Genomic DNA, 57,671 nt, shown 5'->3' on the forward strand with positions numbered 1-57,671 from the left:
GCTGCCGAGGAATGACAAGCGGAAATATACATTTTTATTTCGACCGCTCACCTTTTCGCCAAAAAGGCTATTTCTGATGCTTTTTTATCTCTTTTGGCAGTTCTGCCAGACTATTAATCACCCAATCCGCTGCACTTTCTGCTTCTGGCGTTACGGGCTTACCGGTACGCACTAATATTTTGGTACCCACTCCCGCCGCTGCGGCCGCCTGCATATCTTCCAGCTTATCGCCCACCATATAAGAAGCTGCCATATCAATGTGCAAGAACTCCTGCGCAGAGTTAAACATACCCGGATGCGGTTTACGGCAGTCGCAGGTCTGACGATACTCTTCTACCGTTCCCTGCGGGTGGTGCGGGCAGTAGTAAATGCCATCAAGATCGACACCGCGATCGGCCAGCGACCAGTCCATCCACTCCGTCAGCGTCTCAAACTGCGCTTCGGTGAACTTACCACGCGCTATACCGGACTGGTTCGTTACGACCACCAGCGCATAGCCCATCTCTTTTAGCTGGCGCATTGCCTCTATAACGCCATCGATAAATTCAAACTCATCGATCTCATGCACATAACCGTGATCCACATTAATAGTGCCATCACGGTCGAGAAAAATTGCGGGTACTGATTTTGCCACCGGTTTGCTCCTGAAAAAGGCCTGTTGAGCTAGTATCTCATGAATCGCAGCGCAATAAAGTGCTCATCGTACAGAGTTGGATTGATTTAGACGTCTGGATGCCTTAACATCCGTTTTGTTTACGGTCATCACCCGTATCTGGCAGAAGAAAATGCCACGGCTAACTTACATACGATAAAAATAATCTAATGATTAAACTTTCCAATATCACCAAAGTGTTCCAGCAGGGGAACCGAACCATTCAGGCACTGAACAACGTCAGCCTGCATGTTCCTGCTGGTCAAATTTATGGCGTCATTGGCGCATCGGGTGCAGGTAAAAGTACGCTGATCCGTTGTGTTAACCTGCTTGAGCGCCCAACCCAGGGCAGCGTAGAAGTTGGCGGTCAGGAACTTACCGCCCTTTCAGAAAAAGAACTGACTAAAGCGCGCCGTCAGATTGGCATGATCTTCCAGCACTTTAACCTGCTGGCCTCCCGCACGGTGTTCGGCAACGTTGCCTTACCGCTGGAGCTGGATAACACGCCGAAAGAAGAAGTGAAGCGTCGCGTTACCGAGCTGCTTGACCTCGTGGGTCTGGGTGATAAGCATGATAGCTACCCGGCGAACCTGTCCGGTGGGCAGAAGCAGCGTGTCGCTATTGCCCGCGCGCTGGCAAGCAACCCAAAAGTACTCCTGTGCGACGAAGCCACCAGCGCATTAGATCCGGCCACCACGCGTTCGATTCTGGAACTGCTGAAAGACATTAACCGTCGCCTGGGCCTGACGATCCTCCTTATTACGCACGAGATGGACGTAGTGAAACGCATCTGCGACTGCGTGGCGGTCATCAGCAACGGCGAGCTGATCGAGCAGGACACGGTAAGTGAAGTATTCTCTCACCCGAAAACCCCGCTGGCACAGCAGTTCATCCAGTCCACGCTGCATCTGGATATTCCGGAAGATTACCTGGAACGTTTGAAAACTGAACATACGGCAGACAGCGTCCCGATGCTGCGTATGGAGTTTACCGGTCAGTCCGTAGATGCTCCTCTGCTTTCCGAAACCGCGCGTCGCTTTAACGTGAACAACAACATCATCAGCGCGCAGATGGATTACGCCGGTGGCGTGAAGTTCGGCATCATGCTGACGGAAATGCACGGCACACAAGAAGAAACCCAGGCGGCAATTGCCTGGCTGCAAGAACACCACGTAAAAGTAGAGGTACTGGGTTATGTCTGAGCCGATGATGTGGCTGCTGGTTCGCGGCGTTTGGGAAACGCTGGCAATGACCTTCGTATCGGGTTTCTTTGGTTTTGTGATTGGTCTTCCGGTTGGCGTGCTGCTGTACGTGACGCGTCCGGGTCAAATCATTGAGAACGCAAAGCTCTACCGTACGCTCTCCGCGCTGGTGAATATCTTCCGTTCTATCCCGTTTATTATTCTGCTGGTGTGGATGATTCCGTTTACCCGCGTAATCGTCGGAACATCTATCGGTCTGCAGGCGGCCATCGTTCCGCTGACCGTAGGCGCTGCGCCGTTTATCGCCCGTATGGTGGAAAACGCCCTGCTGGAGATCCCAACCGGATTGATTGAAGCTTCTCGTGCAATGGGCGCAACCCCTATGCAGATCGTGCGCAAAGTCCTGCTTCCTGAAGCGCTGCCAGGTCTGGTGAATGCGGCAACCATCACGCTCATCACGCTGGTCGGTTATTCCGCAATGGGTGGTGCAGTTGGCGCTGGCGGTTTAGGGCAGATTGGTTACCAGTACGGCTATATTGGATATAACGCTACCGTGATGAATACCGTTCTGGTATTGCTGGTTGTGCTGGTTTACTTAATCCAGTTCTCTGGCGATCGCATCGTCCGGGCTGTTACTCACAAATAACGTTACACACAACACAAACTCGACGAGTTAAGGATAAAACATGGCGTTTAAATTAAAGACCTTTGCTGCAGTTGGCGCGCTGATTGGCTCTCTGGCACTGGTGGGTTGCGGTCAGGACGAAAAAGATCCAAACCATATTAAAGTGGGCGTTATCGTAGGTGCAGAACAGCAGGTTGCTGAAGTTGCTCAGAAAGTGGCGAAAGAAAAATACGGTCTGGACGTTGAGCTGGTAACCTTCAATGATTACGTTCTGCCGAACGAAGCGCTGAGCAAAGGCGATATCGACGCTAACGCTTTCCAGCATAAGCCATATCTGGATCAGCAGATCAAAGATCGCGGCTATAAGCTGGTTGGCGTGGGTAACACCTTCGTTTACCCAATTGCCGGCTACTCCAAGAAAATTAAATCACTGGACGAACTGCAGCCGGGCTCTCAGGTAGCCGTGCCTAACGATCCAACCAACCTCGGACGTTCCCTGCTGCTGCTGCAGAAAGTGGGTCTGATCAAACTGAAAGACGGTGTTGGCCTGCTGCCGACCGTTCTGGATGTCACCGAGAACCCGAAAAATCTGAAAATTGTTGAACTGGAAGCACCGCAGCTGCCGCGTTCTCTGGACGATGCGCAGATTGCCCTGGCGGTGATCAACACCACCTACGCCAGCCAGATTGGCCTGACGCCAGCGAAAGACGGTATCTTCGTTGAAGATAAAGACTCCCCGTACGTTAACCTCATCGTGACTCGCGAAGATAACAAAGACGCGGAAAACGTGAAGAAGTTCGTTCAGGCCTATCAGTCAGACGAAGTTTACCAGGAAGCCAACAAAGTGTTTAACGGCGGCGCGGTTAAAGGCTGGTAATCTCACCTCAGTGTAATATCATCAGGACGGGCTTATGCCCGTCTTGTCATTTGTGCAGTCACCTGATTCAATATCTGACGTTTTGATTATCCATTGAGGAAATATTATGCGTGCTTTACCGATCTGTCTTTTAGCACTCATGCTGAGCGGCTGTTCTATGCTAAGCAGATCTCCTGTTGAACCCGTTCAAAGCACGGCAACCCCGCCAAAAACAGAGCCTGCAAAACCGAAAGTGACGCGCCCTGCGCCGGTTCGCATTATCACGAAAGCGGACGAACTCGTCGGCAAACCGTTCCGTGAACTGGGTGAAGTGAGCGGCGAATCCTGTCAGGCAACCAATCAGGACTCTCCTCCGAATATCCCGACCGCGCGCAAACGCATGCAGATTAACGCCGCAAAAATGAAAGCTAACGCGGTGCTGCTGCACAGTTGCGAAGTCACCAGCGGCACACCGGGCTGCTACCGTCAGGCGGTTTGCATCGGTTCTGCGCTGAACATTACGGCGAAATGAGTGCATTTCAGTTTGAGCAGATAGGGGTTATCCACTCTCCGTATAAAGAGAAGTTCGCCGTGCCCCGCCAGCCCGGTCTGGTCACCAGCGGCAGCGGCGAGCTTCATCTTATCGCGCCTTACAATCAGGCCGATGCGGTACGCGGGCTCGAGTCTTTCAGTCACTTATGGGTGGTATTTGTCTTTCACCAGACAATGGAAGGCGGCTGGCGCCCCACCGTACGTCCCCCGCGCCTGGGTGGAAATGCGAGAATGGGCGTGTTTGCGACTCGCTCAACCTTCCGGCCAAACCCGATCGGGATGTCGCTGGTTGAACTGAAAGGCATACGTTGCCAGAAAGAACAGGTCATACTCGAACTGGGCAGCCTGGATCTGGTCGACGGCACGCCGGTCATCGACATCAAACCCTATTTGCCCTTCGCTGAAGCCCTTCCGGACGCGCGCGCAAGCTACGCTCAGGACGCACCACGGGCGGACATGCCTGTTTCGTTTACGCCTGAGATCGCCTCGCAGCTCATTCAGCTGGAGAAACGCTATCCTCGCTTACGGAATTTCATCACCGAAGTGCTGGCACAGGACCCCCGTCCGGCCTACCGTAAAGAAGAAGAAGCAGGAAAAACGTACGCCGTCTGGCTGCTGGATTTTAATGTTCGCTGGCGCGTCACCGGGGAAGGTTTTGAAGTGTTTGCCCTTGAACCCAGGTAATTTTGTTCTCCTCTCTTTTGGCATCTTTGCCACACTGGTAAACTAAACCACTTTTTTTGTGTCAGGCTGGCGTTTCAGCCTGTTCCAATCGTCGAAATGGAACCGTAACAACATGCGTACTAGCCAATATCTGCTCTCCACTCTGAAGGAGACGCCTGCCGACGCCGAAGTGATCAGCCATCAGCTGATGCTGCGCGCCGGGATGATCCGCAAGCTGGCCTCCGGGTTATACACCTGGCTGCCGACCGGCGTGCGCGTCCTGAAAAAAGTCGAAAACATCGTGCGTGAAGAGATGAACAACGCCGGTGCTATCGAGGTGTCCATGCCTGTGGTTCAGCCCGCTGACCTGTGGCAGGAGAGTGGCCGTTGGGAGCAATATGGCCCAGAACTGCTGCGCTTCGTCGATCGCGGCGAGCGTCCGTTCGTTCTCGGTCCAACGCATGAAGAAGTCATTACCGACCTGATTCGCAATGAGCTGAGCTCTTACAAACAGCTGCCGCTGAACTTCTTCCAGATCCAGACCAAGTTCCGCGATGAAGTTCGCCCGCGTTTCGGCGTGATGCGCTCTCGTGAATTCCTGATGAAAGATGCCTACTCTTTCCATACGTCACAGGAATCCCTGCAAGAGACCTACGACAAAATGTACGAGGCATACAGCAAAATCTTCTCCCGCATGGGTCTGGATTTCCGCGCTGTGCAGGCTGATACCGGCTCCATCGGCGGTAGCGCGTCCCATGAATTCCAGGTACTGGCACAGAGCGGCGAAGACGATGTGATCTTCTCTGACTCATCAGACTACGCGGCGAATATCGAATTTGCAGAAGCGCTGGCACCAAAAGAACCACGCGGCGCGGCAACGCAAGAGATGACGCTGGTTGATACGCCAAACGCGAAAACCATTGCCGAGCTGGTTGAGCAGTTCAACCTGCCAGTGGAAAAAACCGTGAAAACGCTGCTGGTGAAATCCACCGAAGGTAGCGCTTACCCGCTGGTTGCCCTGCTGGTGCGTGGCGATCACGAGCTGAACGAAGTGAAAGCCGAGAAGCTGCCGCAGGTAGCCAGCCCGCTGACGTTCGCCACAGAAGCGGAAATCCGCGCCGTCGTGAATGCCGGCCCAGGCTCTCTTGGTCCGGTGAATATGCCGGTGCCTGTTGTTATTGACCGCACGGTTGCGGCAATGAGCGACTTCTCCGCGGGTGCTAACATCGACGGTAAACATTACTTCGGCATCAACTGGGATCGCGACGTGGCGACGCCAGAAGTGGCTGACATCCGTAACGTGGTTGCCGGCGATCCAAGCCCGGACGGCCAGGGTACCCTGATGATTAAGCGCGGTATCGAAGTCGGTCACATCTTCCAGCTGGGTGATAAATACTCTCGCGCGCTGAACGCCGCCGTTCAGGGTGAAGATGGCCGTAACCAGATCCTGACCATGGGCTGCTACGGTATCGGGGTGACGCGCGTGGTGGCTGCGGCCATCGAGCAGAACTACGACGAGCGCGGCATCGTCTGGCCGGACAACATCGCGCCGTTCCAGGTGGCTATTCTGCCAATGAACATGCACAAGTCTTACCGCGTGCAGGAGCTGGCCGAGAAACTGTACGCTGAGCTGCGCGCTCAGGGTATTGAAGTGCTGATGGATGACCGTAAAGAGCGTCCGGGCGTGATGTTTGCCGATATGGAACTGATCGGTATTCCGCACACCGTCGTCATCGGCGACCGTAACCTCGACAGCGATGAGATTGAATATAAATACCGTCGCAGCGGCGAAAAACAGATGATCAAGACTGGCGACATTCTTAATTACCTGGTAAAAGCCATCAAAGGTTAAAACAAAAAACCCCGCTCCGGCGGGGTTTTTTAATGGCTCAACGTCAGCTTATTTACTGTTACAGTCTTTACCCGCGACAAACTTCGCGTCTTTGTCTGCCACCAGCGTTTTCACCATCTCGCCACTATCCGGGTTTGGCTCCAGCGTAAAGTGACCATCAACCGTCAGCAATACCGGCTTGCTGTCATTGCCGCGTGCCACAGCGTAATCACGTTCAAGCTGCGCATTGTTAGCCACGCTGACCTTCCTGCCGGTGGCGCAGTCGGTAAATATCGCCGCATCCGCCATATAGAAGTACATCCCCCGCATTGCCATCGGCGTTGCAGGCAGGGCCGCTTTCACCGGGGCCAGCGTGTAGTTGAACTGGGATTGAATAGGGTTACCGTCGCGGTCGAGCATCTCCATGTTCTCGCCTTTAGGGCGGAACCAGGTTTTCTCACCGGTGGTATCCGTCAGGACCAGCTTCTCTGCCGTACGCGCCCATGTCCCGTAGGTGGCAAATGAAGAGGGTTCTTTCGCGCCCTGATAGCGCTGGTTCATCACCCAGGTACCGTCTTTTTGCAGGAACAGTGACGTTTCAATGCCTTCGCAGTCTGCGCAAGGCAATACGCCGCGCCAGCTCTGCTGCATTGGCTTTAATTCTTCGTTCTGCGCTGGCTGCATAATCTGCGTTTCAGAACGGTTGTTACACCCGAAAAGCGCAAACAGTGTACTGACTGCCAGCGCTGATAATAATGCTTTTTTCACAATACATTCCTTATGAAAAAGTGTGTCCCTTTCGTCACGCTACGGATGACGGACTTTGCCGCGCAGCGCCTTAACGGTGGATTTTTGCGCCTTCGATGACAAACGACGTTCTTTTGATGCTCGCGTCGGACGCGTTGCTCGCCGGCTTTTTTGCACTGCAGTTAATTCTTTTATGACCGCCACCAGCCTGGAAAGTGCCGCTTCCCGGTTTAACTCCTGGCTACGGTACTCCTGCGCTTTAATCACAATGACGCCATCGCTGGTGATCAGATGATGGCTGGCGGCAAGGAGGCTCTCTTTATAATACTCTGGCAGGCTTGATGCCCGAATGTCAAAACGCAAATGGATAGCCGTGGAGGCTTTATTAACGTGCTGCCCACCCGCCCCCTGAGCACGGATGGCGGTGATCTCCAGCTCGTTATCAGGAATGCTGACGTTTCGGGACAAAACAATCATGATGCGGGCTGCCAGGCCGCCAGATGGATTTCCAGATTATTCTGAGAATCAGAGAGCCAGATGGCACCGTCCTGAATCGTTGCCTGCAGCACCATCGTCCGGCTGGCGAACTCGCTTAGCTGAGCCAGCTGTTCATCATCCAGATACCAGACGGTGAGATTTTTAAACTGTACGCATTTATTCTTATTTTGCTGCCACCAGATCTCTGCCGCGCGCTGGTTATAGGCGAATAACGCCACTTCAGCGGACTGAGTACACGCCTTTTTAACCCTGCGCTCGTCCGGCAGGCCGAGCTCGATCCATAGATCGATCCCCAGATGGTCGTTGCGCAGCCAGGCTTCAGGCTCGTCTTCTGCGCTTAACCCACGGGTAAACTGCAGACGTTCGTCGGCATACTTAATCCACGCCAGCAGGCGCAGCATCATCCGCTCCTGGGTTTCAGAGGGGTGGCGTGCCAGCGTAAGCGACGCATCCAGAAACTGGTTGCGATCCAGATCGGCCACGTTGACCACTGCTTTATAAATTGTCGCTTTCAGCGCCATGAGAGAACTCCATTCGAATCAGCCGCACATTGTAGCGAAAACCGCGGCAAAAGGCTGTTACGGCGTAATAAATACCCCACTATCAAGGCGCTGATATTGCTTAAATGAGTATGGTATAGTCACCTTGCTAAACCGAGTTTATCTTCGTAGGCTTAATGATATCTCACAGTAAGTCAGTGCGCTGGCGGGAGGGGATGTGAATAATTATTGTGAGTTAATTCGCAAACGGTATGCGGAAATCGCCAGCGGAGATCTGGGGTATGTCCCGGACGCGTTGGGCTGTGTATTGAAAGTGCTTAATGAAGTGGCCTCTGATGAGAGCCTTTCAGAGTCGGTCAGGGAAAAAGCAGCGTATGCTGCGGCGAATTTACTGGTGAGCGATTATGTCGATGAATGATACTTATCAACCCATCAATTGTGATGACTATGACAACCTCGAACTCGCCTGCCAGCATCATTTAATACTGACGCTGGAGCTAAAAGATGGCGAAGTGTTGAAGGCGAAGGCCAGCGATCTGGTTTCACGTAAGAATGTGGAATACCTGATAGTTGAAGACGCCGGTGCGACGCGTGAGCTGCGTCTGGACAAAATAGCCAGCTTCAGCCACCCGCAAATCGGCACCGTCGTGGTGAGCGAATCCTGATGACACTAACGGGCAGCCTGGCTGCCCGTTACGCTTTCTGCCACGCAAAACGGACACCCTCTTCTGTCCATCCCTCTTCCGTGATGAAAACGCCTGCCGCAGCGATAAGCGTTTCACCGTAGAACAACAGTGGCGTGGTGTCGCGCAGCCACGGCGGCACGTTACACTCCTGCCAAATTTTCTTCAGCTTCCGTCCCCCGTTGCGCCCGACGATATGCAGCATGCCGCCAGCCTTAAAGCGCACGGTGACCGGTTCACCGGGCTTCGGCAGCCGCACATGACCAGACGGAATGAGAGAGACGCGCCCTGCCTCACAGGGCAAAATCAGCGGTGCGTCAGGAGAAAGCCAGTCGAGCACCACATCGGTCAGTGAGGGCGTGGATTTAATCCACCACAGTTCGCCTCTATAGCGTCTTACCTCAAACCCATGCAGGTATACGCAGGGGGAAGCGTCTGCCCGCGACTGCGCCACTTCGTCCCAGATACGGCTAAGCATCGCCCGCGACGGCATCGCAGCATGATGAGAGGCCAGCCAGCGTCGTAACAGCGCGGCACGACGTACCGGGCTCATCGCCTCCAGCGGCGCGATCGCCAGCGCCCCGTCTTCAGAAATCAGTTCAGCCAGCTCTTCACTGAGCAACTCATCAAGCAACGTTTCCTGTTCGGCACACAGCATGGCGCTTCTTGCCGTCGCATCGGCAAAATGCGGCCAGCGCTCGCTCAACAGCGGGAGGACGCGCAGACGCAGGAAGTTGCGGTCGTAGCTGTCATCCTGGTTGCTCTCATCTTCGATCCAGCTCAGCTGGTGTTCTCGCGCCCAGGCTTCCAGTGAGGCACGTGTCTCGCCAAGCAGCGGACGCAATAATTGCGTTCCGGCAAAATCAGAACACGCTGGCATGGCGGAAAGCCCCGCAGGCCCGCTGCCCCGCTTAAGGGCAAGCAAAAAGGTTTCGCACTGATCGTCCAGATGCTGCGCCGTGACCAGCGCTTCTCCAGTACGTAATGCTCCGGCAAACGCGGCATAGCGGGCTTTACGCGCCTGCGCCTCAATACCCAATCCTTCATCAGCAAGCGTGACGCGCTCAACGATGAGCGGGATCGCCCAGGCCGCACACAAGGCTGCACAGTGCGTTACCCACTCTTCTGCATGAGGGCTTAGTCCGTGGTGGATGTGTATCGCCCGAAGCTGGACGTCAGGGTCCCGATCGCGCCAGAGCTTAAGGCGATGCAGCAACACGGTGGAATCCAGGCCACCGCTAAACCCCACCAGCAGCTGGCGGTACGGTGAAACGGCTTGTGCGATAGCGGGTAAGGTCATAGGAAATTACACATAAAAAATGCCCGAACTGAGCGGGCATTATCACACAGGACAAACATTACTGCTGGTAAAGCTCCAGCGGCAGGCCGTCCGGGTCGTTGAAAAAGGTAAAACGCTTGTCAGTGAACGGGTCGATACGAATGGGTTCGCACGTCACGCCGTGAGTTTCCAGATGTTTTACTGCGCTGTCCAGGTCATCAACGCTGAAGGCAAGATGGCGCAGGCCGCAGGCTTCCGGGCGTGACGGGCGCGCAGGCGGAAAGGGAAAGGAGAACAGTTCAATTACATATTGTCCGTTTAACGCCAGGTCACCTTTCCAGGAGTCGCGCTCCTCGCGGTAGGCCTCGCTCAACAGCGTGAAGCCAAGGATATCGCAGTAGAAGGCCTTACTTTTCGCGTAATCAGTGGCAATGATCGCAATATGATGAACAGCTTTTAAACCCAGCATAGCTTCTCCTTTTTATGATGCCTGAAACGTTACAACCGAAAACCCGCACCTGGCAAGCGGTCATCTTTATTTTAGGACTCGCACCCAGTACACGCCGTTTTCATCTCGCTTCGCACCGTGGATATCCGTTTCGAAGCCGGGATAATGACGTCCTACCGAACAGAGCATCAGCAGGAAATCGAGCACCGCCCGGCTCTCCTCGGTGATCATCTCACCCGGCATCAGCAGCGGCACGCCTGGCGGATACGGCAGGATCATGTTGGCCGACACGCGTCCAACCAGATTTTCCAGCTCAACGGTTTCAACGTCACCTTTCACCTGCCGCTGCCAGGCCTTGTGCGGCGTCAGCTTCATTTCAGGCAGAACATCAAACGCCTGGAGCATCAGGCGTGGCAGATCGTGCTGGCGGATCAGCCTGTGGATCCCCTGCGCCAGCTCCTGAATACGCATGTTGCGATAGAAGTCAGGATCTTCCGCGTAGAGATCCGGAAGCATGTTCTTCACCCGCAGGTTCAGATCGTAGGCGCGCTTAAACTCCATCAGCCCGCGCAGCAGTCCCATTGCCCGGGTTTTATCGATTCCGATACTGAACAGGAACAGCAAATTATAAGGGCCGGTCTTCTCCACCACCACGCCGCGCTCGTCAAGGAACTTCGCTACCAGCGCGGCGGGGATCCCTTCGTCGCCCATCACGCCCTGCTCGTCCATGCCCGGCGTCAGGATCGTCACCTTAACCGGATCGAGGAACATGTGGTCCGCATCGGCATCCCGAAAACCGTGCCAGCTCTCCCCCGGCGCGACGGGCCAGCACTCCGCCTCGTCAATCTCTTCCGGCTGCCAGATATCAAAGAACCAGCCGTCCGCCTCATCTTTTAACCGCTGAACCTCTTTACGGAAATGCAGCGCGCGTTCCACCGAGCGGTTAATCAGGCGTTTACCCGGATTGCCGCGGAGCATCGCCGCCGCCGTCTCGATAGAGGCCACCAGCGGATAGCTCGGAGAGGTGGTGGTGTGCATCATAAAGGCTTCGTTGAAGGTATCCTCGTCGTACTCGCCTTTGATGTGAATAAGCGAGGCCTGCGAAAACGCGGCCAGCATTTTGTGCGTCGATTGCGTTTCGAAGAACACTTTGCCCGGCACGCGCTCGCCGCTCATCCCACTTTTTCCCGAATAAATCGGGTGGAAGTTGGTATAAGGCACCCACGCGGAATCAAAGTGGATCGATGGCACGTCCAGCGTCTGCTTGATCCAGTTGGTGTTGTAAAGCAGGCCATCATAGGTGGAGTTCGTGATCACCGCGTGAACAGGCCAGCTGGCTTCAGGGATCGCCGAGACCTTATTTTCAATGGCTTGATGCGTGAACTCCCGGCGCGGAATGCCGCCGAGGATACCGAGCGCGTTACGCGTGGGTGATAGCCAGATCGGGACGACGTCGCTCATCATCAGCAGGTGCGCCAGCGATTTATGACAGTTACGGTCGATCAGCAATGTGCTTCCGGCAGGCGCGGCGTACATGCCGACAATTTTATTTGAGGTCGAGGTGCCATTAGTCACCATATAGCTCTGCTCGGCACCAAAGGTACGGGCAATGTACTCTTCGGCCTCCAGATGCGGGCCGGTGTGGTCGAGCAGAGAACCCAGCTCAGTGACCGAAATCGAGACGTCTGCCTTTAGCGTGTTGCCGCCAAAGAAATCATAGAACAGGCAGCCCACCGGGCTTTTTTGATAGGCCGTCCCGGCCATATGCCCGGGCGTACAGAAGGTGTATTTTCCCTCTTTCACATAGGTGAACAGCGCGCGGGTGAAGGGCGGCGTGATGTTATCCAGATATTCGCGCGTGTACTGCTGGATCCGGGTCGCGATATCTTCCGCCACGCCAAGAGAGTACTCAAAGAACCACAGCGCCATACGCATATCATGGGCGCTGACGTCCATGGTCGAGTGGGTATTGATAAACGCGTACAGCGGCAGATATTCATTCAGCTTGTTGATGTCGCTGCACAGTTCGAGATCATACTCGTCCCAGTCGAAGATCACGCCGCAGATACGCGGGTTGTGCTCGATAAATTTCAGCAGGTCGGCACTGTTGTGCGGCCAGATCAGCTGATATCCGCGCGACTGCAGGGCTTGCTCCAGCTCCTTAATCGGCTCATCTTTATAAAAGACGCCGTGTGGCCCCATAATGGCAATGATATTCACGGGCTTCCTCCTTAAAAAACATTAGCTAAGCATAGCCAGGCTAAACCGCAGGTATAAAAAAAGCCGCAACAGTGTGCGGCTTTTCAGATAATTGTGAAGCTTACGCGTAACCGTAGGTCATCAGACGCTGGTAACGACGGTTGAGCAGGTCTTCTTTGCTCAGGACGTCCAGGTCCGCCAGGTCCGCCAGCAGCTGCGCCTTCAGGGACGCGGCCATCACTTCCGGCTTACGATGCGCGCCGCCCAGAGGTTCCGGGATAACGGTGTCGATCAGCTTCAGCTCTTTCAGACGCGGCGCAATGATGCCCATCGCTTCTGCAGCCAGCGGCGCTTTGTCGGCGCTTTTCCATAGAATGGACGCGCAACCTTCAGGCGAGATAACGGAATAGGTGCTGTACTGCAGCATATTCACTTTATCGCCCACGCCAATGGCCAGCGCACCGCCGGAACCACCTTCACCGATAACGGTACAGATGACCGGCACTTTCAGACGAGACATCTCACGCAGGTTGCGCGCGATGGCTTCAGACTGGCCGCGCTCTTCCGCGCCCACGCCTGGGTATGCACCCGGGGTGTCGATGAAGGTGATGATTGGCATGTTGAAACGCTCAGCCATCTCCATCAGACGCAGGGCTTTACGGTAGCCTTCTGGTGCTGGCATACCAAAGTTACGACGGATCTTCTCTTTGGTTTCACGGCCTTTCTGATGACCAATGATCATCACCGGGCGTCCGTCCAGACGCGCGATACCGCCGACGATAGCTTTGTCATCAGCGTATGCGCGATCGCCTGCCAGTTCGTCGAATTCATCAAACGCCAGGCGGACATAATCCAGGGTGTACGGACGCTGCGGATGACGCGCCAACTGGGCGATCTGCCATGCGCCGAGATCGGCAAAGATTTTGCGCGTCAGCTCTACGCTTTTTTCGCGCAGACGATGCACTTCTTCGTCGATGTTAATATCCAGTTTTTCATCCTGACGGCTTACCGCTGTCAGAGAATCGATTTTCGCTTCCAGCTCAGCAATCGGCTGTTCGAAATCAAGGAAATTCAGACTCATAGTATTCCTGTATTAGTCAAACTCCAGTTCCACCTGCTCCGAACCAATGAGGCCACGGAGATCGTTCAGTAAACGATCGCTCGGAGAGACACGCCACGTTGCACCAAAGCGCAACCGCGCACGTGCATCCGCCCTCTGATAGTAGAGATGTACTGGAATGGTCCCCGAGCGGTGGGGTTCCAGAGACTGACGGAGTCGGTTTAAAAGCTGGTCATCAATTTGCCTGTCCGTCAGCGAGATAGCAAGCCCGCGAGCATATTTTTCCCGGGCTTCGTCAATGTCCATCACTTCGCGGGCGGTCATTTTAAGCCCCCCGCTGAAGTCATCAAAGCTGACCTGTCCGCTGACGATAAGTATGCGGTCTTTTTCCAGCAATTGCTGGTATTTATCCAGCGCGTCGGTGAATAGCATCACCTCCAGACGCCCGGAACGGTCATCCAGCGTACAGATGCCGATACGATTGCCACGCTTGGTGACCATTACCCTTGCAGCAATCACGAGCCCCGCAGCCGTGGTGATTTTACCACGATCTGTCGGATGCATGTCTTTTAGCCTGTTGCCTCCGACATAGCGCTCAATTTCTTTGATGTACTGGTTGATCGGGTGACCCGTCAGGTACAAGCCTAACGTTTCCCGTTCGCCATCCAGTACAACCTGTTCTGGCCAGGGCTGACAGTTAGAGTAAGACTGCTCAATCTGCTCTGGCTCTTCCGCCAGTACGCCAAACATATCCGCCTGGCCAATGGCTTCCGCTTTCGCGTGCTGATCGGCCGCTTTCAGCGCATCGCCGAGCGAGTTCATCAGCGCGGCGCGGTGCGGCCCCAGCCTGTCGAACGCGCCAGACATGATCAGCTTTTCCAGCACGCGGCGGTTCAGTTTTTTGGTATCGGTACGGGCGCAGAGATCGAACAGCTCGCGGAAATACCCGCCGTTGTTACGCGCTTCGATGATCGCCTCGATCGGCCCCTCGCCCACGCCTTTGATCGCGCCGATCCCGTAGACGATCTCCCCGTCATCGTTGACGTGGAAATGGTAGAGCCCCGAGTTAATGTCCGGCGGCAGGATCTTCAGCCCCATACGCCAGCACTCGTCCACCAGACCTACCACCTTCTCGGTGTTGTCCATATCGGCGGTCATAACCGCCGCCATAAACTCAGCGGGATAGTGCGCTTTCAGCCACAGCGTTTGATACGAAACCAAAGCATAGGCAGCGGAGTGGGATTTGTTAAATCCGTACCCGGCGAATTTCTCCACCAGGTCGAAGATTTTCATCGCCAGCTCGCCGTCAACGCCGTTTTTCTTCGCCCCGTCTTCAAAAATAGAGCGCTGCTTGGCCATCTCTTCCGGCTTTTTCTTACCCATCGCACGACGCAGCATATCCGCGCCGCCAAGGGTATAGCCGGAAAGCACCTGGGCGATCTGCATAACCTGTTCCTGATACAGGATGATGCCGTAGGTCGGCTCCAGCACAGGCTTCAGGCTTTCGTGCTGCCACTGCACGTCCGGGTAGGAAATCTCTTCGCGCCCGTGCTTACGATCGATGAAGTTATCTACCATCCCTGACTGCAGCGGGCCCGGACGGAACAGGGCCACCAGTGCGATCATATCTTCGAAGCAGTCGGGCTGCAGACGTTTAATCAGATCTTTCATGCCACGGGATTCAAGCTGGAAGACAGCTGTTGTCTCCGAGCGCTGCAGCATGTCGAAACTTTTCTTGTCATCCAGCGGGATGGCCGCGATATCCAGCGGCGGCTCGCCGTTCTTCTCGCGGCGGGCGTTGATCATCTCCAGCGCCCAGTTGATGATAGTCAGCGTGCGCAGGCCGAGGAAGTCGAACTTCACCAGCCCGGCGTATTCCACGTCGTTTTTATCGAACTGGGTGACCGGATGCTGGCCCGCTTCGTCGCAGTACAGCGGCGCAAAGTCGGTAATTTTGGTTGGGGCGATAACGACGCCCCCCGCATGCTTACCGGCGTTACGCGTGACGCCTTCCAGCTTGCGCGCCATGTCGATCAGCGCTTTGACTTCTTCGTCAGCTTCGTAGATTTCCGGCAGCTGAGGTTCTGCTTCAAACGCTTTTGCCAGCGTCATGCCCGGATCGGGCGGCACCAGTTTAGAAATACGATCGACGAAACCGTACGGGTGGCCCAGCACGCGACCCACGTCGCGGATAACCGCTTTCGCCGCCATCGTGCCGAAGGTAATAATCTGTGATACCGCGTCACGACCGTACATATCGGCCACGTGCTCGATCACCTGGTCGCGTTTCTCCATACAGAAGTCGACGTCGAAGTCGGGCATGGAAACACGTTCCGGGTTAAGGAAACGTTCGAACAGCAGGTCGAATTCCAGCGGATCGAGGTCGGTAATTTTCAGCGCATACGCCACCAGGGAGCCCGCACCTGAGCCACGGCCCGGTCCGACCGGAACGCCGTTATCCTTCGACCACTGGATAAACTCCATTACGATCAGGAAGTAGCCCGGGAAGCCCATCTGGTTGATAACCTGGAGTTCAATATCCAGGCGCTCGTCATACTCAGGACGCTTCTCTTTGCGGACCGCTTCATCCGGGAAGAGGAATTCCAGGCGCTCTTCAAGACCCTCTTTCGACTTCATGACCAGGAAATCTTCCGTGGTCATGTCGCCGGTCGGGAACTGCGGCAGGAAGTATTCACCAAGGCGCACGGTCACGTTACAGCGCTTGGCGATCTCTACGCTGTTTTCCAGTGCTTCCGGGATGTCGGAGAAGAGCTCGCACATCTCCTCTTCGCTGCGCATATATTGCTGCGATGAGTAGTTACGCGGGCGTTTCGGATCGTCGAGGGTAAAGCCATCGTGGATCGCCACGCGAATTTCGTGAGCGTCAAAATCGCCCGACTCAAGGAAGCGCACGTCGTTGGTCGCCACCACGGGCAAGCCGCGCTCTTCTGCCAGCGCGACAGCAGCGTGCAGATAACTCTCTTCATCCTGGCGGCCGGTGCGAATCAGCTCCAGATAATAACGATTAGGGAAGTACTCTTCATAGAACGAGACGCACTGATCCACCAGCGCGCTGTTACCGCGCAGCAGCGATTTTCCGACATCGCCCATGCGACCACCGGAAATCAGCAGCAGCCCTTCGTTAAGCTCAGCCAGCCAGTCCCTGTCAATCCACGGGCCCAGCGCACCGTAACCGCGCTGATAGGCTTTTGAGATAAGCAGGGTAAGGTTTTGATAACCCGTGTTGTTCATGGCTAACACGGAGATTTGCGTCAGTTCATCGCCGATGAGGTCGCTCTGCACGTGAAAATCCGCACCGACGATAGGCTTCATCCCCGCGCCATGCGCCGTTCCGTAGAACTTCACCAGGCCACACAGGTTGGTAAAATCGGTGATCGCCAGTGCAGGCATACCAAGCGCGGCCGCCTTTTTTACCAGCGGCCCGGTCTTCGCCAGCCCATCGATCATGGAGTAGTCGCTATGCACCCGCAGGTGTACGAAACGTGGTTCAGCCATCTTCAGATTCCGCGTTACTTAATTGCTTGCGTATTGATTCAGGACACCAGTCCCAGCGCGCGTTTCACCGGACCAAAGCTGCGTCGGTGATGTTCAGTTGCGCCATGTTCAGCCAGCTTTTCCAGATGGAAAGCCGTTGGATACCCTTTATGCTGGGCGAAACCATACTGAGGGTAAGTGAGGTCCAGCGCGGCCATTTCGGCATCGCGTGTCACTTTGGCAATAATAGAAGCTGCACTGATCTCTGCGACCCGGCTATCACCTTTGACGACAGCCAGCGACGGCATCGGCAACGCCGGACAGCGGTTGCCGTCAATCAGAACATATTCCGGGGCAATTTTCAGGCCCGCTACCGCACGCTGCATCGCCAGCATCGTGGCATGCAAAATATTCAGTTCGTCTATTTCATGCGGTTCAGCGCGCCCCAGGCTCCAGGCCAGCGCCTTTTCCTGAATCTCACTGAACAGCGCCAGCCGGCGCTTTTCGGACAATTTTTTAGAGTCGTTCAGCCCGACGATCGGGCGAGCCGGATTGAGGATCACCGCAGCAGTCACCACGGCACCCACTAACGGGCCACGACCCACTTCATCCACCCCCGCCACAAGGCGAGTGTGAGGATAAACAAATTCCATCATTTTGCTAACTCCAGCACCGCATCGGCCGCTTGCTCATCAGCATTACAGCGGATCAGTTGATGCAGTTCGCGGAAGGTATCGTGCATCTGGTGGCTGGTTTTGCCGTTGGCGAGCAGCGGCAGCAGGGCATCCGCCAGCGCCTGCGGCTGGCACTCATCCTGCAAAAGCTCTTTAACCAGCTCTCGCCCGGCAAGCAGGTTTGGCAGGGAGACATAATCCGTTTTCACCAGGCGTTTTGCCAGCCAGAAGGTAAACGGCTTCATGCGATAACCGACCACCATTGGGCATTTCGCCAGCATACATTCCAGCGCCGCCGTGCCGGAGGCCAGCAGTGCGGCATCGCTCGCGTACATGGCTTCCCGCCCTTTCCCGTCGAGAAGACGGACGTGAAGATCCGGGGCAACATCGGCTTTGATGCGCTCGAACTGCTCGCGGCGTTTGGCATTCACCAGCGGCACAACCACTTCAAGATCGGGCCAGGTCTCGCGAAGAATCTGCGCGGTTTTCAGAAAATCAGCGCTCAGCATCTCAACTTCTGCGCCACGGCTGCCCGGCAACAGTGCCAGACAGTGCGCATCATGCGGGATGCCCAGCACGTCGCGTGCCGCGTTTTTATCCGGATCCAGAGGCATGGCATCGGCCATGGTGTGACCGATAAAACGGCACGGAACATTAAATTTGTCGTAAAACGCTTTTTCGAAAGGCAGGAAAGCCAGCACAAGGTTGGTGGACCGTCCGATTTTGAAAACGCGTTTCTGTCGCCACGCCCACACGGACGGACTGACATAGTGAATGGTTTTGATGCCCTGCTTTTTCAGATTCCCTTCGAGGGTAATGTTGAAATCAGGTGCGTCGATACCGACAAACACATCGGGTTTAAGCTCGGTAAAGCGGCGGGTGAGATCGGCACGAATATGCAGCAAACGGCGCAGGCGCCCCAGCACCTCGACAATGCCCATCACGGCCAGCTCTTCCATTTCATACCAGGCTTCACAGCCTTCGGCCTGCATCAGCGGGCCAGCAACGCCGACAAAGCGAGCATTGGGTACGCGCGCCTTAAGAGCCCGGATGAGACCTGCACCAAGAATATCGCCGGAGGTTTCTCCGGCGACCAGGGCTATCGTAAGCGGACGACTGTCGACCATTAACGAATCAGACCCCTTGTTGAACGGTCAAAGAATTCCATGAACGCGTTCACTTCAGGATGCTTATCCGCCAGCTCGGCAATTTCCGGCTTCGCCTCTTCCAGCGTTTTACCGCTACGGTACAGCAGCTTGTACGCGTTGCGGATAGCAGTAATCGCTTCGCGGCTAAAGCCACGACGCTTGAGGCCTTCGATGTTCACGCCAAACGGCGTGGCATGGTTGCCCTGCGCAATCACATACGGTGGGACGTCCTGCGCCACACCGGAGCATCCGCCGACCATCACATGTGCACCAATGATGCAGAACTGATGGACTGCGGTCATGCCGCCAATAATTGCGAAGTCATCAACCGATACGTGTCCTGCCAGCGTTGCGTTGTTGGCAAGAATACAGCGGTCACCCACGGTACAGTCGTGCGCGATATGCGCATTAACCATAAACAGGTTATCGCTGCCCACCTTCGTCAACCCACCACCCTGTACTGTTCCACGATGAATGGTGACGCTTTCGCGAATACGGTTACGATCGCCAATTTCCAGACGGGTCGACTCACCAGCATATTTCAGATCCTGGTTTACTTCACCGATGGAAGCGAACTGATAAATCTCGTTGTTGCAGCCAATGGTCGTATGACCATTCACGACAACGTGAGATTTCAGTACTGTACCCTCACCAATTTCGACATGGGGTCCAACAATACAGAACGGGCCAATGTGGACGTTAGCACCAATAATGGCACCGGTTTCCACAATAGCGGTAGGATGAATAAAGGCGGATTTATCAATCACGTATCAGGACTCCCGGCTACGAGCACACATCATCGTCGCTTCGCAAACAACTTTGCCGTCAACCAGCGCTACGCCTTTGAAGCGAGTCAGGCCACGACGCGTTTTTTCAAAAGTGACTTCCATGATCATCTGATCACCAGGCACGACAGGACGCTTAAAGCGCGCTTCATCAATACCTGCGAAGTAATACAGCTCACCTGGCTCCAGTTTACCAACGCTTTTAAACGCCAGAATACCGGTAGCCTGAGCCATCGCTTCCAGAATCAACACACCCGGGAAGATAGGTTTTCCCGGGAAGTGCCCCTGGAAGAACGGCTCGTTCACGGAAACATTTTTCACTGCGCGCAGAAAACGACCTTCTTCAAAATCCAGCACACGGTCTACCAGCAAAAACGGGTAGCGGTGCGGCAGAAGTTCTAAAATCTCTTCAATATGCAGAGTATGAGTGTCAGTAGTCAAAATACTCTTCCTGTCAAAATGTACTGATAACAATAATAACACGGCCTGCCGGTTTATTAGAAAGCCGACAGGCCGGGAAAGATAGCGTTAAACGGGTGACGTTTAGTCTTGTTGATCGATCTTACGCTCAAGAGACTTGAGTCGCTTGCTCATATCATCAATGTTCATCACCAGAGCTGCTGTTTTACGCCATACCTTGTTGGGTTGCAGCGGAATGCCGGAGGAATAGACGCCGGGTTCAGTGATAGGACGCATTACCATGCCCATGCCCGTCACCGTCACCTTGTCGCATATTTCCATGTGGCCATTAATCACGCTCGCGCCGCCAATCATGCAGTAACGACCAATTTTCAGGCTGCCCGCCATGATGACGCCCCCCGCAACCGCGGTATTGTCGCCAATCACAACGTTATGCGCAATCTGGCACTGGTTATCGATGATAACACCATTGCCAATGATCGTGTCGTCAAGTGCACCACGGTCAATGGTGGTACAGGCGCCGATCTCCACGCGATCGCCAATAATAACGCGACCAAGCTGCGGGATCTTAACCCAATTACCGCGATCGTTCGCGTAACCAAAGCCATCTGAACCAATCACGGTACTGGATTGGACGAGGCAATTTTCGCCGATTTCAACTTCATGATAAACGGACACATTGGCCCATAAACGGGTTCCAGCGCCGATTTTCGTATTTTTCCCAACGAAGCATCCCGGGCCAATCACGACGTTATCGCCCAGCTCAACGCCAGATTCGATAACCGCATTTGCGCCAACGGCCACGTTGTTACCCAGCTTGGCCGTCGGATCAATCGCTGCACTGGCAGCAATGTTCTGCGCCGGCTGCGGCGTGGTATCAAGAATTTGAGCCATACGTGCATACGTCAGGTAGGGATTTTTCACTACCAGCGCGCTTCCAGTGGCAAAGGGAAGATCGTCCTGCGTCAGAACAACTGCTGACGCCTGGCATTGAGCCAGTTGTTCACGGTACTTAGGGCTTACCATGAAGGTAATCGTGCCAGCTTTAGCAGATTGCATGGACGCAACAGCGGTGATGACGATATCGCCATCACCGTGTAATTCTGCATCCAACTGCTGAGCTAAATCAGCCAGTCGAATTGAAGGCATTACTTATTTAACCTGTTTCAGAACATCAGCGGTGATGTCTTTAACATCGCTGCTGTTGAAAGCAACGGCGTTCGCATCAACAACCAGATCGATGCTCTGATCGGCAGCAACTGCTTTAACAGCAGTCTGAATGCGAGTCACCAGCTTGCCACGCTCTTCGTTAGAACGACGCTGACGATCCTGCTCGAAAGCCTGTGCTTTCTGGGAGAAGGTCTGGCGCTGAGCCATAACGTCTTTTTCCAGTTTGCTGCGATCGCTTGCTTTCATGGTAGAACCATCACGCTGCAGACGCTGCATTTTAGACTGAAGATCGCCTTCCATACGCTGCAGTTCGCTCGCACGGCCTTTGAATTCGTTTTCCAGAGTCGCAGAAACACCGGTTTTCTGAGCGACTTGCTGGAACAAATTACCCATGTTGACGATTGCGATTTTGTCTGCTGCCTGAGCAGAAGTTGCCATCGCTAAACCGAGACCTGCAGCTAATAACCACTTTTTCACAATTAACTCCTTACCATCCCATTGGCACCAGAAGGTACCGTTCTTTGCGTGGCAAGGCGACCGTTTGACCGATCGCCGGTTGTCAGCGCTACACTGCCAACGCATTCCATTGCAGCGAATTATTACCAGGTTTTACCAATGTTAAACTGGAACTGCTCCGCTTTGTCTCCATCGTATTTCTTAAACGGCTGGGCGTAGGAGAAGACCAACGGCCCCAGCGGTGACATCCATTGTAATGCGATACCGGCTGACATGCGAATATTGCTCGGATCGCTGTAGTCCGGTACGCCAGCCAGACGCATCTGATCGGTGTTCTGCCAGTTCGTGTCCCACACCGTACCCGCATCCCAGAAGAAGGACGTACGTACGGAGTTCGCGTACTTGTCACTGATAAACGGCGTCGGCGTGATGAACTCGAGGCTCGCCACGGCCATAGCGTTACCGCCTACTGCATCATCAGAGCTACATACTTGTTTTGGATCACGGCTTGCGCAGTTATCTTCGTCATTGCCGCCGTAATAAACCGCTTTCGGACCAATGTTGTTGGACTGGAAGCCACGCACGGTGCTTGAACCACCCGCGTAGAAGTTCTCATAGAACGGCAACTCTTTACTGCCGATACCGTCACCATAACCCCAACGGGTACGACCCAGAACCACCCACTTGTGATCGTCATCAATCGGGAAGTAGGACGCGGTATCCAGCGTCACCTTGTAGAACTCGTTATCGGAACCAGGAATGGTTACTTTACCGTTCAGGTTGACGCGAGAACCTTCCGTTGGGAAGTAACCACGGTCAAGACGGTTGTAAGTCCAGCCGTAGTTGAAGGTGAAGTCATCCGCCGCAAAGCCGTTGTCATCGCTGGATGTGCTTGCAGACTGGCCGATAGAGTCCAGATAACGCCACATCGCCACCTGCGGTTGCATGTTGGACAGGTCGTTATGCACATAACCTAAGCCCGCACGCAGGGTGTTGTATTCGTTAACCGGGAAGCCAAGCGTTCCGTCCACACCGTAACTTTTGTTGGTGTAGGAAGACAGATCCGCGTCATCCGCTTTAAAGTCGTTATAGAAGATACGACCGCCCAGGCTCACACCGTCAACGGTGAAGTATGGGTTGGTAACGGAGAACTCAGAGTAGGTCTGGTAGTCGTTTTTGGTACCGTTAATACCAACAGAGTAACCCGTACCCAGCCAGTTATCCTGCTGGACGCCGACCTGGAAGCTAACGCCGCTTTCCGTGCCGTAGCCCACACCGAAGTTAAAGCTACCGGTGTTACGCTCTTTCACTTTATAAACGACATCAACCTGATCCGGACTGCCCGGGATACGCTGGGTTTCAGTGTCCACGGTTTCAAAATAGCCCAGACGGTTCAGACGCTCTTTACCCTGGTCAACGAGGTCGCTGCCCAGCCACGCACCTTCCATCTGACGCATTTCGCGACGCAGAACGGAATCTTTAGAGGTGTCGTTACCGACGAAGCGGATCTTACGTACGTAGAAACGGTTACCAGCATCAACGTTAACGTGCAACTTGACAGTTTTATCCGTGTCGTTGATTTCCGGCTGAGTCTGTACGCGCGGATAGGCATAACCATATCGGCCGAGCAGCTTCTTAATGCTGTCTTCCATCTTGGTGACTTTGGAGCCGCTATACAAATCGCCCGGCTGAATTTTGGTCAGCGATTCGATTTCAGCAGAATGCCCCGCCAGGTTACCACTCACTTCAACACCTGAAAGCTTGTACTGATCGCCTTCAGTAATGTTAACCGTGATATAGATCCCTTTCTTGTCCGGCGTCAGGCTCACCTGAGTCGAGTCAATGTTGAAACGGGCGTAACCGCGATCCAGATAGTAGCTGCGCAGGGTTTCAAGGTCGCCCGCCAGTTTCTGTTTCTGGTATTTACGATCGCCAACCACGTTCCACCACGGCACTTCATCGCGCAGCTGGAAGGTCGAGATCAGTTCGTCGGTGCTGAACGCGTGGTTACCCACGATGTTGATCTGCTGGATCTTCGCAGAAACACCTTCCTGGAAGACCAGCTTCAGATCAACACGGTTACGCGGGAGCGGAGTGACAACCGCTTTCACGCTGGCGCTGTATTTACCGACGCTGTAGTAGAAGTCTTCCAGACCTTTTTCAATGTCTGAAAGGGTTGTGCGGTCCAGAGACTCACCCACACGAACACCGGATGCTTCAAGGTTTTGCTTGAGCATGTCATCTTTCACCGACTTGTTGCCGGAGAAAGTGATACTGGCGATCGTTGGACGTTCTTTTACCTGTACCAGCAGCGTATCACCATCGCGCAGGACGCGGACATCCTCGAAGTTGCCGGTGGCAAACAGAGCACGGATGGTGTTACTGATATCATCATCATTAACCGTATCGCCGGGGCGCACAGGCATACTGAGGAGGGCCGCACCAACGGCGACACGCTGAAGGCCTTCGAAATGAATGTCTTTCACTACGAACCCGTCAGCACCGTATACGGTGGCGCTGCTAAACAGCAGCGACGCTATGAGCAACTTTTTCATCGCCATCGTTATTATGCGTTCTTCCTAACTAACTCTCTTACAACCGAGAGAAATCATTGAAAAGTGCAAGCCCCATTAACAGCACCAGCAAAATCGAGCCAATGCGATAACTAAAGTCTTGAACTCGCTCGGATACCGGCCCGCCTTTTAGCTTTTCAATCGCTAAAAACAGCAGATGACCCCCGTCTAAAACGGGAAGCGGGAACAGGTTGATTATCCCAAGGTTCACGCTAATAAGCGCGAGGAACATGAGATAGTAAATCACCCCGAACTCCGCTGACATCCCAGCCCCCTGAGCAATCGAAATTGGCCCACTGAGGTTGTTCAGTTTCACATCACCGGTTATCAATTTCCCCAACATGTTGACCGTCAGCTTCATCAGTTGCCATGTTTTATCCGTGGCTTCAAGAATGGCGCTGAACGGCCCATACTGGCGTATTGTCTTGTACTCATCTGGCAGCGGGATCACTTTTGGCACAACGCCTGCGAACCCTTCTGCCTTTTTGCCGACCGACTTCGTATCCGGGATCAGCGTCAGCGAAAGCGGACTGCCTTGCCTTTCAACTTCCAGCGCGAGGGACGTCCCCGGATTATCGCGCACCAGAGTAACAAAGGTCATCCACTCTGTTAATGGTTGACCATCGACTTTAACGATCCTGTCACCAGCTTGCAAACCCGCTTTGCTCGCCGCCGAATTTGCCTGTACTTCGGCTAATACCGGCTCAATCTGCGCGCCGCGGGGACGAATGCCCAGCGCAGCAACGGGATCCTCTTTGTCTGGCTCGAAACGCCAGTGGCGTAAATCCAGTACTTTGTCCTGACGCGCGTCTGATCCAAACGGCGATACGCTGATGGTGGTCTGCGGATCGCCTATTTTGGCTACCAGCTGCAGTCGCACGGCATCCCAATCAGGGGTTTCGATGCCATCAATCGCTTTAAGTTCCATCCCGGAGGTAATTTGCGCACTCGCCGCGATGGAGTCAGGGGCAATTTCCCCTACAACCGGACGCACGCCAGGGACGCCGATGATAAACACCAGCCAGTAAGCGAAAATCGCGAAGATGAAGTTGGCTACCGGTCCGGCAGCGATGATGGCGGCGCGTTGTCCAACGGTTTTGTTATTGAACGCGCTGTGTCGTAGCTCGGGGGCGACAGGCTCAACGCGTTCGTCGAGCATTTTGACGTAGCCGCCAAGCGGGATAAGGGCGATGACAAATTCCGTGCCGTGACGGTCGGTGCGCGTCCAGAGTGATTTGCCAAAACCAATGGAGAATCGCTCTACCCGCACACCACAACGGCGAGCAACCCAGAAATGGCCAAATTCATGCACGGTAATCAGTACACCCAGTGCAACAATGAACGCCGCCAGATTCCAGAGAATGCTCAGCATAAAACCTTCCGTTAAATCGTCCCGAATACCAGTAAAAGCAGGCAAGCAAATACTGGAACAGCCGCTGTCAGGCTGTCAATGCGATCCAGTATACCGCCATGCCCTGGAATAAGATGTCCGCTGTCCTTAATCCCTGCTTCACGCTTAAACATACTTTCGGTTAAATCACCGAGCACTGAGGCAAGTGCAGCAAAAATCGAGCACACCAGCAGTATTGACGGTGCCACTGCCAGATCTGCCCAGACGCCATAGCCCCAGGAGATGATCGCTGCCGTAAACAAGCCGCCGATGAAGCCTTGCCAGGTTTTTCCCGGAGACACTTTTGGCGCCAGTTTATGTTTGCCAAACAGTTTACCAAACATATACGCCCCGGAGTCAGCCCCCCAGACGAGAATCATCACATACAGCAGCCAGATCGCACCGCTGTAGTGGTTTTCATCATAGTGCCAGGCGCGCAGCGCGACCATTCCCCAGAAAAAGGGAACAATGGTGAGCAAACCAAAAATAAGTCGCAGCACTTTAGAATTACGCCAGATTGCGGCTGATCCTGGATAAAAAAGCACCAGCAACAGCGCAGCAACCCACCAGGCCAACGATACCCATAAGGAGCCGGCAACTAGCGGTTGACGAATATCATGGTGATATTCAGGCAACGTAAACAGCATTATGGCCAGGATTAAGCCACAAAGTACCGCAAGCCATACTCGCTGACTGCGCGAGGTAAAGCCGCTAAACTGTCCCCATTCCCACGCGGCGAGCATGCACACCACCAGCGTAACAATGGCGAATCCCACCGGGGGCAGTAAAAACAGCGCCGCAATGACAATGGGTATTAAAACAAAAGCGGAAATCAGGCGATACTTCAGCAAAAGCTACCCCCATCAGGCTTTGTCGCCACCTGGCTCGGTGCCGCCGAAACGACGCTCTCGATTGGCAAAGGCATGCAGCGCACCTTCAAAGTCTTGTTCATCAAAATCGGGCCAAAGAACATCCGTAAAGTAAAGTTCAGCATAGGCAATTTGCCATATCAAAAAGTTACTTATGCGATGTTCCCCCCCTGTCCTAATTACCAAATCCACAGGTGCCAGTTCATTCATGCAGATTTGCTTGCTCAGCGCCTCTTCATCAATCTGGTCGGGTCTCAACAGCCCTTCCTGAACCTGTTCGGCCAGATGCCGAACGCCCTGGATAATATCCCAGCGTCCACCGTAATTCGCCGCAACGTTGAGCGTCAGACCGGTATTATTTTCCGTCAGCGCTTCTGCTTTACGAATCCGTTCCTGCAAACGTGAGTTAAAACGACTGGTATCGCCAATGATGCGCAGGCGTACGTTGTGGCGGTGCAGGCTTTTTACTTCGCTGTCTAGCGCCCACACAAACAATTCCATCAACGCGGTTACTTCCTGCGGAGGTCGATTCCAGTTTTCACTGCTAAAAGCATAGAGCGTTAACGCATCAATGCCGTTATTGGCGGCAAAAGAGACGGCGCGGCGAACAGATTTCGCCCCTGCTTTATGCCCAAAGGCTCGTATTTTCCCTTGTCTTTTCGCCCAGCGCCCATTGCCATCCATAATAATTGCTACATGACGGCAGCCATGAGCTGGCAAGTTTTCGCTTATTGGTTGATTCGCAGACAACATAACGCGTTTTTTGTCCCTGAAAAGGATTTAACGGTACTCAGGAATACTTAAGCCTGTACATAAAAAAGCCGTGTCAAACCACGGCTTACCTGACCACATAAAGTCAAATTCCTGCGATCAGGTGGCGCAGACTATATCACTGAAGCCCAACGCTAACAAATAGCACGACCACTAGTGCTTGCTTTATCACCAGCTTGCGAGACGTGTCACCTGTTTACGCGCAATATCACGAGCAGCTGTATCCACCGCCAGCACCTCTTCCACGCTTTGTGGCTCGCGCAAATCCATCATGTCCAGTACCGATAAATTTAAGGTCGCAATATCGGTAAAACGGATCTGCTGATTCAGAAATGCGTCAACGGTAATTTCATTGGCTGCATTCAGTGCCGTGGTCGCCGCCTGTCCCTGGTCAAAGGCATTCATTGCAAGCTTCAGACAAGGATAACGATCGTAGTCTGGTTCACTGAACGTCAGAGAACTGAGCTTACAGAAATCAAGCGGCTTCACGCCGGATTTCACCCGGTTTGGCCATGCCATTGAATGGGCTATAGGCGTACGCATATCCGGCTCGCCCAGCTGTGCCAGCACGCTGCCATCTTGATAGCGTACCATCGAGTGAATCACCGACTGCGGGTGGATCAGTACTTCCATCTGTTTCGCCGACGCATTAAACAGCCAGCGAGCTTCAATGTATTCCAGACCTTTGTTCATCATGGTGGCAGAATCGACGGAGATTTTACGCCCCATTGACCAGTTCGGATGACGGCACGCCTGATCCGGCGTCATTGCGCGCAGTTCAGACAGTGGCGTTTCACGGAACGGGCCACCAGACCCGGTAAGCAGAATCGACACCACGCCATTCTGCTCCAGGTCAGCGTACCCCAGGTTCTGTTGAAAAGGTTGCGGTAAACTCTGAAAAATGGCGTTGTGCTCGCTGTCGACCGGTAAAAGTCGCGCCCCGCGCTGTTTTACCGCGTCCATAAACAGGCGGCCGCAGGTGACAAGAGACTCTTTATTAGCGAGCAAAACGTCTTTACCCGCATCGATCGCGGCAAGTGTCGGCAGCAGCCCGGCTGCCCCGACGATGGCCGCCATAACCTGATCAACCTCATCCAGCGCCGCCATCTCGCAGGCCGCCTGCTGGCCACTCAGCACCTCGGTTTGGCTGCCCTTCTCACGCAGCTGTGCTTTCAGCAGACGTGCGCTCTGTTCGTCATCCATCACCGCATAGCGGGGCATAAACTCCAGGCACTGCTCAGCCATACGCTGCACATTCTTACCGGCCACCAGCGCTGTCACGGTGTAAAGATCAGGATTATGGCGGACGACGTCGAGAGTACTGCAACCGATGGAGCCGGTTGAGCCGAGGAGTGTTAAATGCTTCATGAGATGCCCGAAAAAAGTTAGACCAGATAAAAGCAAAACGCCGCCAGCAAGACCCGAAGTCCCTCTGAACGGCGTTTATCAGTGTACGACAGAAATCAGAACTGCATCAGTTCCGCTTCTTTTTCTGCCAGCGCCGCATCAATTTTCTTGATGGCCGCGTCGGTCATTTTCTGAATGTCGTCCTGAGAACGACGATCGTCATCTTCGCTGATCTCTTTTTCTTTCAGCAGTGCTTTCACTTTATCGTTCGCATCACGACGTACGTTACGCACAGAAACACGACCCTGCTCAGCTTCACCGCGAACCACTTTGATCAGGTCTTTACGACGCTCTTCCGTCAGCGGAGGCAGTGGAACGCGAATGTCAGCGCCCGCAGAGCTTGGGTTCAGACCCAGGTCAGAGGCCATGATTGCTTTCTCAACGGCCGGGCTCATAGAGCGATCGAAGACGTTGATTTTCAGCGTACGGGTATCTTCAACCGTTACGCTCGCCAGCTGACGCAGAGGGGTTGGCGTACCGTAGTATTCTACGATGATGCCATCCAGCAGGCTTGGGGAAGCACGGCCAGTACGGATTTTGCTGATTTGGTTTTTGAACGCTTCTACGCATTTGTCCATGCGTACTTCAGCATCTTTTCTGATGTCGTTAATCACGTTACGAATCCTTGAAAACTTGTCTCAGGCAGACTATCCGCCAGCACAGCGCTACAGGTGTGCTAAGTATAGTCGCGTTTAATTCATGACAACGCCAAAGGCGCGTCCAGGTAAGATACCACTACAAAGTAAAGCGGAATCTTACCTGTATTTATCGTCGACGGAAATTATTCCGTGATCAAAGTGCCTTCTTTTTCGCCCATGACCACGCGACGCAGTGCGCCAGGCTTGTTCATGTTGAAGACACGGATCGGCAGTTTGTGGTCGCGAGCCAGCGTGAAGGCGGCAAGATCCATCACTTTCAGCTCTTTATCCAGCACTTCGCTGTAGCTCAGCTGATCGTACATGGTCGCTGAAGGATCTTTTGCCGGGTCGGCAGTAAACACGCCGTCTACTTTGGTCGCTTTCAGCACCACATCGGCTTCGATTTCGATACCGCGCAGGCAGGCAGCGGAATCGGTGGTAAAGAACGGGTTACCCGTACCGGCGGAGAGGATCACCACGCGGTTGTTGCGCAGCAGGCTGATGGCTTCTGCCCAGCTGTAATTATCGCATACGCCATTCAGGGGGATCGCGGACATCAGGCGGGCGTTCACATAAGCGCGATGCAGCGCGTCACGCATTGCCAGGCCATTCATCACGGTTGCCAGCATCCCCATGTGGTCGCCCACAACGCGGTTCATCCCCGCTTTCGCCAGACCAGCACCACGGAAAAGGTTGCCACCGCCAATGACCACGCCAACCTGGATACCCAGTTCGACCAGTTCTTTGATTTCCTGTGCCATGCGATCAAGGATGCTTGCGTCAATACCGAAGCCTTCCGATCCCTGCAGCGCTTCGCCACTCAGCTTAAGCAGAATGCGTTTGTACACGGGTTTTGCATTGGTAGCCATGTTTCTTTCCTGAGACTGTCAACGATTAAGATGGGGGTTAATTCTGGCGACATGATATGCCGCAAATCAGCACAGCGATACTGGAGCCTGTCTGATTTCCTGTGAAGGGTGACAAAAAGAAGCCGCCCTCAGGCGGCTCCTTTTCAATCATTAAGACTGCTTGGACATTGCAGCAACTTCTGCTGCGAAGTCAGTCTCAACTTTCTCGATGCCTTCGCCCACTTCGAAGCGGATGAAGCCAGTTACGTCAGCATTGTGCTCTTTCAGCAGCTGAGCAACAGACTTGCTTGGATCCATAACGAAAGGCTGGCCAGTCAGAGAAACTTCGCCGGTGAATTTCTTCATGCGGCCTTCAACCATTTTCTCTGCGATTTCTTTTGGCTTACCAGACTGCATCGCGATGTCCAGCTGTACCTGGTACTCTTTCTCTACTACTTCAGCAGACACGTCTTCTGGCTTAACGAATTCTGGTTTGCTTGCAGCGATGTGCATTGCCAGCTGTTTAACCAGCTCTTCGTCAGCGCCTTTAGCCGCAACCAGAACACCGATACGTGCGCCGTGCTGGTAAGAACCCAGCACTTCGCCTTCCAGGGAAGATACGCGACGGATGTTGATGTTCTCACCGATTTTAGCAACCAGCGCAACACGTTCTTCTTCGAACTGTGCTTTCAGAACTTCAACGTCAGTGATTTTGCCAGCAACAGCTGCGTCCAGTACTTTGTTCGCAAATGCCTGGAAACCGCCATCTTTAGCAACGAAGTCAGTCTGGCAGTTAACTTCCAGAATGATACCGTAGGTGCCGTCGATTTTAGTGATGATCACGCCGTCAGCAGCAACGTTGCCTGCTTTCTTAGCTGCTTTGATCGCACCGGATTTACGCATGTTTTCGATTGCCAGCTCGATGTCGCCGTTCGCTTCAGTCAGCGCTTTTTTGCAATCCATCATGCCTGCGCCAGTACGCTCGCGCAGCTCTTTTACCAGGGATGCGGTAATTTCAGCCATTCTTAAATCCTCGGGAGATGTGAACTGCCCGGCCGGAGGCCAAACAGTGTAAATTGAAAAAAGGGGCCGATAATGGGCCCCTATTCATACACGGTACTAATAAGGGGTAAAACCTTATTATTCAGCTTCTACGAAGCTTTCTTCCGCCTGAGAAGCCAGATCCTGGGAACGGCCTTCACGAACGGTAGCAGCTACAGCGCTCAGGTACAGGCTAACAGCACGGATTGCGTCGTCGTTACCCGGGATAACGAAGTCAACACCGTCCGGATCGGAGTTGGTATCAACGATAGCGAATACCGGGATACCCAGGTTGTTAGCTTCTTTGATAGCGATGTGCTCGTGGTCTGCATCGATTACGAACAGCGCGTCTGGCAGGCCGCCCATATCTTTGATACCGCCCAGGCTGTTTTCCAGCTTGTCCAGTTCACGAGTGCGCATCAGCGCTTCTTTCTTAGTCAGCTTGTCGAAAGTACCGTCCTGAGACTGGGTTTCCAGATCTTTCAGGCGCTTGATGGACTGACGAACAGTTTTCCAGTTGGTCAGCATGCCGCCCAACCAGCGATGGTTCACGAAGAACTGGTCGCAGCTGTTAGCAGCATCTTTCACAGCTTCGCTTGCAGCGCGCTTAGTACCAACGAACAGAATCTTACCTTTACGGGAAGAGATCTTGTTCAGCTCAGCCAGGGCTTCGTTGAACATTGGTACAGTTTTCTCAAGGTTGATGATGTGAACTTTGTTACGCGCGCCGAAGATGAAAGGCTTCATTTTCGGGTTCCAGTAACGGGTCTGGTGACCGAAGTGAACACCAGCCTTGAGCATGTCGCGCATGGAAACAGTTGCCATGTTTTAAAACCTCTATATTGAAAGTTGGGGTTATGCCTCCACGTATCCCATATTACCGACCCCGAAGGGCACCCCGGAATATGTGCCGATACGTGTGTGTTGTTACACAAAGTGAGATTTGTCGCTTCCGTCCAGCCTGTGTATCTGAGATGGATCGGAAGTCCGGCGCGCTTTATACCACAAAACACGACCAGAAACCAACAGTTGTTGGCGGAGTGTGCTGTTAATGATTCTCAATTTGGCACAGAGCGTGCCTGACTGATACCATTGACGACACTTAGACTAGTATTGTCGAAAAAATCGACACCGATGGACAGATTACATGGCTATCTCTATTAAGACACCTGAAGAAATTGAAAAGATGCGCGTCGCCGGTCGTCTGGCCGCGGAAGTGCTGGAAATGATCGAGCCGTTCGTGAAACCGGGCGTCAGCACCGGCGAACTGGATCGCATCTGTAACGACTATATCGTCAACGAGCAGCACGCGGTTTCCGCCTGTCTCGGCTACCACGGCTTCCCGAAATCCGTCTGCATTTCTATTAATGAAGTGGTTTGCCACGGTATTCCGGACGACGAAAAACTGCTGAAAGACGGCGACATCGTCAATATCGACGTGACCGTCATTAAAGACGAGTACCACGGTGACACCTCGAAGATGTTCATCGTTGGCAAACCAACGATTCTGGGCGAGCGTCTGTGCAAAGTGACGCAAGAGAGCCTGTACCTGGCGCTGAAAATGGTTAAGCCGGGTATTCGCCTGCGCACCATCGGTGCGGCAATCCAGAAGTTTGTGGAAGCGGAAGGTTTCTCCGTGGTGCGCGAATACTGCGGTCACGGCATTGGCCGCGTCTTCCATGAAGAACCACAGGTTCTGCACTATGATGCCGATGACGGCGGCGTAGTGCTACAAAAAGGCATGACCTTCACCATCGAACCGATGGTCAACGCCGGTGACTACCGCATCCGCACCATGAAAGACGGCTGGACGGTGAAAACCAAAGACAGAAGCTTGTCTGCCCAGTACGAGCATACTATTGTGGTAACGGACAACGGCTGCGAAATTATGACGTTGCGCAAGGATGACACCATCCCGGCGATACTGACGAACATTGAGTGATAAAAGAGCCGGCAAATGCCGGCTTTTTTAATGGCGATAGCTTTTTCTTATGGGTGGCGCACGATGAGTAATCTTTTACCCGAACAGTATGCTAACACAGCACTTCCCACCCTCCCTGACCAGCCCGATAACCCGGGCGTCTGGCCGCCGCACGAGCTGACCTGCGCGCATATCAAAGCCCATATGGATGTTTTCCACCGCTGGCTGGGCAGCGCGTTCGACGCGGGCGTCTCTGCCGAGCAGCTCATCGAAGCACGCACCGAATTTATCGACCAGCTCCTGCAGCGTCTGTGGATAGACTACGGTTTCGGGCAGGTGAGCGACGTCGCGCTGGTTGCAGTCGGGGGCTATGGCCGCGGTGAGCTGCATCCACTCTCCGATATCGACCTGCTGATCCTGAGCCGCAAAAAGCTGCCGGACGAACAGGCGCAGAAAATAGGCGAGCTGCTGACCCTGCTCTGGGACGTCAAGCTGGAAGTGGGCCACAGCGTGCGCACCCTGGAAGAGTGTCTGCTGGAAGGATTATCCGACCTGACCGTCGCCACCAACCTGATTGAAACCCGCCTGCTGATTGGCGACGTCGCGCTGTTCCTGGAGCTGCAAAAGCACATCTTCAGCGATGGCTTCTGGCCCTCAGAAAAATTCTTCGCCGCCAAGGTCGAGGAACAAAACCAGCGCCACCAGCGCTACCACGGCACCAGCTATAACCTCGAACCCGATATCAAAAGCAGCCCCGGCGGCCTGCGCGACATCCACACCTTACAGTGGGTCGCCCGCCGCCACTTTGGCGCCACCTCGATGGACGAGATGGTCGGCTTCGGCTTCCTGACCGAGGCCGAGCGTAACGAGCTGAACGAATGCCTGCACCTGCTGTGGCGCATCCGTTTTGCCCTGCATCTGGAAGTCACGCGCTACGATAACCGCCTGCTGTTTGACCGTCAGCTCAGCGTGGCGCAGCGTCTGAATTACCAGGGCGAAGGCAACGAGCCGGTTGAGCAGATGATGAAGGATTTCTTCCGCGTCACCCGCCGGGTTACCGAGCTGAACCAGATGCTCTTACAGCTGTTTGATGAAGCGATCCTTGCCCTGACGGCGGACGAAAAGCCGCGCCCGATTGATGACGAATTCCAGCTGCGCGGCACGCTGATCGATCTACGCGACGAAACGCTGTTCATCCGCGAGCCGGAAGCGATCCTGCGGATGTTCTACACCATGGTGCGCAACAGCACGATCACCGGGATCTACTCCACCACCCTGCGCCATTTGCGCCATGCACGCCGCCATCTGACGCAGCCTTTGTGTTACATCCCGGAAGCGCGCTCGTTGTTCCTGAGCATGCTTCGCCACCCGGGTGCCGTCAGCCGCGGGCTGCTGCCGATGCATCGCCACAGCGTACTGTGGGCCTATATGCCGCAGTGGTCACACATCGTCGGGCAGATGCAGTTCGATCTGTTCCACGCCTATACGGTGGATGAACACACCATCCGCGTGATGCTTAAGCTGGAAAGCTTTGCCAAAGAAGAGACACGTTCCCGCCACCCGCTGTGCGTAGAACTGTGGCCGCGCCTGACCCATCCGGAATTAATTCTGATTGCCGCCCTGTTCCATGACATCGCCAAGGGCCGCGGCGGCGACCACTCGGTGCTGGGCGCGCAGGACGTGCTGAAATTTGCCGAACTGCACGGTCTCAACTCACGTGAAACGCAGCTGGTCGCCTGGCTGGTGCGCCATCACCTGCTGATGTCGGTCACCGCCCAGCGTCGCGATATTCAGGATCCTGAGGTTATTAAGCAGTTCGCCGAAGAGGTGCAAACGGAAAACCGTCTGCGCTATCTGGTCTGCCTGACGGTGGCGGACATTTGCGCCACCAACGAAACGCTGTGGAACAGCTGGAAGCAGAGCCTGCTCCGCGAGCTGTACTTCGCCACCGAAAAACAGCTGCGACGCGGGATGCAAAATACCCCGGACATGCGCGAGCGCGTGCGTCATCACCAGCTGCAGGCGCTGGCGCTGCTGCGGATGGATAACATTGATGAAGAGGCGCTGCATCAGATCTGGGCCCGCTGTCGTGCCAACTATTTTGTCCGCCACAGCCCAAATCAGCTTGCCTGGCACACGCGGCACCTGCTAAAGCACGATCTGTCTCAGCCGATGATCCTGCTCAGCCCGCAGGCCACGCGCGGCGGAACGGAAATTTTCATCTGGAGCCCGGACAGGCCTTACCTGTTTGCTGCCGTCTGCGCCGAGCTGGACAGGCGTAACCTGAGCGTTCACGACGCGCAGATTTTTACCACCCGCGACGGCATGGCGATGGATACCTTTATTGTGCTGGAGCCGGACGGCAGCCCGCTGTCGTCGGACAGGCATGAAGGGATACGCTTCGGTCTGGAGCAGGCGATTACCCAGCGCAGCTGGCAGCCGCCGCAGCCGCGTCGCCAGCCGGCTAAATTACGCCACTTTACCGTCGATACCGAGGTCAATTTCCTGCCGACCCACACCGACCGTAAATCATTCCTGGAACTGATCGCGCTCGACCAGCCTGGGCTGCTTGCCCGGGTCGGCCAGGTTTTTGCCGATCTGGGAATTTCGCTTCATGGCGCCCGAATTACAACCATTGGCGAGCGAGTAGAAGATTTATTTATAATCGCCACCGCAGACCGGCGTGCCCTTAATAATGACCTGCAGCTTGAAGTGCAACAACGGTTGACAGCAGCCCTCAATCCAAACGATAAAGGGTGACGTGTTTTTTAGTGAAATGGAAAGAGTAAACAATGCAGCAGTTACAGAACGTTATTGAGTCCGCTTTTGAGCGTCGCGCCGAGATCACCCCGGCAAATGTGGATACCGTGACCCGTGAAGCGGTAAACCAGGTTATTTCCCTGCTGGATTCCGGCGCCCTGCGCGTGGCAGAAAAAATCGACGGTCAGTGGGTCACTCATCAATGGCTGAAGAAAGCCGTGCTGCTCTCTTTCCGTATCAACGATAACCAGGTTATCGACGGAGCAGAAAGCCGCTACTTCGATAAAGTACCAATGAAATTCGCGGATTACGATGAAGCGCGTTTTCAGAAAGAAGGCTTCCGCGTGGTACCACCAGCGGCGGTTCGTCAGGGCGCGTTCATCTCACGCAACACCGTACTGATGCCATCCTATGTAAACATCGGTGCATACGTTGACGAAGGTACCATGGTTGATACCTGGGCAACCGTCGGCTCCTGCGCGCAGATTGGTAAAAACGTTCACCTGTCCGGCGGTGTCGGCATCGGTGGCGTTCTGGAGCCACTGCAGGCTAACCCGACCATCATTGAAGACAACTGCTTCATCGGCGCACGTTCTGAAGTGGTGGAAGGCGTGATCGTGGAAGAAGGCTCCGTGATCTCTATGGGCGTTTACATCGGCCAGAGCACCCGTATTTACGACCGCGAAACCGGCGAAGTGCACTACGGTCGCGTTCCTGCGGGCTCCGTGGTCGTTTCCGGTAACCTGCCATCAAAAGACGGTAAATACAGCCTGTACTGTGCGGTGATCGTGAAGAAAGTAGATGCGAAAACCCGCGGTAAAGTGGGCATCAACGAACTGCTGCGCACTATCGACTAATCCCCGACGCGTTGATAAACCGGGACCCGCCTGTGCGTCCCGGTATAATCATCAAAGACGTCCGTTTCCGCTGTCGCGATCGCCATTCCCTTTTTTCGCAACCCTGCGATATCCGCCGCTATACGCTGGCTGCCCAGCCAGAACAGCCCGTCGAGAGCCGTCACAGCCAGACCCGACTCCAGCGCCAGCTTCAGTCGCTCACGCGGCGCTTTTACCTCTTTGGCAATCTGCCGGAAAGGCTCTGCCGTCAGCCCGGTGGGATCGATCCGTCGAATGCGGGTACTCATACGGTACTGAAAAGCCTCGGGAATCGCATTAAGATCGGCTTTCAGGCTGTACACGCAGCCAAAGCGCTTACCGTTAAAGATGACGTTCTTCTGGTTTAGCTGAAACTCATCGCGCAGCCCGGCGATAAGCTGCGGGGCGCGGGTCAGTACCAGTCGGAACGGCAGTTCGAAGCTGGTGACATAATCCACGTTCAGCAAGGCAATACGTAAACGCTCTTCCGCACCCGCCTTTAACTGGCGGCACTCTGCGGCAACTTCTGCCCACTGGTGCGTGAGCCTTGGGCTCTCCTCGGCGGCACCAAAGCTGTATTTTTCAATTTGATAATCAATGCGTCCTGACATGTCATTATCCCCGCGGGCTACGCTTTTGTGCGATAACTTTGCCTCATTTCCTCGCTTTTGAATACCCGTCTCGCTCGCCTTTTCCCGCGGCTATCGTGATACTGCGTTAGCGTTGTGAGGGGAGATTCATGTATTCCATGGATTTCCGCTTGACGTAGTGGTTAAAAACAACAATAAACGAGTGGGGGCAATGCACCTTCCCTGCCCGGTAATTTCAGTGAAATGTAATCAGGATCGACCCCGCTTTTTTTGTATATGAGGGTGGCAAAAAGGAATTTTTTCATTAATTATTCAAAGGTTATGTTGAGATAAGGGTACCGCTATGTACGATAATCTGAAAAGTCTGGGCATTACCAATCCTGATGAAATCGATCGTTACAGCCTTCGCCAGGAAGCCAACAACGACATTCTAAAAATCTATTTTCACAAGGATAAAGGAGAGTTTTTCGCCAAGAGCGTGAAGTTTAAATATCCACGCCAGCGTAAGACCGTCGTCGCTGACGGCGTAGGACAAGGGTACAAAGAGGTGCAGGAAATCAGCCCTAACCTGCGTTATGTGATCGATGAGCTCGATCAGATTTGCCAGCGCGATCGCACTGAAGTCGATCTCAAACGTAAGATCCTCGATGATTTGCGTCATCTTGAAAGCGTTGTCACCAACAAGATCAGCGAGATTGAAGCGGATCTTGAGAAATTAACGCGCAATAAATAAGTTAGGTGCGGCCTGATCCCCTCACCCCGACCCTCTCCCACAGGGAGAGGGTGAAAACCGCACACAGCATCATCTCTGCTCGTCCAGCTGCAGCGCCACGTACAGCAGCAGCCTGTCGTCAAAGTTTCCCAAATCCAGCCCCGTCAGCTCCGAAATTCGGTTTAGCCGGTACTCAAGCGTATTGCGGTGAATAAACAGCGCTTTTGAGGTCGCCAGCGGCTGCACGTTATGGCGGAACCACGCCTGCAGCGTCCGGCGCAGCAAGCCGTTGTTGTCCATCGCTTTCAGGCGCGCTAACGGACGCGCCAGCTCATTGGCCTGCCAGCCGCCACGCAGACTGTCGAGCAGCACCGGCAGCATCAGATCCTGGTAGAAATAACTGCGGCTCTCGGGCATCCGCTGCTTGCCCACCATCATGGTGGTGCGCGCAGTGCGCCAGGAGCGGGCGATGCTGCCCGGCCCGGTAAAGTAATTGCCCAGCGCAACGCGAAAACGCAGCTGACCATTCTCCTTCATCCGGGAGATCAGCAGCTCCACGCGGCGACGATGATCCTCCGCATCCCAGCGGCCAAACGCATTGAGCGCCGGTTTGAGCACCACCATTTCCGTAAGCGAGACGATCGCCACCAGGTTGTCGCGCTCCGGCGTCGCCAGCGCATTTTGCAGCTGCTGCAGCTCAGCCATCGCGCTGTCAACGCCAAGCTGGCCGCTGTCGACCTCAATCACCGCCACCACGCGCGGCTGGTTGAGATCGATCCCCAGACGCTGCGCCCATTCGCTGAGTGCAGGCGTATGCTCTTCCGCCTGTATCAGGTTCATTACCAGCTCTTCGCGTAAACGGCTGTCCTGGGCAAGCAGGTGCATCAGGCGCGACTGCTCCAGCATCATTTCCGCCGTCATACAGACCAGCTCGCCGTATTTCCGCAGGGATTCCGGTTCACCCGTCAGGCCGATAACGCCAACAATTTCCCCTTCCAGACGCAGCGGCAGGTTGATCCCCTGGCGTACGCCGTGCAGGTGTTTCGCTACCGCATCATCAATATCGACCACGCGCCCCTGAGAGAGCACCAGCAGCGCACCTTCGTGCAATTCACCAATACGCTCGCGATCGCCGCTGCCAATAATGCGCCCGCGGGCATCCATTACGTTGATATTGGTATCAATGATGCGCATAGTGCGCGCCACAATATCCTGCGCCATTTTGGTATCAAGATGCCAGCCAGCCATGTAACCCTCCTGTGAGCAGAGCTCAAGCATAGGGAAGTTCAGCAACGACTGCATTGTGCGAATGCACAAAGTGATAAGGGGAAGTATGGAGTTGCGGTAGGGGTCACAGAAACGAGAAAGCCCCTGCGTACAGGGGCTTAAGAGGATTACTGCATCAACAGGTAGATTGAGGTGTCACCACGCTGGATATTCAGTGCCAGCACGGACGGTTTGCTGTCGAGAATTTTGCGCAGTTCAGCGATGTTTTTCACCGGCTGTTGGTTAGCCCCCATGATCACATCACCTTTTTTCAGGCCGATACGGGCAGCCGGGCTGTTCGCCTTCACGTTGTTCACCACCACGCCTTTGTCCTGGCCCTTGTTGCTCATCTCAGCCCCTTCAATACCGCTGAAGATAGTGCTGGAATCCACCTGATTCTGGCTGCTCTGCTGCAGTTCCAGGCTCACGTTAACCGGTTTACCGTCACGCAGCAGGCCGAGGGTCACTTTGCTGCCAATCGGCATAGAACCCACTTCCGCGCGCAGGGCAGCAAAGCTGCTGATCGGCTTACCGTTCAGGGAGGTGATCACATCCCCCGCTTTAATGCCTGCTTTCGCCGCTGAGGAGTTCGGCATAACCTGGCTGACGAACGCACCGCGCTGCGCATCCACCTTCATTGCTTTTGCCAGCTCGGAGTTCAGCTCGGTCCCCATAATACCCAGCTCACCGCGTTTCACCTGGCCGTACTGCACCATCTGAGCAGTCAGGTTTTTCACCATGTTGCTCGGGATAGCAAAGCCGATACCGATGTTGCCGCCGTCCGGTGCCAGGATTGCGGTGTTGATACCGATCAGCTCGCCGTTCAGGTTCACCAGCGCACCGCCAGAGTTACCGCGGTTAATGGCCGCATCCGTCTGGATGAAGTTTTCATAGTTTTCCGCATTCAGGCCGCTACGGCCCAGCGCAGAGACGATACCGGAGGTCACGGTTTCGCCCAGACCGAACGGGTTACCGATAGCGACGGTGTAATCACCCACGCGCAGCGCATCGGAGTCGGCAATTTTAATCGCCGTCAGGTTTTTCGGATCCTGAATCTGGATCAGCGCGATGTCGGAGCGTGGGTCTTTACCCACCACTTTGGCGTCGAACTTACGGCCATCGCTCAGCTGAACCTTAATGCTGTTCGCGTTATCAACAACGTGGTTGTTGGTCACGACGTAGCCTTTCGCCGCATCAATAATCACCCCTGAACCAAGCGCCATGAATTTCTGCTGTTGGCCGCCGCCCTGGCTGTCATCCCCGGCACCACCGCCCTGACAGAACGGGGAACTCTGGAATGGCGAACCGTCCTGGCAGAACGGTGAATTATCACCAAAGAACTGCTGGAAGTTACGCGGCATACGCGGCGTATTGACGGTCGTGCTACCTTCAACGTTAATACTCACCACCGATGGCATCACTTTTTCGAGCATCGGTGCCAGGCTTGGCATCTGCTGCGCGGTTGCTGCCGACGACGCGGTCTCGGCTGCAGTAGCAGTCAGAGGAGACAGCGCTAAACCTAAACTCAGAGCCAGTGCACTCATTGCTAATGTGGTTTTTTTCATGTTTCTCAATCTCGATTTACAGGTAACGCAAAATTGCTGTGTAACTCAGATTCATTTTATACCGCTTAGTTCCGGCCATAAGTTTATGGAAAAGGTAAAAATTTATTGGTCGTCTTTACAAAACTCTGGAATTATTCCACGGCCATGAGCTTGCGGTATTCATCCCAGGCATACAAATCGGTCATGCCGCTGATATAGTCCTGGATTAGACGGCAGCGATAATAATATTCCATCACCGGCCACTGGAGTGATTGCCGATCCAGTTTGCCAATCGCTTCGACATACGCCAGCCGATGACGGGTAGAGAGTTTCTGGTAAAGCCGGGATTCGATAGGAATTCGCCGCACGCGCTCTTTTTCCACCAGCTCACTGAAGTCGTCCGTCGTCAGGTTGAGCAAGGGAGAATAAATCTCCAGTAACCCACTGATTACCCGGTATCCCTGCAGTTCCAGCTGTTCAACGTCAGGATGGCTGAACACATGCCGCATCGCCACATGCTTATAAAGTTCAAGAAGCTGGCTGAAGCTGCTGTCGTCTTCCAGCAGCGCATGATTGAATTCCCCGCTGAAGATCAGCGGCAAATTATCAATAAAGCGCGAGGCGGCATACGGCACCAGTTTATTTAATGTATTGACCCGCAAATACATAAAGAACTGATCTTCCGTACTGCGGCTTAACGTATTTGAGCGCGATTTTTCCCAGGCATTTTCGACAACCTGGGCAAACAGCGAGCCTTTTTCGTGGTGTCCCCATGCCGCATAAAGATGCTGATAAAGCTCCTCAACGCTGAATATTCTTTTCTCAACGGCATCTTCCAGGTCGGCCACGCAATAGGAAATATCGTCAGCGGCTTCCATAATCCACGTCAAAGGGAAGCGGCCGTTTGGCGTCAGGGAAAGTTCTTTACGCAGCCGTTCAATATAGGCCTCTTCAGAAAGGTAATAGCCCGGCTTTTTCATTAAATAACTGTGGGAGGCAGGCGTCTCCCCCATCCACCATGCGGGGCGGGTATATTTCAGAATGCAGCCGACCTGCGCCCAGGTCAGGTTCATGCGCATCAGGGAATGCACCAGCCGGATCCCCTGCGCGTTGCCCTCAAAGTGACAGAGATCCTGGCGCACTTTGCGGCGCAGATCGTTCAGCCCCTCTTCACCTTCGCGCAGGCGTAAATCGCGCACGATGCAGCGGTCATCACTGAGGGGCTGGCTTACCGCATCCGACGGATAAAGCCGCTGCTTAAACCAGTCATTGATAGCCGCCTCGCCGAAATGGCCAAAAGGCGGGTTGCCAATGTCGTGCATCAGGCAAGCCATCTCAACGATGCTCTCAAAAGGGCCCGTCAGCTCATCCAGGCCATAGGTTTCCAGTAAACGTTGCTCTTTAAGGCGGCTTAAAATCTCTTTGGCGATATAACGCCCGACCTGCTGGACTTCCATGGAGTGGGTTAAGCGTGTGCGCACCGCGGCGTTACGCTCCAGCGGGAACACCTGGGTCTTTTGCTGTAAACGCCGGATGGCGGGCGAGTTAATGATCCTGCCGCGATCGCTTTCGAAGATACGCAGGATCTCATGTTCGCTCTTTTCGCCCTGCGGCGAACGGAAACGACGGTGCCAGTTAATTTTGGTACGAAAATCGATTGGTGACATGTGCTCCCCCGCGTGAGAATGCGTTTCCCCTTAACCGCATGATAGACTATGCATCTTAACAAGGCACATCGCGAGTAAATCTATGAAAATCGGCATTATTGGTGCAATGGAAGAAGAAGTTACGCTGCTGCGTGACAAAATTGAGAACCGTCAGACCCTCTCTCTGGGTGGTTGTGAGATCTACACCGGCCAGCTGAACGGTGTTGACGTGGCTCTGCTAAAATCAGGCATCGGTAAAGTGGCTGCTGCGCTGGGTGCGACCCTGCTGCTTGAACGCTGCAAGCCGGACGTGATCGTTAATACCGGCTCTGCGGGCGGCCTGGCGCCGACGCTGAAAGTGGGCGATATCGTTGTCTCCGACGAAGCGCGCTACCACGACGCCGACGTCACCGCGTTCGGTTACGAGTACGGCCAGCTTCCCGGCTGCCCGGCAGGGTTCAAAGCTGACGATAAACTGATTGCCGCGGCTGAAACCTGCATTGCTGAGCTCAATCTCAACGCGGTACGCGGCCTGATTGTCAGCGGTGATGCGTTCATCAATGGTTCCGTCGGTCTGGCGAAAATCCGTCATAACTTCCCGCAGGCCGTCGCTGTTGAGATGGAAGCCACCGCAATTGCGCACGTTTGCCATAACTTCAGCGTACCGTTCGTGGTGGTGCGCGCCATCTCTGATGTGGCAGACCAGCAGTCTCACATCAGCTTTGATGAGTTCCTGGTCGTTGCGGCAAAACAGTCCACTGTGATGGTGGAACGCCTGGTGCAGAACCTGGCACGTGGCTAAACAGTCCCTCAGGGCGCTGGTCGCCCTGCTCCTCCTCGCACCGGCGTGGCTGTTCGCCGCGCCGCGTGTGATTACTCTCTCCCCCGCGAATACCGAATTGGCGTTTGCCGCCGGGATCACCCCCGTTGGCGTCAGCAGCTTTTCGGATTCCCCCCCGCAGGCGGCCGACATTGAGCAAGTAGCAACCTGGCAAGGGATGAATCTTGAGCGCATCGTGGCGCTTAAACCGGATCTCGTGCTGGCCTGGCGCGGCGGTAACGCCGAGCGGCAGGTCAACCAGCTTACCTCGCTTGGCATCAAGGTCATGTGGGTTGACGCCGTAAGCATTGAGCAGGTCGCTCAGGCGCTGCGCGCCCTGGCACCTTATAGCCCCACGCCGAAAAAGGCCGAGGCTGCGGCGAAGCAGATGCTCAGTGACTACGCCGCGCTGAAAGCCCGATACGATACCCCTGTTAAAAAGCGCATCTTCCTGCAGTTTGGCAGCCAGCCGCTATTCACCACCGGTAAAGGCTCCATTCAGAATCAGGTCCTGGAAGTGTGCGGCGGAGAAAATATCTTTGCTGCCAGTCGGGTGCCGTGGCCTCAGGTGAGCCGCGAGCAGGTTCTGGCGCGCCAGCCGCAGGCCATCGTCGTGGTCGGAAGTGCGAGCGAAATTCCTAAAATTGAACAATTCTGGCAAAGCCAGCTAAAAATTCCGGTGATCCCGCTCAACGGCGACTGGTTTGAACGCGCCAGCCCGCGTATTATCCTCGCCGCAAAACAGCTCTGTGCCGCCCTGGCAGAGGGTCATTAACATACGTTCGAGGATTTAACGATGCTCGTTTATTGGCTGGATATTCTTGGTACAGCCGTTTTTGCTATCTCCGGCGTCCTGCTCGCCGGAAAACTACGCATGGATCCGTTTGGCGTGCTGGTGTTGGGCGTGGTGACCGCCGTTGGCGGCGGGACAATTCGCGACATGGCGCTGGCAAATGGCCCGGTATTTTGGGTGAAAGATCCCACCGATCTGGTGGTGGCGATGGTGACCTGTCTGTTGACCATCGTGCTGGTTCGCCAGCCTCGCAGACTGCCAAAATGGATATTGCCAGTGCTGGATGCCGTCGGTCTCGCCGTGTTTGTCGGTATTGGCGTCAATAAGGCGTTTAATGCGGGTACCGGCCCGATGGTAGCGATCTGCATGGGCGTATTGACCGGCGTTGGCGGCGGGATCATTCGCGATATCCTGGCGCGTGAAGTGCCGATGATCCTGCGGACTGAAATCTATGCCACTGCCTGCATAATTGGCGGGATCGTTCACGCTACGGCGTACTACACCTTTGCGGTTCCGCTGGAAAATGCGGCCATGCTGGGTATGGTCGTGACGCTGGTGATACGTTTAGCGGCGATACGCTGGCACCTGAAGCTGCCGACGTTTGCGCTGGATGAGAATGGCAGGTAAATGCAAAACGGTAACCACCAGGTTACCGTTTTTAGCGTTTTGTCGGGATGAGGGCATCAGCCCACCCCCTCTTAAATACTGAACGACGAACCACACCCGCAGGTGCTTGTTGCGTTCGGGTTGGTCACCACAAAGCGCGAACCTTCCAGACCTTCGGTGTAATCCACCGAACCGCCCACCAGATATTGCAGGCTCATCGGGTCAACCACCAGCGCGACGCCCTGTTTCTCAATAGTCATATCGCCGTCGTTAACCTGATCGTCAAAGGTAAAACCGTACTGGAAGCCGCTGCAGCCGCCACCGGTAATATAGACACGCAGTTTCAGATCCGGATTGTCTTCGTCGGCAATCAGGGTTTTCACTTTGTTGGCTGCTGCTTCGGTAAACTCCAGCGGCAACGCTACGTCATCACTCATCTTATGCTCCCATGAATACTGCTATTGGGTAAAATTCACCCAATTCTTTTCGTCATTATCTAATACCCTGGTAATTCATTCAAGTATTCTGCGCGGCGGCCCGCTCCGCCTCTTGTTTTGCCAGGGTTCGCGCGAGGATAGTGGAGTATAGCGGTTTTCCACCCAGGAATTGGGCTAATAGTGTCGCCCCGAGACAGGTAATGATCATTGGCAAAATGAGCTGGTAATTGTCCGTCATCTCCAGCACCAGCACGATGCCGGTCAACGGCGCGCGCAGGGATGCGGCCAGCAGCGCCCCCATCCCGGCCACAGCGAAGGTGCCGGCGTCCAGATGGTAAGCGGGGAACCCCGCCTCAGCCGCCATACCAAACGCGGTACCGAGCAGCGTACCCAGCGCCAGCATTGGGGCAAAAATCCCGCCAGGCGCACCGGAGGAGAAGCACAGTACCGTCGTGATGACCCGGGAGATAAACATAAACAGCAGCAAACCCACGCTGAAGTTTCCGGCTGCGGCAATGGGGATCAGCCCGAAGCCACCGCCAGCAGCATTCGGCTCGATAAAGCCGAGCACACCGCACATCCCGCCCAGCAGACCGCCCATCAGCACCCATTTCGTGGTATTCCCGCCGTGAATACGCTGGAACATATCCTGAGCGCGCAGGATAAAGGTGTTAAACAGCGGCCCCACTACGCCAAAAATCATGCCGAGGATCAGATAAAGCCACAGGGTGTTGACCGGCGCGTTGGTCAGTTTACCCACTTCAATCACCGCTCCCTCGCCATTGAAGATGCGAAAAACGATGCTCGACATAATGACGCCAGTAAACACCGCTTTAATGGAGATCAGGTTGTAGCGGAACTGCGCGCGCATCTCTTCGATGATGAACAAAATACCGGCCAGCGGCGCGTTAAACGCCGCAGAAAGCCCCGCAGCTGCACCGGTGGCCAGCAGCGTATGGCGCGCTTCAGCGCTGCGCATCCGAAACAGATCGCCCACCATGCGGCCGACGTTTCCCCCGAGCTGTACCGTTGGCCCTTCCCTGCCGAGCACCATTCCCGCGCCAAGTGTCCCCATACCGCCAATGAATTTAACCGGGATCACCCGCCACCAGCGCACCGGACGCAGCTCCTCCAGCGCACCTTCGATTTCCGGGATGCCAGACCCGCCCGCCTCCGGGGCGAACTTACGCACCAGAAAATATCCCACCATGGCAAACAGCGCAGACAGGCCGAATGCTGCCACCCAGACCAGCCATTCGCGCTCGGCGAAACCGGCTACGGTCCCCACTCGCCAGTTGAGTACGGCATTAACTGCTTTTTCAAACGCCACGCCAACCAGGCCAGCAAGGGTACCCACCACCGCAGCGGCCAGCAGGATCGCCAGCGGCGTTTTATCGCGATTGAGCAGCCGCCGAATGCTGATTCGGTGCCGGGCGCGCGTAAACTGTTGTTCTTCAAAAGACGGAGAATCTGATTTCATGTCCTGTTCTTATTCGTCATACAAAAAGCCGCGAGGATTTTACCAGAGACCTTCCCTGCGTCGTCTGAAAAATACTTAACAAATCTTAAAGCATTACCCGGCTAAAAATTTCATAACCTTCTGCGGATCACTTAGAATAGTGGGCTTAATCATTTTATACGAACCAGGAACGATGCCATGAGCAAGTCTGAAAACCTCTACAGTGCAGCCCGCGAGCTTATTCCAGGTGGCGTGAACTCGCCAGTACGCGCCTTTACCGGCGTGGGCGGCACGCCGCTGTTTATCGAACGTGCTGACGGCGCGTATCTGTATGATGTCGATGGCAAAGCCTATATCGATTACGTCGGTTCCTGGGGGCCGATGGTACTGGGTCACAACCACCCGGCCATTCGTAACGCGGTCATCGAAGCCGCGCAGCGCGGCCTGAGCTTCGGCGCGCCAACCGAGATGGAAGTGAAAATGGCGGAGCTGGTTACCGAACTGGTGCCGACCATGGACATGGTGCGTATGGTGAACTCCGGTACCGAAGCCACCATGAGCGCCATCCGTCTGGCGCGCGGTTTTACCGGCCGCGACAAAATCATCAAGTTCGAAGGCTGCTACCACGGTCACGCAGACTGTCTGCTGGTGAAGGCCGGTTCCGGCGCGCTGACGCTCGGCCAACCAAACTCGCCGGGTGTACCGGCTGATTTCGCTAAACATACCCTGACCTGCACCTATAACGATCTGAGCACCGTTCGCGCGGCGTTCGAGCAGTATCCGCAGGAGATCGCCTGCATCATCGTTGAACCGGTTGCGGGCAATATGAACTGCATCCCACCGCAGCCAGACTTCCTGCCGGGCCTGCGCGCCCTGTGTGATGAGTTCGGCGCGCTGCTGATCATCGACGAAGTGATGACCGGCTTCCGCGTGGCGCTGGCGGGCGCTCAGTCTTATTATGAGGTTGAGCCAGACCTGACCTGCCTCGGCAAAATCATCGGCGGCGGCATGCCGGTCGGGGCATTCGGTGGTCGCAAGGACGTGATGGAAGCCCTGGCACCAACCGGCCCGGTTTACCAGGCGGGCACGCTCTCCGGCAACCCTATCGCCATGGCTGCGGGCTTCGCCTGTCTGACCGAAGTGGCGCAGCCGGGTATTCATGAAACCCTGACTGACCGCACCGCGCAGCTGGCAAACGGTCTGCTGGAAGCCGCAGAAGACGCGGGTATTCCGCTGGTGGTGAACCACGTGGGCGGCATGTTCGGGATTTTCTTCACCGATGCGAAAACCGTGACCTGCTATCAGGACGTGGTGAAGTGCGACGTTGAACGCTTCAAGCGCTTTTTCCACCTGATGCTGGAAGAAGGCGTGTACCTGGCGCCGTCGGCGTTCGAAGCGGGCTTTATGTCCGTGGCGCACAGCGAAGAAGATATCAATAACACCATCGACGCGGCGCGTAAGGTGTTTGCGAAGCTTTAAGATGTGCGGCCTGGTGCCCTCACCCCGGCCCTCTCCCACAGGGAGAGGGAGCAAACACTAAAACGGCAATCCAGGGATTGCCGTTTACTTTTATTACCTACTCTGCTTTCTCAACAGATAGATAAAGTACGGCGCACCAATAAAGGTCGACAGCAGACCCGCCGGGATCTGATACGGGAACAGCACCATCCTTCCACACCAGTCGGCAAACACCAGAATGACCCCGCCCGTCAGGGCCGACATCACAATGTGCGGCATCGTCCGGCGGAAACCCATCATTCTGGCGATATGCGGCGCCATCAACCCCACAAAACTCAGCGGACCGATGGTCATGGTGGCCGTTGCCGTCAGACACGCCGCCAGCAGCAGCAGCGCAACGCGCGTCGGCGTCAGCGCTAAGCCAACCGCACGCGCGGTTTCGCCTCCCAGCGGCAGAATGGTCATCCAGCGACGGCACAAAGGGACAATCGCCAGCAGTACCATCATCACTATCCCGGAATGCACAACCTGGCTAGCGGTGGCGTTGTAGGTTGAGCCGGAAATCCAGGTCAGGATCTTCGCCATGCGCGGATCGCCGCTCGCCTGCAGCATCATCAGCAGCATGGTGAAAGCGGTGCTGAGCGCCATACCGGCCAGCAGCATACGGTGCGGAGAAAATCCGCCGCGGCCAGAGGCAATCAGGATAATCAGCAGCGTCACCGCCGCGCCAATGCTCCCGGCAGGCATCAGCCAGCCAAACGCATTACCCGGCACCAGGAAGAGCATCAGCACCACGCCAAAGGCCGCGCCGGAGCTGATCCCCAGCACTTCCGGGCTCGCCATCGGGTTGCCGGTCAGACGCTGAATAATGCACCCCGCTACCGCCAGCATCACTCCGGCAATCAGCGCGGAGAGAATACGCGGCCAGCGCCACTGTAATAGCTCGTTGAGCAGATCACCCGTTGCCCAGTGCCAGCCTGCGGCATCACGTCCGAAGGAGAGTGCCACGAACGAGGCGATAAGCAACACCGCCAGACCGGCCAGGCTGAACCACAGCACCGACTGACGTTCGGCATAGACCTTATCGCCCGCGTCCATCGCCGGTGCGCTAATGCTGCGCAAACGCGGGAGCAACCACAGCAGCAGCGGCGCACCGATAAGCGCCGTTGCCGACCCGGTGGAGACTTCCATCCAGACGCGCGCCAGCCAGAGAATGACCTGATCGGAAAGCCAGAGGATCAGCGCCCCGATCAGCGGCGCCAGCAGCAGACGTGCCAGAAGGCGACGCGCCCCGAGCATTTTCGCCAGCAGCGGCGCAAAGAGGCCGATAAACCCGATAATGCCAACCGCGTTAACCAGCAGAGCGCTTAACACAATCGCCAGGGTGAGCGCCGCCAGACGAGCCAGCGACAGCGCCAGCCCCAGGTTGCGCGCCACGCCATCATCCAGCCCCATCAGCGTCAGAGGACGCAGGAGCAGCAGCGTCAGCACCACACCGCCCGCCAGCTGAGGCCACAGGCGCTGCACAATGCTCCAGTCGGTCTGGGTGAGCGTACCGGTACTCCACAGGAACATACTTTGCAGCTGATCGTGATGGAACAACACCAGCAGCTGGTTAATCGCGCCACAGTAGAGGCTGACGACCAGCCCGGCCAGAATAAGCGTTACCGGAGAAAGGCGTTTGCCCCAGGCCACGCCAAAGACCAGCGCCCCCACCACGCATGCTCCCGCGAGAGCCGCAAACTGCGAGGTTAACGCCCCGGGTAACGCCCACAGCGTGGTGATGGTAATGCCAAGCTGCGCACCGGTCGCGACGCCAAGCGTAGTCGGCTCCGCCAGCGGGTTACGTAATACCTGCTGGAACAACACACCTACCAGGCCTAAACCGGCCCCGACCAGCAGTGAAATCGCCAGACGCGGCAGCAGACTGTAGTGGAACAGCATCTGCTGAATATTATCGATGTCCGGCGAGGCCAGCGCGGCCCCCCACTGCGGGCGCGGTAACGCCGTCGAGAGATTGAGCCCGGTTAAGGCCAGCGCGACCAGAAAAAGCAGGGAGAGCAGCAGTACCGGGAAACGAGCAATACGCGTGTTCATGCTTTGCCTCCCAGCGCGTTATCCAGCACGCGGGCAAAATGCATGGCCGACAGCGTCGCGCCGTAGAACCATACGGCGGGTGCGCGCAGGAAGCGTTTCTCGCGCACAAACGGCATCGCCTGCCAGAGCGGTGTCGCCATCAGGGTTTGCATTTCACGCTCGTTGCCGTGGTCGAAGCACAGCACGTCGACATCGCGAAACGCCGCCAGACGATCGATACCCACGGCGGTGCTGCCCCAGAAGGTCATCTCCCCTTCCCAGGCGTTGCGAATGCCAAAGCTATCCAGCACTTCCTGAAACAGGCAGTTTTTACCGAAGACCAGCATGTGGCGGGCATCCAGCAGCGTCACCATCAGCAGCGGACGATCGCCCCGGTTGACAAAGCGCGGCTTCAGGGCGTCGATCAGGGCATCAAATTCGTCGAGGTGTTTTTTGGCCTCTGCCTCACGGTTGAGGAAATGCGCCATCTCGTTAATCGAGTTTTTTGCCATAGCCAGCGGTTTTTTACCGTCGCTGAACGAGAATCCGCGCCCTGGCGCAATGCGCGCCATGGTCTCTTCTGAGGGGCCATAGCCCGCAGACCAGAACAGGAATGACGGTTTCATCTGGGTCAATAGTTCAAGGTTTGGCTCCGTGCGCAGGCCAATGTCGATGACGGAATCAGGCAGCTTCGGCTCGTTCACCCAGAGGTTATAGTTAGGGATGTCGGCCACCCCATACGGCGTAACGCCCAGCGCCATCATCAGCTCGACCGGCAGCCATTCCAGCGCCACAATGCGGTGGGGATCGATAGCGGCAGCGCGTGCCGTCGTCATTTTAAACAGCAGCGGTGAGAGCGCCATTGCCGCCAGCAGGCGACGACGGCTAATAAAAGTGTTGTCCAGCATCAGTACACGAAGCTCACCGGTGCAGCCCCGGCAGGGTGAGGCAAGATCCCCATTGGAATACCGTAAATGTGTTCCAGCGTTTCGCTGCGCATCAGCTCAGGCGGTGTCCCCTGCGCAATCATTTCGCCACTGCGTAGCGCGACAAGATAATCGCAATAGCGCGCCGCCATGTTGATGTCGTGCAGGACCGCAATGACCGTCAGACCACGCTGCTGGCTTAAGCGATGCACCAGCGCCAGCACGTCCACCTGATGGGCGATATCCAGCGCAGAGGTGGGTTCATCCAGCAGCAGACAGCGGCTGTCCTGTGCCACCAGCATCGCAATCCACGCGCGCTGACGCTCACCGCCGGACAGGCTATCCACCAGACGGTGCGCCAGCGGCTTTAACCCTACCAGCGCAATCGCCTCCTCCACTTTCTCCCGGTCGGCGACGCCGAAGCGCCCAAGCGCCCCGTGCCAAGGATAACGGCCAATCGCCACCAGCTCACGCACCGTCATCCCTTCTGCCTGCGGCAGCTGCTGCGGCAGATAGGCCACTTTCCGCGCGAAAGCTTTACTGCTCCAGCTCTCCAGCGGCTGATCGTCCAGCAGAATGTCCCCTTCAGAAGGCGGCTGGTGACGTCCCAGCATCTTGAGCAGCGTGGATTTACCGGAGCCGTTGTGACCAATCAGGCCCGTCACTTTACCGGCCGGAAACGTCAGCGAGAGCGGATGCAGCAGGGTGCGTCCGGGTACGCGAAAGGAGAGATGGTTGAGCGTAAAGGTGGTGTCGGATTGCGTTTGATTATCCTGCATATCAGCCAACTTAAATAAAAAAGGGCACGGCGAACCGTGCCCGAAGAGAGATTAGAAGCGGAAGGTCGCGGTGGCAACAACCTGGCGTTCAGCACCCCAGAAGCAACCGTAGGTGTTAAAGCAGCTGGCAACGTACTCACGATCGAACAGGTTGTTCACGTGAAGCGCCACGTTAGAGCCTGCCATGCCCACGCGCGCCAGGTCGTATCTGACCAGGGCGTCTACTACCGTGTAGCTGCCCACCGTGAAGGAGTTAGCCGGATCGCCTTTGCTGGAGCCGGTGTAACGAACGCCGGTACCCAGCGTCAGGCCAGACAGCGCACCATCATACAGGGTGTAATCGCCCCACAGGGATGCCATGTGTTTTGGCACCTGCGCTGGCGTGTTGCCTTTGTAGTTAGTGTCCGTGGTGTATTCCGCATCGGTATAGGTATAAGAACCGACAACGTTCACGCTGGCAGACAGGGCCGCTTTGGCTTCCAGTTCGAAACCACGGGCACGGATCTCGCCGCCTTCAACGGAGAAGAAGGAACCCGCAGGGTCGGCCATCAGGTTGTTGGTTTTGGTCAGCTGGTACAGTGCACCGGTGACAACAATCGGACGATCGTTCGGCACATATTTCACGCCCGCCTCGTACTGCTTGCCTTTAGACGGTGCGAACAGTTTGCCCTGTGCATCGGTCTGCGAAGCCGGTTCAAACGATTCGCTGTAGCTGAAATACGGAGTTATACCGTTATCAAAGAGATAGTTAACGCCACCACGCCAGGTGAACTGGGTGTCATCACGTTTGGAGGTGGTATTTAACACGCGGTTATACGATTCCTGATCGGCCCAGTCATAACGACCGCCCAGCGTCACCAGGACTTTATCCCACTGCGCCTGATCCTGCACGTAGAGCCCCGTCTGTTTCTGACGGTTGAGGATCTGATAGGGGCCAGAGGTAGCAGGATCTTTTGAGCCGAAATCAAAGTCGCTGTTCACCGGGTTGTAGAGATCCAGCAGCGGAACAGAATCGTCGTAGCCGAACCAGGAGTTGATGTCGTTACGCATACGCATAAAGTCAACGCCAGTCAGCAGGATGTGGTCCACCTCACCGGTAGAGAATTTGCTCTGTAGCTGGGTATCAACGGTGAGGTTCTGCAGTTTTTCGTTATCGACAACGTATTTACGCGCCAGATAATGGCCTTTGTCTGCAGGGGCTAAAGCTGCGCACTGCTTGTTGCCGCTGTTCGCCGGATCGGTGCAAACGCCGTAACCGTATACGCTGTTTTGCGAGGTTTTGTTCTCGGCAAAACGCAGATTCTGACGCACGGTGAAGGTATCGTTGAATTCGTGGTCGAAGCTGTATCCCACCATTTTCTGGTTACGGGAATAGGTGTTGTTCTTCGCGCCTTCGTTGAAGTCAGTCGGCAGACGATCGCCGTTTGGCAGCGGATTGACCGTCCCCTCTTTTGGCAGCCAGCCGTAGTAGCCCGTTTCAGGCTCATTCTGGAAGTAAGAGAGGAACGTGAAGGTCGTTTTATCATCCGGACGCCAGGAGAACGACGGTGCGATGGCGTAACGCTGTTCGCCCTTCCCCTCCTGCTGGGAATTGTTCGAACGCGCAACGCCCGTCAGACGGTATGAGTAAACGCCGTCATCATCGATCGCATCGCTAAAGTCAAAGCCGGTCTGGAACAGGCTGTCCGTACCCGCTTTGAACTGGATCTCTTTCAACGGCTCGGTCGTTGGGCGCTTACTGACCATGTTCAGCAAACCGCCTGGGCTGCTTTTTCCGTACAGAACGGAAACCGGGCCACGCATTATTTCGGCGCGCTCCAGCATGTACGGGTCAATTACCGCGTCATTGTAGAAGTTCCCCTGCATTTTCATGCCGTCGAGGTAGTTGTTTTGCGTCTGACCATCGGCCGCAAAACCACGAATAACCAGATAATCATAGGTGTTGGACGCACCGCGCGTGCCTACCGCAACGCCCGGCGTGTAGCTCAGGGCTTCTTTCACCGAACGCGGCTGGTGCAGCGCCATCTCTTCGGCCGTCACCACAGAAATAGACTGCGGAACCTTCTGGATTGGCGTGTCTGTTTTCGTGCCGGTGGCGGACTGCCTCGCAGCGATAGTCGCAGCAGGCCCCCAGGCACTTTCCTGGGCAGCGGGCGCTGCGGTGACCGTAATGGTGTCTTCTTTTTTCGGGGTTTCGGCCGCGTGAGCATTAGCAGACATGCCGGCAACCGCTGTGGCTACGACGACCGCGACTTTACGCAGCGACGTGTTAATTGGCTGAGCAGTATTGAAAAGCGCCATGTTGTATCTCTGATGGAAAGGTTAATGATAACGTAAACGAGAATTATTATTATGAGCGCCAGAATAATATGCGAAACGCTGGTTGCATAGCAAGCAATAAGCGGCCCTACAAGATTTAAGGGTTTAAGAATTAACCAGATGAAAACAGGGGGTTAATGAGGTTAGTGAAATGATCGTTAAAGCCCGCCAGAGCGGGCAGGATGGATTAGCGGTAAAAGACCTCGAACGTCGCGACAGAATCGACTTTGCCGGCTTTAACCTCCCCCGTCTTGATGTAGCGGGCCCTGAGGGGGATTTCGACAGGAACCTTGTCCTGCGTGCTGGTTATCGCCGTGTAGTTCTGATCAAACTGCAGCACGGTATTATTCTGGTCGAGGATCTGAATACCGACGCCATCAGCGGCAGAGTCTCCGGAAGCGATGCGCAAAATAGTGCCGTTCATGACCCCCGTCGAGCCCGCGCTGGTGAACTGATAATCGACCTTTGTTCCCGCCGCACAGTCGGTGATTTCAATCTTAAAGCTGTCGTCAGTAAGAATATCCGAGTATTGCCCGGTAAAGTCCTGCGTATTGACCGTTTTCAGCGGCACATAGATGTTCCTGTCGACCAGATTACAGGTGTTGTTCGTAATGTGAACGCTGGTAGGGGAAAACCGCATTTCACCGATCACCGCGTTGCCCAGAATATCCATTGAGGTTAAACGCGAGGTATCGAGATACCCTTCCTGAATATCGCCCGTCACCACCAGCTGTGCGGCAGCACGAAATACAGATGTATTTTGCGAAGAGCCGTGGGTCGATCCCAGATAGTGCATCGGCCTGAGTATATTTTCCTCATTGTAATTGGGGAACTGCTCGTTCGACGAAGCCGCGCGAATGCCAATACCCGGCACGTTGGTTTGATAAACTCCCGACATGACATCTTCGCGCGCATCGCTATCAGACAGATAGAGGTATCCGCGCCGAATTTGCGCATCACCGCTGCACTCCACCGTTACTTCTTTACTCTCGACGCTACCATCATAAATCACGGTGCCGACGGGCGTATCGGGTTGAACAACAATCACCGGAGGAAGTTGAAACGTTACCACGGCATCCACGTCAGAACTGCCGTTAAAGGTACATTCTGCACGGGCTGTATGGAAAAAGGTCCCCGCCAGCACGAGCAGCAGTGGTGAAAGAAATGTTTTAACCGTACGGCGTAGTTTCATGAAATACCTCTGTTAATCACAGGTGACCGTTGCTTTGACGATCCCGGCAGTGCTCTGTGAAGGAATATCCAGCGTCCCCTGACACTGCCGATCACGCGCTTCCCCCCACTGCACGCTAAACGTGGTTTTGCCGGACAGCCCCGTCAGGTAAACCTCGCCGTCATCACCCACTATTGCCGTGGTGTTATCCAGCGCCACCACGGCGCCAAACGGCACGGGCTTACCCGCGTAAAGCAGCGTCACCAGCGCGCGTCGTCCCACACGCGCATCGAAGGTGGCGTGTAGCGCAGCGCCTTTCGTCGGCACGAGATCCATCGTTGCCGCGTCGATATCAATATCTTCCCGATCCTGGGTATTGACCGTAATGACGTTATGCCGGTAGGCGGTCAGGGAGGGAACAATCGCGTTACCAAAGCGGTCGGTAGAAATGCCGCGCCCGTTTTGTACTTTGACGTTATCGCCATCTTTAATGTGCACGATGGCAAATGCGTCGCGCACGGGTTGCCCCAGCGTCACGCCATGCTTGTGGGCAACGATTGACCCCTGAGCGCTGTAGTTCCACTGTCGATTATCGCCACCGTAGCTGTACCCCATCCCCACTTCACCGGAAGATCCACGATAACGGCCTGACAGGCTGCCGCCGTAGCCCGTATCCTGGTTGGCATAGGTCTGCTGGAGGTTATAGCTCAGCTTGTTGTCCTCGAGAGCGGTACCGCCGAGACCAACCTGATGCGAGACAAAACCGCCGCTGGCGGTATTGGCGCTGTAGGTTGCCCATGAATCCGGCAGCCACTTTGATAACGGAATGTTGACCGTTAACGCCATTTGCCGGTCCGTATCGGCATCTGGCGTGCGGGTCAGGTTGTAACTTATCGACCAGGTGATGTCGCGCCAGCTGGAGCTAAACCCCGCGCTGACGCTTCGCTCATGGCCGTCCATATCCCAGTAGTCTTGCTGATAGCCGTTGAGATAGGCCGAGCCCCAGTCAGAAACCCGCTGGGAAAGGTTGAGCTGCATGCGGCTACGGCGGTTATTAGTTCTGCGGTAGGTATAAATGCCGTCATCGATCTCGCTATCACGTTGATCGATAGCTTCCTGAAAGGTATAAAACCCCGATGTGGAGTAGCGATAGCTGGCAAGCGTGACGGTGGTATCCGTATCGGGAATATCTTTTGAATACTGCGCCCGCCAGGATAAACCGCTGGCATCGTCACGCCCGTCATCAAAGGCGGTACGCGCGGCCGTGAGATCAACAGAGGCAGAGCCGAAATGCCCCAGATCGGCACCGAGCCCCAGCAGCAGTGCGTGATACAGTGATGCACCCAGCGCGCCGGTATACGCCGTGACGCCGTAAGGCAGGCCATAGATAGCCGTGCCTTGCGCAAAGGTCGGTTCGTCTTCCCCTTCATTACCGCGATAGCGCCCTGCGGCCAGCGAATACTTAAAGCCGCCTTCCCGCTGTAGCACCGGCACCGATGCGCTGGCCTGTATAAAGCTGTGCTCGCTGCCATCCGCCTCTTCGACGGTGACTTCCAGATCCGCGCCGGAGGTCACCTGACTTAAGTCACGGATCTCAAAAGGCCCCGGCGAGACGTTAGTTTGATAGATAATGTAGCCATTTTGCTTGATGGTAACTTTGGCATCGCTATTGGCGATCCCACGCACCACAGGCGCAAAACCTTGCTGGCTTACGGGCAGCATAGAGGTATCCGTTTCCAGCTTCACACCGGTCATCTGGATGCTGTCAAAAAGCTCACCATTGGTATACGTCTGGCCCATCTCAAGCTGGCTTTTCAGTAATTTGATGTCACGTTGTAACGTGCTGGCGATGGCTTCCCAGCCGGAAGCGTCGCTCCACGTGCTGTTATTCCGCAGTCGCCACGCCCCCAGATTGAGGCCAGATTCCAGGCCAAGCCAGGTCGAAGCTGTTTTGCCCGCGCTATAGTGCTGTTGCGACCCGCTTAACTGATAGCTTGTCCAGGCAGCAGGTGCCCCGTCATCCCAGAATTTTG

52 protein-coding genes (1 of these 52 running past the window's edge) are annotated in these 57,671 nt (G+C 55.2%); 16 read left to right on the forward strand and 36 right to left on the reverse strand.

What is annotated here, in order from left to right:
- Positions 1-67 precede the first annotated feature (67 nt).
- The gene (gmhB, locus tag D5066_RS11210) at positions 68-634 is read right to left on the reverse strand and encodes a D-glycero-beta-D-manno-heptose 1,7-bisphosphate 7-phosphatase (RefSeq protein WP_028015601.1); all 567 of its coding nucleotides are present in this window, start codon (positions 632-634) and stop codon (positions 68-70) included.
- Between the two features lie 188 nt (positions 635-822).
- Between gmhB and metN the strand changes: the two genes are divergently transcribed.
- The 6 genes from metN (at position 823) to proS (ending at position 6,402) form a co-directional block, all read left to right on the forward strand.
- Positions 823-1,854: a methionine ABC transporter ATP-binding protein MetN gene (metN, locus tag D5066_RS11215; RefSeq protein ID WP_119915978.1), complete on the forward strand. Its 1,032-nt coding sequence runs from the start codon at positions 823-825 to the stop codon at positions 1,852-1,854.
- Positions 1,847-2,500 (forward strand): methionine ABC transporter permease MetI, encoded by a 654-nt coding sequence (locus tag D5066_RS11220; protein ID WP_003856130.1) that lies wholly within the window; start codon positions 1,847-1,849, stop codon positions 2,498-2,500. Before metN ends, D5066_RS11220 begins: the two co-directional genes overlap by 8 nt.
- A gap of 40 nt (positions 2,501-2,540) precedes the next feature.
- Positions 2,541-3,356 (forward strand): methionine ABC transporter substrate-binding lipoprotein MetQ, encoded by an 816-nt coding sequence (gene metQ, locus D5066_RS11225; RefSeq protein WP_014168729.1) that lies wholly within the window; start codon positions 2,541-2,543, stop codon positions 3,354-3,356.
- Between the two features lie 106 nt (positions 3,357-3,462).
- Entirely contained in the window at positions 3,463-3,867 is a 405-nt protein-coding gene (rcsF, locus tag D5066_RS11230; protein ID WP_080328767.1) for an envelope stress sensor lipoprotein RcsF, read from the forward strand.
- Positions 3,864-4,571, forward strand: coding sequence for a tRNA (N6-threonylcarbamoyladenosine(37)-N6)-methyltransferase TrmO (gene tsaA, locus D5066_RS11235; RefSeq protein WP_119915979.1), 708 nt, complete (start codon positions 3,864-3,866; stop codon positions 4,569-4,571). Before rcsF ends, tsaA begins: the two co-directional genes overlap by 4 nt.
- A 112-nt stretch (positions 4,572-4,683) precedes the next feature.
- The gene (gene proS / locus D5066_RS11240; RefSeq protein ID WP_119915980.1) at positions 4,684-6,402 is read left to right on the forward strand and encodes a proline--tRNA ligase; all 1,719 of its coding nucleotides are present in this window, start codon (positions 4,684-4,686) and stop codon (positions 6,400-6,402) included.
- A gap of 48 nt (positions 6,403-6,450) precedes the next feature.
- Here the strand turns inward: proS and nlpE are convergent, their stop codons facing one another.
- The 3 genes from nlpE to D5066_RS11255 are packed head-to-tail and all read right to left on the reverse strand — an operon-like array spanning position 6,451 to position 8,147.
- The gene (gene nlpE, locus D5066_RS11245; protein WP_119915981.1) at positions 6,451-7,149 is read right to left on the reverse strand and encodes an envelope stress response activation lipoprotein NlpE; all 699 of its coding nucleotides are present in this window, start codon (positions 7,147-7,149) and stop codon (positions 6,451-6,453) included.
- A gap of 39 nt (positions 7,150-7,188) precedes the next feature.
- Complete coding sequence (gene arfB / locus D5066_RS11250; protein ID WP_080328763.1) at positions 7,189-7,605, reverse strand: alternative ribosome rescue aminoacyl-tRNA hydrolase ArfB; 417 nt, start codon at positions 7,603-7,605, stop codon at positions 7,189-7,191.
- Positions 7,602-8,147, reverse strand: coding sequence for a YaeQ family protein (locus tag D5066_RS11255; RefSeq protein WP_080328762.1), 546 nt, complete (start codon positions 8,145-8,147; stop codon positions 7,602-7,604). Before D5066_RS11255 ends, arfB begins: the two co-directional genes overlap by 4 nt.
- 196 nt (positions 8,148-8,343) lie before the next feature.
- Between D5066_RS11255 and D5066_RS11260 the strand changes: the two genes are divergently transcribed.
- Complete coding sequence (locus D5066_RS11260) at positions 8,344-8,544, forward strand: YaeP family protein (RefSeq protein WP_008501889.1); 201 nt, start codon at positions 8,344-8,346, stop codon at positions 8,542-8,544.
- Positions 8,531-8,791: a Rho-binding antiterminator gene (rof, locus tag D5066_RS11265; RefSeq protein ID WP_014830722.1), complete on the forward strand. Its 261-nt coding sequence runs from the start codon at positions 8,531-8,533 to the stop codon at positions 8,789-8,791. The genes D5066_RS11260 and rof overlap by 14 nt, the downstream gene beginning before the upstream one ends.
- A 28-nt stretch (positions 8,792-8,819) precedes the next feature.
- On the opposite strand, the gene tilS is transcribed toward rof, so the two are convergent.
- From tilS to rpsB, 20 genes are all read right to left on the reverse strand, one after another.
- The gene (tilS, locus tag D5066_RS11270; protein WP_119915982.1) at positions 8,820-10,109 is read right to left on the reverse strand and encodes a tRNA lysidine(34) synthetase TilS; all 1,290 of its coding nucleotides are present in this window, start codon (positions 10,107-10,109) and stop codon (positions 8,820-8,822) included.
- Positions 10,110-10,167: 58 nt separating this feature from the next.
- Positions 10,168-10,557, reverse strand: coding sequence for a VOC family protein (locus D5066_RS11275; RefSeq protein ID WP_119915983.1), 390 nt, complete (start codon positions 10,555-10,557; stop codon positions 10,168-10,170).
- Positions 10,558-10,623: 66 nt separating this feature from the next.
- On the reverse strand, positions 10,624-12,756 hold the full coding sequence (locus D5066_RS11280) for a lysine decarboxylase LdcC (protein WP_119915984.1): 2,133 nt from the start codon (positions 12,754-12,756) through the stop codon (positions 10,624-10,626).
- Positions 12,757-12,856: 100 nt separating this feature from the next.
- The gene (gene accA / locus D5066_RS11285; RefSeq protein ID WP_013095666.1) at positions 12,857-13,816 is read right to left on the reverse strand and encodes an acetyl-CoA carboxylase carboxyl transferase subunit alpha; all 960 of its coding nucleotides are present in this window, start codon (positions 13,814-13,816) and stop codon (positions 12,857-12,859) included.
- Positions 13,817-13,828: 12 nt separating this feature from the next.
- On the reverse strand, positions 13,829-17,311 hold the full coding sequence (dnaE, locus tag D5066_RS11290; protein ID WP_119915985.1) for a DNA polymerase III subunit alpha: 3,483 nt from the start codon (positions 17,309-17,311) through the stop codon (positions 13,829-13,831).
- Between the two features lie 38 nt (positions 17,312-17,349).
- Entirely contained in the window at positions 17,350-17,946 is a 597-nt protein-coding gene (gene rnhB, locus D5066_RS11295) for a ribonuclease HII (RefSeq protein WP_119915986.1), read from the reverse strand.
- The gene (gene lpxB / locus D5066_RS11300) at positions 17,943-19,091 is read right to left on the reverse strand and encodes a lipid-A-disaccharide synthase (RefSeq protein WP_119915987.1); all 1,149 of its coding nucleotides are present in this window, start codon (positions 19,089-19,091) and stop codon (positions 17,943-17,945) included. Before lpxB ends, rnhB begins: the two co-directional genes overlap by 4 nt.
- A complete protein-coding gene (gene lpxA, locus D5066_RS11305; RefSeq protein WP_080328755.1) occupies positions 19,091-19,879 on the reverse strand; it encodes an acyl-ACP--UDP-N-acetylglucosamine O-acyltransferase in 789 nt (262 codons plus the stop codon). Before lpxA ends, lpxB begins: the two co-directional genes overlap by 1 nt.
- Before the next feature lie 3 nt (positions 19,880-19,882).
- Positions 19,883-20,338, reverse strand: coding sequence for a 3-hydroxyacyl-ACP dehydratase FabZ (gene fabZ / locus D5066_RS11310; RefSeq protein WP_010426706.1), 456 nt, complete (start codon positions 20,336-20,338; stop codon positions 19,883-19,885).
- 102 nt (positions 20,339-20,440) lie between these two features.
- Positions 20,441-21,466, reverse strand: a complete 1,026-nt coding sequence (lpxD, locus tag D5066_RS11315; RefSeq protein WP_041911190.1) for a UDP-3-O-(3-hydroxymyristoyl)glucosamine N-acyltransferase — start codon at positions 21,464-21,466, stop codon at positions 20,441-20,443.
- Between the two features lie 3 nt (positions 21,467-21,469).
- Positions 21,470-21,964, reverse strand: a complete 495-nt coding sequence (gene skp, locus D5066_RS11320; protein WP_014882635.1) for a molecular chaperone Skp — start codon at positions 21,962-21,964, stop codon at positions 21,470-21,472.
- A gap of 122 nt (positions 21,965-22,086) precedes the next feature.
- The gene (gene bamA, locus D5066_RS11325; RefSeq protein ID WP_080328754.1) at positions 22,087-24,504 is read right to left on the reverse strand and encodes an outer membrane protein assembly factor BamA; all 2,418 of its coding nucleotides are present in this window, start codon (positions 24,502-24,504) and stop codon (positions 22,087-22,089) included.
- A 31-nt stretch (positions 24,505-24,535) separates the two neighbouring features.
- Positions 24,536-25,888 carry a sigma E protease regulator RseP gene (gene rseP, locus D5066_RS11330; RefSeq protein WP_061099167.1) on the reverse strand — a complete coding sequence of 451 codons (1,353 nt, stop codon included), beginning with the start codon at positions 25,886-25,888 and terminating at the stop codon, positions 24,536-24,538.
- A gap of 11 nt (positions 25,889-25,899) precedes the next feature.
- Positions 25,900-26,757 carry a phosphatidate cytidylyltransferase gene (gene cdsA / locus D5066_RS11335; RefSeq protein ID WP_080328753.1) on the reverse strand — a complete coding sequence of 286 codons (858 nt, stop codon included), beginning with the start codon at positions 26,755-26,757 and terminating at the stop codon, positions 25,900-25,902.
- Positions 26,758-26,769: 12 nt separating this feature from the next.
- Positions 26,770-27,528, reverse strand: coding sequence for a (2E,6E)-farnesyl-diphosphate-specific ditrans,polycis-undecaprenyl-diphosphate synthase (gene ispU / locus D5066_RS11340; RefSeq protein WP_028015581.1), 759 nt, complete (start codon positions 27,526-27,528; stop codon positions 26,770-26,772).
- A gap of 186 nt (positions 27,529-27,714) precedes the next feature.
- Positions 27,715-28,914 (reverse strand): 1-deoxy-D-xylulose-5-phosphate reductoisomerase, encoded by a 1,200-nt coding sequence (gene ispC, locus D5066_RS11345; protein WP_119915988.1) that lies wholly within the window; start codon positions 28,912-28,914, stop codon positions 27,715-27,717.
- Between the two features lie 95 nt (positions 28,915-29,009).
- Positions 29,010-29,567 carry a ribosome recycling factor gene (frr, locus tag D5066_RS11350; RefSeq protein ID WP_003856180.1) on the reverse strand — a complete coding sequence of 186 codons (558 nt, stop codon included), beginning with the start codon at positions 29,565-29,567 and terminating at the stop codon, positions 29,010-29,012.
- Between the two features lie 167 nt (positions 29,568-29,734).
- Entirely contained in the window at positions 29,735-30,460 is a 726-nt protein-coding gene (gene pyrH, locus D5066_RS11355) for a UMP kinase (RefSeq protein ID WP_008501910.1), read from the reverse strand.
- Positions 30,461-30,610: 150 nt separating this feature from the next.
- On the reverse strand, positions 30,611-31,462 hold the full coding sequence (gene tsf, locus D5066_RS11360) for a translation elongation factor Ts (RefSeq protein WP_028015579.1): 852 nt from the start codon (positions 31,460-31,462) through the stop codon (positions 30,611-30,613).
- Positions 31,463-31,579: 117 nt separating this feature from the next.
- Positions 31,580-32,305 (reverse strand): 30S ribosomal protein S2, encoded by a 726-nt coding sequence (gene rpsB / locus D5066_RS11365; RefSeq protein ID WP_003856207.1) that lies wholly within the window; start codon positions 32,303-32,305, stop codon positions 31,580-31,582.
- 322 nt (positions 32,306-32,627) lie between these two features.
- On the opposite strand from rpsB, the gene map reads away from it, so the two are divergent.
- The 3 genes from map (at position 32,628) to dapD (ending at position 37,018) form a co-directional block, all read left to right on the forward strand.
- On the forward strand, positions 32,628-33,422 hold the full coding sequence (gene map, locus D5066_RS11370) for a type I methionyl aminopeptidase (protein ID WP_014882626.1): 795 nt from the start codon (positions 32,628-32,630) through the stop codon (positions 33,420-33,422).
- Positions 33,423-33,485: 63 nt separating this feature from the next.
- Positions 33,486-36,161, forward strand: coding sequence for a bifunctional uridylyltransferase/uridylyl-removing protein GlnD (glnD, locus tag D5066_RS11375; protein ID WP_119915989.1), 2,676 nt, complete (start codon positions 33,486-33,488; stop codon positions 36,159-36,161).
- Between the two features lie 32 nt (positions 36,162-36,193).
- Complete coding sequence (gene dapD / locus D5066_RS11380; RefSeq protein ID WP_119915990.1) at positions 36,194-37,018, forward strand: 2,3,4,5-tetrahydropyridine-2,6-dicarboxylate N-succinyltransferase; 825 nt, start codon at positions 36,194-36,196, stop codon at positions 37,016-37,018.
- Here the strand turns inward: dapD and D5066_RS11385 are convergent.
- A complete protein-coding gene (locus D5066_RS11385; protein ID WP_119915991.1) occupies positions 37,015-37,647 on the reverse strand; it encodes an ECs1377 family protein in 633 nt (210 codons plus the stop codon). The genes dapD and D5066_RS11385 overlap by 4 nt on opposite strands.
- 322 nt (positions 37,648-37,969) lie before the next feature.
- Between D5066_RS11385 and D5066_RS11390 the strand changes: the two genes are divergently transcribed.
- Positions 37,970-38,359, forward strand: coding sequence for a DUF3461 family protein (locus D5066_RS11390; RefSeq protein ID WP_008501916.1), 390 nt, complete (start codon positions 37,970-37,972; stop codon positions 38,357-38,359).
- 69 nt (positions 38,360-38,428) lie between these two features.
- On the opposite strand, the gene cdaR is transcribed toward D5066_RS11390, so the two are convergent.
- From cdaR to dgt, 3 genes are all read right to left on the reverse strand, one after another.
- The gene (cdaR, locus tag D5066_RS11395) at positions 38,429-39,586 is read right to left on the reverse strand and encodes a DNA-binding transcriptional regulator CdaR (protein WP_023334570.1); all 1,158 of its coding nucleotides are present in this window, start codon (positions 39,584-39,586) and stop codon (positions 38,429-38,431) included.
- A 146-nt stretch (positions 39,587-39,732) separates the two neighbouring features.
- Complete coding sequence (gene degP, locus D5066_RS11400; RefSeq protein ID WP_080328749.1) at positions 39,733-41,169, reverse strand: serine endoprotease DegP; 1,437 nt, start codon at positions 41,167-41,169, stop codon at positions 39,733-39,735.
- 131 nt (positions 41,170-41,300) lie between these two features.
- Entirely contained in the window at positions 41,301-42,815 is a 1,515-nt protein-coding gene (gene dgt, locus D5066_RS11405) for a dGTPase (RefSeq protein ID WP_119915992.1), read from the reverse strand.
- Positions 42,816-42,897: 82 nt separating this feature from the next.
- Between dgt and mtnN the strand changes: the two genes are divergently transcribed.
- The 3 genes from mtnN to D5066_RS11420 are packed head-to-tail and all read left to right on the forward strand — an operon-like array spanning position 42,898 to position 45,034.
- Complete coding sequence (mtnN, locus tag D5066_RS11410; RefSeq protein WP_119915993.1) at positions 42,898-43,596, forward strand: 5'-methylthioadenosine/S-adenosylhomocysteine nucleosidase; 699 nt, start codon at positions 42,898-42,900, stop codon at positions 43,594-43,596.
- On the forward strand, positions 43,589-44,389 hold the full coding sequence (gene btuF / locus D5066_RS11415; protein WP_119915994.1) for a vitamin B12 ABC transporter substrate-binding protein BtuF: 801 nt from the start codon (positions 43,589-43,591) through the stop codon (positions 44,387-44,389). The genes mtnN and btuF overlap by 8 nt, the downstream gene beginning before the upstream one ends.
- A gap of 21 nt (positions 44,390-44,410) precedes the next feature.
- A complete protein-coding gene (locus D5066_RS11420; RefSeq protein ID WP_080328745.1) occupies positions 44,411-45,034 on the forward strand; it encodes a TRIC cation channel family protein in 624 nt (207 codons plus the stop codon).
- Between the two features lie 71 nt (positions 45,035-45,105).
- On the opposite strand, the gene erpA is transcribed toward D5066_RS11420, so the two are convergent.
- On the reverse strand, positions 45,106-45,450 hold the full coding sequence (erpA, locus tag D5066_RS11425) for an iron-sulfur cluster insertion protein ErpA (protein ID WP_013095643.1): 345 nt from the start codon (positions 45,448-45,450) through the stop codon (positions 45,106-45,108).
- Between the two features lie 79 nt (positions 45,451-45,529).
- The gene (clcA, locus tag D5066_RS11430) at positions 45,530-46,930 is read right to left on the reverse strand and encodes a H(+)/Cl(-) exchange transporter ClcA (RefSeq protein ID WP_119915995.1); all 1,401 of its coding nucleotides are present in this window, start codon (positions 46,928-46,930) and stop codon (positions 45,530-45,532) included.
- A gap of 177 nt (positions 46,931-47,107) precedes the next feature.
- On the opposite strand from clcA, the gene hemL reads away from it, so the two are divergent.
- Entirely contained in the window at positions 47,108-48,388 is a 1,281-nt protein-coding gene (gene hemL, locus D5066_RS11435; RefSeq protein ID WP_080328743.1) for a glutamate-1-semialdehyde 2,1-aminomutase, read from the forward strand.
- 93 nt (positions 48,389-48,481) lie between these two features.
- Here the strand turns inward: hemL and fhuB are convergent, their stop codons facing one another.
- The 6 genes from fhuB to D5066_RS11465 all read right to left on the reverse strand — a co-directional run.
- Positions 48,482-50,464, reverse strand: a complete 1,983-nt coding sequence (gene fhuB, locus D5066_RS11440) for a Fe(3+)-hydroxamate ABC transporter permease FhuB (protein ID WP_119915996.1) — start codon at positions 50,462-50,464, stop codon at positions 48,482-48,484.
- On the reverse strand, positions 50,461-51,351 hold the full coding sequence (gene fhuD / locus D5066_RS11445) for a Fe(3+)-hydroxamate ABC transporter substrate-binding protein FhuD (RefSeq protein ID WP_119915997.1): 891 nt from the start codon (positions 51,349-51,351) through the stop codon (positions 50,461-50,463). The genes fhuB and fhuD overlap by 4 nt, the downstream gene beginning before the upstream one ends.
- Entirely contained in the window at positions 51,351-52,148 is a 798-nt protein-coding gene (gene fhuC, locus D5066_RS11450; protein ID WP_119915998.1) for a Fe3+-hydroxamate ABC transporter ATP-binding protein FhuC, read from the reverse strand. Before fhuC ends, fhuD begins: the two co-directional genes overlap by 1 nt.
- Before the next feature lie 51 nt (positions 52,149-52,199).
- Entirely contained in the window at positions 52,200-54,449 is a 2,250-nt protein-coding gene (gene fhuA / locus D5066_RS11455; protein WP_119915999.1) for a ferrichrome porin FhuA, read from the reverse strand.
- Between the two features lie 205 nt (positions 54,450-54,654).
- On the reverse strand, positions 54,655-55,659 hold the full coding sequence (locus tag D5066_RS11460) for a fimbrial protein (protein WP_119916000.1): 1,005 nt from the start codon (positions 55,657-55,659) through the stop codon (positions 54,655-54,657).
- A 12-nt stretch (positions 55,660-55,671) separates the two neighbouring features.
- On the reverse strand, positions 55,672-57,671 hold the 3' portion of the coding sequence (locus D5066_RS11465) for a fimbria/pilus outer membrane usher protein (protein ID WP_119916001.1). It continues 478 nt past the right edge of the window; only the last 2,000 of its 2,478 coding nucleotides appear in the window; its start codon lies beyond the right edge, outside the window; its stop codon occupies positions 55,672-55,674.

Source organism: Enterobacter chuandaensis, from assembly GCF_003594915.1.
In the GTDB taxonomy this organism is placed as follows: Bacteria; Pseudomonadota; Gammaproteobacteria; order Enterobacterales; family Enterobacteriaceae; genus Enterobacter; species Enterobacter chuandaensis.

Excerpts from the sequence above, each read along its gene's own strand:
- metN (WP_119915978.1), top strand. The coding sequence starts at position 823 with ATGATTAAACTTTCCAATATCACCAAAGTGTTCCAGCAGGGGAACCGA.
- D5066_RS11220 (WP_003856130.1), top strand. The coding sequence starts at position 1,847 with ATGTCTGAGCCGATGATGTGGCTGCTGGTTCGCGGCGTTTGGGAAACG.
- metQ (WP_014168729.1), top strand. The coding sequence starts at position 2,541 with ATGGCGTTTAAATTAAAGACCTTTGCTGCAGTTGGCGCGCTGATTGGC.
- rcsF (WP_080328767.1), top strand. The coding sequence starts at position 3,463 with ATGCGTGCTTTACCGATCTGTCTTTTAGCACTCATGCTGAGCGGCTGT.
- tsaA (WP_119915979.1), top strand. The coding sequence starts at position 3,864 with ATGAGTGCATTTCAGTTTGAGCAGATAGGGGTTATCCACTCTCCGTAT.
- proS (WP_119915980.1), top strand. The coding sequence starts at position 4,684 with ATGCGTACTAGCCAATATCTGCTCTCCACTCTGAAGGAGACGCCTGCC.
- arfB (WP_080328763.1), bottom strand. The coding sequence starts at position 7,605 with ATGATTGTTTTGTCCCGAAACGTCAGCATTCCTGATAACGAGCTGGAG.
- D5066_RS11255 (WP_080328762.1), bottom strand. The coding sequence starts at position 8,147 with ATGGCGCTGAAAGCGACAATTTATAAAGCAGTGGTCAACGTGGCCGAT.
- rof (WP_014830722.1), top strand. The coding sequence starts at position 8,531 with ATGTCGATGAATGATACTTATCAACCCATCAATTGTGATGACTATGAC.
- tilS (WP_119915982.1), bottom strand. The coding sequence starts at position 10,109 with ATGACCTTACCCGCTATCGCACAAGCCGTTTCACCGTACCGCCAGCTG.
- D5066_RS11275 (WP_119915983.1), bottom strand. The coding sequence starts at position 10,557 with ATGCTGGGTTTAAAAGCTGTTCATCATATTGCGATCATTGCCACTGAT.
- accA (WP_013095666.1), bottom strand. The coding sequence starts at position 13,816 with ATGAGTCTGAATTTCCTTGATTTCGAACAGCCGATTGCTGAGCTGGAA.
- dnaE (WP_119915985.1), bottom strand. The coding sequence starts at position 17,311 with ATGGCTGAACCACGTTTCGTACACCTGCGGGTGCATAGCGACTACTCC.
- rnhB (WP_119915986.1), bottom strand. The coding sequence starts at position 17,946 with ATGATGGAATTTGTTTATCCTCACACTCGCCTTGTGGCGGGGGTGGAT.
- lpxB (WP_119915987.1), bottom strand. The coding sequence starts at position 19,091 with ATGGTCGACAGTCGTCCGCTTACGATAGCCCTGGTCGCCGGAGAAACC.
- lpxD (WP_041911190.1), bottom strand. The coding sequence starts at position 21,466 with ATGCCTTCAATTCGACTGGCTGATTTAGCTCAGCAGTTGGATGCAGAA.
- bamA (WP_080328754.1), bottom strand. The coding sequence starts at position 24,504 with ATGGCGATGAAAAAGTTGCTCATAGCGTCGCTGCTGTTTAGCAGCGCC.
- rseP (WP_061099167.1), bottom strand. The coding sequence starts at position 25,888 with ATGCTGAGCATTCTCTGGAATCTGGCGGCGTTCATTGTTGCACTGGGT.
- ispU (WP_028015581.1), bottom strand. The coding sequence starts at position 27,528 with ATGTTGTCTGCGAATCAACCAATAAGCGAAAACTTGCCAGCTCATGGC.
- ispC (WP_119915988.1), bottom strand. The coding sequence starts at position 28,914 with ATGAAGCATTTAACACTCCTCGGCTCAACCGGCTCCATCGGTTGCAGT.
- pyrH (WP_008501910.1), bottom strand. The coding sequence starts at position 30,460 with ATGGCTACCAATGCAAAACCCGTGTACAAACGCATTCTGCTTAAGCTG.
- tsf (WP_028015579.1), bottom strand. The coding sequence starts at position 31,462 with ATGGCTGAAATTACCGCATCCCTGGTAAAAGAGCTGCGCGAGCGTACT.
- rpsB (WP_003856207.1), bottom strand. The coding sequence starts at position 32,305 with ATGGCAACTGTTTCCATGCGCGACATGCTCAAGGCTGGTGTTCACTTC.
- map (WP_014882626.1), top strand. The coding sequence starts at position 32,628 with ATGGCTATCTCTATTAAGACACCTGAAGAAATTGAAAAGATGCGCGTC.
- glnD (WP_119915989.1), top strand. The coding sequence starts at position 33,486 with ATGAGTAATCTTTTACCCGAACAGTATGCTAACACAGCACTTCCCACC.
- dapD (WP_119915990.1), top strand. The coding sequence starts at position 36,194 with ATGCAGCAGTTACAGAACGTTATTGAGTCCGCTTTTGAGCGTCGCGCC.
- D5066_RS11385 (WP_119915991.1), bottom strand. The coding sequence starts at position 37,647 with ATGTCAGGACGCATTGATTATCAAATTGAAAAATACAGCTTTGGTGCC.
- D5066_RS11390 (WP_008501916.1), top strand. The coding sequence starts at position 37,970 with ATGTACGATAATCTGAAAAGTCTGGGCATTACCAATCCTGATGAAATC.
- cdaR (WP_023334570.1), bottom strand. The coding sequence starts at position 39,586 with ATGGCTGGCTGGCATCTTGATACCAAAATGGCGCAGGATATTGTGGCG.
- degP (WP_080328749.1), bottom strand. The coding sequence starts at position 41,169 with ATGAAAAAAACCACATTAGCAATGAGTGCACTGGCTCTGAGTTTAGGT.
- dgt (WP_119915992.1), bottom strand. The coding sequence starts at position 42,815 with ATGTCACCAATCGATTTTCGTACCAAAATTAACTGGCACCGTCGTTTC.
- mtnN (WP_119915993.1), top strand. The coding sequence starts at position 42,898 with ATGAAAATCGGCATTATTGGTGCAATGGAAGAAGAAGTTACGCTGCTG.
- D5066_RS11420 (WP_080328745.1), top strand. The coding sequence starts at position 44,411 with ATGCTCGTTTATTGGCTGGATATTCTTGGTACAGCCGTTTTTGCTATC.
- erpA (WP_013095643.1), bottom strand. The coding sequence starts at position 45,450 with ATGAGTGATGACGTAGCGTTGCCGCTGGAGTTTACCGAAGCAGCAGCC.
- clcA (WP_119915995.1), bottom strand. The coding sequence starts at position 46,930 with ATGAAATCAGATTCTCCGTCTTTTGAAGAACAACAGTTTACGCGCGCC.
- hemL (WP_080328743.1), top strand. The coding sequence starts at position 47,108 with ATGAGCAAGTCTGAAAACCTCTACAGTGCAGCCCGCGAGCTTATTCCA.
- fhuB (WP_119915996.1), bottom strand. The coding sequence starts at position 50,464 with ATGAACACGCGTATTGCTCGTTTCCCGGTACTGCTGCTCTCCCTGCTT.
- fhuD (WP_119915997.1), bottom strand. The coding sequence starts at position 51,351 with ATGCTGGACAACACTTTTATTAGCCGTCGTCGCCTGCTGGCGGCAATG.
- fhuC (WP_119915998.1), bottom strand. The coding sequence starts at position 52,148 with ATGCAGGATAATCAAACGCAATCCGACACCACCTTTACGCTCAACCAT.
- fhuA (WP_119915999.1), bottom strand. The coding sequence starts at position 54,449 with ATGGCGCTTTTCAATACTGCTCAGCCAATTAACACGTCGCTGCGTAAA.
- D5066_RS11460 (WP_119916000.1), bottom strand. The coding sequence starts at position 55,659 with ATGAAACTACGCCGTACGGTTAAAACATTTCTTTCACCACTGCTGCTC.